General features: G+C 61.0%; 54 protein-coding genes and 1 pseudogene (1 of these 55 only partly in view). 27 read left to right on the top strand and 28 right to left on the bottom strand.

The window, feature by feature from the left end:
* Positions 1-142 precede the first annotated feature (142 nt).
* Positions 143-805, top strand: coding sequence for a glutathione S-transferase family protein (locus LPA34_RS18255; RefSeq protein ID WP_228980735.1), 663 nt, complete (start codon positions 143-145; stop codon positions 803-805).
* A 34-nt stretch (positions 806-839) separates the two neighbouring features.
* On the opposite strand, the gene LPA34_RS18250 is transcribed toward LPA34_RS18255, so the two are convergent.
* Positions 840-1,295 carry a RidA family protein gene (locus LPA34_RS18250; protein WP_228980733.1) on the bottom strand — a complete coding sequence of 152 codons (456 nt, stop codon included), beginning with the start codon at positions 1,293-1,295 and terminating at the stop codon, positions 840-842.
* A gap of 217 nt (positions 1,296-1,512) precedes the next feature.
* Here LPA34_RS18250 and LPA34_RS18245 point away from each other — a divergent pair, with 217 nt between their 5' ends.
* On the top strand, positions 1,513-2,130 hold the full coding sequence (locus tag LPA34_RS18245; RefSeq protein WP_228980732.1) for a LysE family translocator: 618 nt from the start codon (positions 1,513-1,515) through the stop codon (positions 2,128-2,130).
* Positions 2,131-2,286: 156 nt separating this feature from the next.
* On the opposite strand, the gene LPA34_RS18240 is transcribed toward LPA34_RS18245, so the two are convergent.
* Complete coding sequence (locus LPA34_RS18240; RefSeq protein ID WP_228980730.1) at positions 2,287-2,661, bottom strand: glutathione S-transferase N-terminal domain-containing protein; 375 nt, start codon at positions 2,659-2,661, stop codon at positions 2,287-2,289.
* A gap of 459 nt (positions 2,662-3,120) precedes the next feature.
* Between LPA34_RS18240 and LPA34_RS18235 the strand changes: the two genes are divergently transcribed.
* Entirely contained in the window at positions 3,121-3,891 is a 771-nt protein-coding gene (locus tag LPA34_RS18235) for a DUF3047 domain-containing protein (RefSeq protein ID WP_228980728.1), read from the top strand.
* Between the two features lie 252 nt (positions 3,892-4,143).
* Here the strand turns inward: LPA34_RS18235 and LPA34_RS18230 are convergent, their stop codons facing one another.
* Entirely contained in the window at positions 4,144-5,064 is a 921-nt protein-coding gene (locus tag LPA34_RS18230) for an alpha/beta fold hydrolase (protein WP_228980726.1), read from the bottom strand.
* A 101-nt stretch (positions 5,065-5,165) separates the two neighbouring features.
* Here LPA34_RS18230 and LPA34_RS18225 point away from each other — a divergent pair, with 101 nt between their 5' ends.
* The 5 genes from LPA34_RS18225 to LPA34_RS18205 all read left to right on the top strand — a co-directional run bounded on the left by LPA34_RS18225 (position 5,166) and on the right by LPA34_RS18205 (position 8,474).
* Complete coding sequence (locus LPA34_RS18225; RefSeq protein WP_267478873.1) at positions 5,166-5,567, top strand: MerR family transcriptional regulator; 402 nt, start codon at positions 5,166-5,168, stop codon at positions 5,565-5,567.
* Between the two features lie 278 nt (positions 5,568-5,845).
* Entirely contained in the window at positions 5,846-6,499 is a 654-nt protein-coding gene (locus tag LPA34_RS18220; RefSeq protein ID WP_228980723.1) for a glutathione S-transferase family protein, read from the top strand.
* A gap of 852 nt (positions 6,500-7,351) precedes the next feature.
* Complete coding sequence (locus LPA34_RS18215) at positions 7,352-7,585, top strand: FitA-like ribbon-helix-helix domain-containing protein (RefSeq protein ID WP_200623186.1); 234 nt, start codon at positions 7,352-7,354, stop codon at positions 7,583-7,585.
* Positions 7,572-7,988 carry a type II toxin-antitoxin system VapC family toxin gene (locus tag LPA34_RS18210; RefSeq protein ID WP_228980720.1) on the top strand — a complete coding sequence of 139 codons (417 nt, stop codon included), beginning with the start codon at positions 7,572-7,574 and terminating at the stop codon, positions 7,986-7,988. Before LPA34_RS18215 ends, LPA34_RS18210 begins: the two co-directional genes overlap by 14 nt.
* Positions 7,989-8,216: 228 nt before the next feature.
* Positions 8,217-8,474, top strand: a complete 258-nt coding sequence (locus LPA34_RS18205; RefSeq protein WP_228980718.1) for a hypothetical protein — start codon at positions 8,217-8,219, stop codon at positions 8,472-8,474.
* Between the two features lie 135 nt (positions 8,475-8,609).
* Here LPA34_RS18205 and LPA34_RS18200 read toward each other — a convergent pair whose 3' ends face one another.
* Entirely contained in the window at positions 8,610-9,560 is a 951-nt protein-coding gene (locus LPA34_RS18200) for a LysR substrate-binding domain-containing protein (RefSeq protein ID WP_324251757.1), read from the bottom strand.
* A 163-nt stretch (positions 9,561-9,723) separates the two neighbouring features.
* Here LPA34_RS18200 and LPA34_RS18195 point away from each other — a divergent pair, with 163 nt between their 5' ends.
* Complete coding sequence (locus LPA34_RS18195; protein ID WP_228980716.1) at positions 9,724-10,224, top strand: nuclear transport factor 2 family protein; 501 nt, start codon at positions 9,724-9,726, stop codon at positions 10,222-10,224.
* A gap of 241 nt (positions 10,225-10,465) precedes the next feature.
* Here LPA34_RS18195 and LPA34_RS18190 read toward each other — a convergent pair.
* Positions 10,466-10,780: pseudogene (locus LPA34_RS18190) on the bottom strand (DDE-type integrase/transposase/recombinase); the annotation flags it as partial.
* A gap of 152 nt (positions 10,781-10,932) precedes the next feature.
* On the opposite strand from LPA34_RS18190, the gene LPA34_RS18185 reads away from it, so the two are divergent.
* The gene (locus tag LPA34_RS18185) at positions 10,933-11,130 is read left to right on the top strand and encodes a hypothetical protein (protein WP_228980714.1); all 198 of its coding nucleotides are present in this window, start codon (positions 10,933-10,935) and stop codon (positions 11,128-11,130) included.
* A gap of 142 nt (positions 11,131-11,272) precedes the next feature.
* Positions 11,273-12,718 (top strand): DEAD/DEAH box helicase, encoded by a 1,446-nt coding sequence (locus tag LPA34_RS18180; protein WP_228980712.1) that lies wholly within the window; start codon positions 11,273-11,275, stop codon positions 12,716-12,718.
* A 649-nt stretch (positions 12,719-13,367) separates the two neighbouring features.
* On the opposite strand, the gene boxA is transcribed toward LPA34_RS18180, so the two are convergent.
* From boxA to LPA34_RS18160, 4 genes are all read right to left on the bottom strand, one after another.
* Positions 13,368-14,621 (bottom strand): benzoyl-CoA 2,3-epoxidase subunit BoxA, encoded by a 1,254-nt coding sequence (gene boxA, locus LPA34_RS18175; RefSeq protein ID WP_228980710.1) that lies wholly within the window; start codon positions 14,619-14,621, stop codon positions 13,368-13,370.
* Between the two features lie 76 nt (positions 14,622-14,697).
* Entirely contained in the window at positions 14,698-16,125 is a 1,428-nt protein-coding gene (boxB, locus tag LPA34_RS18170) for a benzoyl-CoA 2,3-epoxidase subunit BoxB (RefSeq protein WP_228980708.1), read from the bottom strand.
* 70 nt (positions 16,126-16,195) lie between these two features.
* Positions 16,196-17,923, bottom strand: coding sequence for a 2,3-epoxybenzoyl-CoA dihydrolase (gene boxC, locus LPA34_RS18165; RefSeq protein WP_228980706.1), 1,728 nt, complete (start codon positions 17,921-17,923; stop codon positions 16,196-16,198).
* Between the two features lie 141 nt (positions 17,924-18,064).
* The gene (locus LPA34_RS18160) at positions 18,065-19,000 is read right to left on the bottom strand and encodes a helix-turn-helix transcriptional regulator (RefSeq protein WP_411179007.1); all 936 of its coding nucleotides are present in this window, start codon (positions 18,998-19,000) and stop codon (positions 18,065-18,067) included.
* Between the two features lie 156 nt (positions 19,001-19,156).
* On the opposite strand from LPA34_RS18160, the gene LPA34_RS18155 reads away from it, so the two are divergent.
* The 6 genes from LPA34_RS18155 to LPA34_RS18130 all read left to right on the top strand — a co-directional run bounded on the left by LPA34_RS18155 (position 19,157) and on the right by LPA34_RS18130 (position 26,112).
* On the top strand, positions 19,157-19,636 hold the full coding sequence (locus tag LPA34_RS18155) for a 4-hydroxylaminobenzoate lyase (RefSeq protein WP_228980703.1): 480 nt from the start codon (positions 19,157-19,159) through the stop codon (positions 19,634-19,636).
* Between the two features lie 94 nt (positions 19,637-19,730).
* Positions 19,731-21,329, top strand: a complete 1,599-nt coding sequence (locus tag LPA34_RS18150; RefSeq protein WP_228980700.1) for a 3,4-dehydroadipyl-CoA semialdehyde dehydrogenase — start codon at positions 19,731-19,733, stop codon at positions 21,327-21,329.
* Between the two features lie 147 nt (positions 21,330-21,476).
* Positions 21,477-23,069, top strand: coding sequence for a benzoate-CoA ligase family protein (locus LPA34_RS18145; RefSeq protein WP_228980698.1), 1,593 nt, complete (start codon positions 21,477-21,479; stop codon positions 23,067-23,069).
* 101 nt (positions 23,070-23,170) lie between these two features.
* Positions 23,171-23,992 (top strand): alpha/beta fold hydrolase, encoded by an 822-nt coding sequence (locus tag LPA34_RS18140; RefSeq protein WP_228980695.1) that lies wholly within the window; start codon positions 23,171-23,173, stop codon positions 23,990-23,992.
* 373 nt (positions 23,993-24,365) lie between these two features.
* A complete protein-coding gene (garL, locus tag LPA34_RS18135; protein ID WP_228980693.1) occupies positions 24,366-25,151 on the top strand; it encodes a 2-dehydro-3-deoxyglucarate aldolase in 786 nt (261 codons plus the stop codon).
* 64 nt (positions 25,152-25,215) lie between these two features.
* Positions 25,216-26,112: a 2-hydroxy-3-oxopropionate reductase gene (locus tag LPA34_RS18130; RefSeq protein ID WP_228980692.1), complete on the top strand. Its 897-nt coding sequence runs from the start codon at positions 25,216-25,218 to the stop codon at positions 26,110-26,112.
* 198 nt (positions 26,113-26,310) lie between these two features.
* Here the strand turns inward: LPA34_RS18130 and LPA34_RS18125 are convergent, their stop codons facing one another.
* The gene (locus LPA34_RS18125) at positions 26,311-27,759 is read right to left on the bottom strand and encodes a catalase (RefSeq protein WP_228980689.1); all 1,449 of its coding nucleotides are present in this window, start codon (positions 27,757-27,759) and stop codon (positions 26,311-26,313) included.
* Positions 27,760-27,805: 46 nt separating this feature from the next.
* Entirely contained in the window at positions 27,806-28,282 is a 477-nt protein-coding gene (locus tag LPA34_RS18120) for a DUF3331 domain-containing protein (RefSeq protein WP_228980686.1), read from the bottom strand.
* Positions 28,283-28,667: 385 nt separating this feature from the next.
* Between LPA34_RS18120 and LPA34_RS18115 the strand changes: the two genes are divergently transcribed.
* Entirely contained in the window at positions 28,668-29,249 is a 582-nt protein-coding gene (locus LPA34_RS18115) for a TetR/AcrR family transcriptional regulator (RefSeq protein WP_228980683.1), read from the top strand.
* A gap of 28 nt (positions 29,250-29,277) precedes the next feature.
* Here LPA34_RS18115 and LPA34_RS18110 read toward each other — a convergent pair whose 3' ends face one another.
* Positions 29,278-30,231, bottom strand: coding sequence for a LysR family transcriptional regulator (locus LPA34_RS18110; protein ID WP_228980680.1), 954 nt, complete (start codon positions 30,229-30,231; stop codon positions 29,278-29,280).
* A 313-nt stretch (positions 30,232-30,544) separates the two neighbouring features.
* A complete protein-coding gene (gene andR, locus LPA34_RS18105) occupies positions 30,545-31,501 on the bottom strand; it encodes an anthranilate 1,2-dioxygenase regulatory protein AndR (RefSeq protein ID WP_324251758.1) in 957 nt (318 codons plus the stop codon).
* A gap of 313 nt (positions 31,502-31,814) precedes the next feature.
* Between andR and LPA34_RS18100 the strand changes: the two genes are divergently transcribed.
* On the top strand, positions 31,815-32,786 hold the full coding sequence (locus LPA34_RS18100) for a PDR/VanB family oxidoreductase (RefSeq protein WP_228980675.1): 972 nt from the start codon (positions 31,815-31,817) through the stop codon (positions 32,784-32,786).
* A gap of 76 nt (positions 32,787-32,862) precedes the next feature.
* Here the strand turns inward: LPA34_RS18100 and LPA34_RS18095 are convergent, their stop codons facing one another.
* Genes LPA34_RS18095 through andAc form a run of 4 tightly spaced genes read right to left on the bottom strand, consistent with a single transcriptional unit; the run spans position 32,863 to position 36,179 of the window.
* The gene (locus LPA34_RS18095) at positions 32,863-34,062 is read right to left on the bottom strand and encodes an NAD(P)/FAD-dependent oxidoreductase (RefSeq protein ID WP_228980672.1); all 1,200 of its coding nucleotides are present in this window, start codon (positions 34,060-34,062) and stop codon (positions 32,863-32,865) included.
* A gap of 19 nt (positions 34,063-34,081) precedes the next feature.
* Complete coding sequence (gene andAb / locus LPA34_RS18090) at positions 34,082-34,408, bottom strand: anthranilate 1,2-dioxygenase ferredoxin subunit AndAb (protein ID WP_228980669.1); 327 nt, start codon at positions 34,406-34,408, stop codon at positions 34,082-34,084.
* A gap of 10 nt (positions 34,409-34,418) precedes the next feature.
* On the bottom strand, positions 34,419-34,901 hold the full coding sequence (gene andAd / locus LPA34_RS18085) for an anthranilate 1,2-dioxygenase small subunit AndAd (protein WP_228980668.1): 483 nt from the start codon (positions 34,899-34,901) through the stop codon (positions 34,419-34,421).
* Positions 34,902-34,916: 15 nt separating this feature from the next.
* Positions 34,917-36,179: an anthranilate 1,2-dioxygenase large subunit AndAc gene (gene andAc, locus LPA34_RS18080; RefSeq protein ID WP_228980667.1), complete on the bottom strand. Its 1,263-nt coding sequence runs from the start codon at positions 36,177-36,179 to the stop codon at positions 34,917-34,919.
* 222 nt (positions 36,180-36,401) lie between these two features.
* Between andAc and LPA34_RS18075 the strand changes: the two genes are divergently transcribed.
* Complete coding sequence (locus tag LPA34_RS18075; RefSeq protein ID WP_228980665.1) at positions 36,402-36,773, top strand: cupin domain-containing protein; 372 nt, start codon at positions 36,402-36,404, stop codon at positions 36,771-36,773.
* A gap of 72 nt (positions 36,774-36,845) precedes the next feature.
* On the opposite strand, the gene LPA34_RS26995 is transcribed toward LPA34_RS18075, so the two are convergent.
* From LPA34_RS26995 to LPA34_RS18055, 3 genes are all read right to left on the bottom strand, one after another.
* Positions 36,846-38,420 carry a methyl-accepting chemotaxis protein gene (locus LPA34_RS26995; protein WP_324251756.1) on the bottom strand — a complete coding sequence of 525 codons (1,575 nt, stop codon included), beginning with the start codon at positions 38,418-38,420 and terminating at the stop codon, positions 36,846-36,848.
* 46 nt (positions 38,421-38,466) lie between these two features.
* On the bottom strand, positions 38,467-39,840 hold the full coding sequence (locus LPA34_RS18060) for an MFS transporter (protein WP_228980662.1): 1,374 nt from the start codon (positions 39,838-39,840) through the stop codon (positions 38,467-38,469).
* Between the two features lie 304 nt (positions 39,841-40,144).
* Positions 40,145-41,365, bottom strand: a complete 1,221-nt coding sequence (locus tag LPA34_RS18055; protein ID WP_228980660.1) for a porin — start codon at positions 41,363-41,365, stop codon at positions 40,145-40,147.
* A 171-nt stretch (positions 41,366-41,536) separates the two neighbouring features.
* On the opposite strand from LPA34_RS18055, the gene LPA34_RS18050 reads away from it, so the two are divergent.
* A complete protein-coding gene (locus LPA34_RS18050) occupies positions 41,537-42,424 on the top strand; it encodes a LysR family transcriptional regulator (protein WP_228980657.1) in 888 nt (295 codons plus the stop codon).
* A 76-nt stretch (positions 42,425-42,500) separates the two neighbouring features.
* On the opposite strand, the gene LPA34_RS18045 is transcribed toward LPA34_RS18050, so the two are convergent.
* The 5 genes from LPA34_RS18045 to LPA34_RS18025 form a co-directional block, all read right to left on the bottom strand.
* A complete protein-coding gene (locus tag LPA34_RS18045; protein WP_228980656.1) occupies positions 42,501-43,418 on the bottom strand; it encodes a LysR family transcriptional regulator in 918 nt (305 codons plus the stop codon).
* A gap of 81 nt (positions 43,419-43,499) precedes the next feature.
* The gene (locus LPA34_RS18040) at positions 43,500-44,084 is read right to left on the bottom strand and encodes a methylated-DNA--[protein]-cysteine S-methyltransferase (protein ID WP_228980655.1); all 585 of its coding nucleotides are present in this window, start codon (positions 44,082-44,084) and stop codon (positions 43,500-43,502) included.
* A 278-nt stretch (positions 44,085-44,362) separates the two neighbouring features.
* Positions 44,363-44,881, bottom strand: coding sequence for a hypothetical protein (locus LPA34_RS18035; protein WP_228980651.1), 519 nt, complete (start codon positions 44,879-44,881; stop codon positions 44,363-44,365).
* A 211-nt stretch (positions 44,882-45,092) separates the two neighbouring features.
* Positions 45,093-45,572 (bottom strand): nuclear transport factor 2 family protein, encoded by a 480-nt coding sequence (locus LPA34_RS18030; protein ID WP_228980650.1) that lies wholly within the window; start codon positions 45,570-45,572, stop codon positions 45,093-45,095.
* Positions 45,569-46,303, bottom strand: a complete 735-nt coding sequence (locus tag LPA34_RS18025) for a TetR/AcrR family transcriptional regulator (RefSeq protein ID WP_228980649.1) — start codon at positions 46,301-46,303, stop codon at positions 45,569-45,571. Before LPA34_RS18025 ends, LPA34_RS18030 begins: the two co-directional genes overlap by 4 nt.
* A 102-nt stretch (positions 46,304-46,405) precedes the next feature.
* Between LPA34_RS18025 and LPA34_RS18020 the strand changes: the two genes are divergently transcribed.
* Entirely contained in the window at positions 46,406-47,056 is a 651-nt protein-coding gene (locus LPA34_RS18020; protein ID WP_228980647.1) for a YceI family protein, read from the top strand.
* 89 nt (positions 47,057-47,145) lie between these two features.
* Here the strand turns inward: LPA34_RS18020 and tdh are convergent, their stop codons facing one another.
* Positions 47,146-48,177, bottom strand: coding sequence for an L-threonine 3-dehydrogenase (tdh, locus tag LPA34_RS18015; RefSeq protein WP_228980641.1), 1,032 nt, complete (start codon positions 48,175-48,177; stop codon positions 47,146-47,148).
* Positions 48,178-48,192: 15 nt separating this feature from the next.
* Positions 48,193-49,392: a glycine C-acetyltransferase gene (locus LPA34_RS18010; RefSeq protein WP_228980640.1), complete on the bottom strand. Its 1,200-nt coding sequence runs from the start codon at positions 49,390-49,392 to the stop codon at positions 48,193-48,195.
* A gap of 153 nt (positions 49,393-49,545) precedes the next feature.
* Between LPA34_RS18010 and LPA34_RS18005 the strand changes: the two genes are divergently transcribed.
* The 3 genes from LPA34_RS18005 to LPA34_RS17995 all read left to right on the top strand — a co-directional run bounded on the left by LPA34_RS18005 (position 49,546) and on the right by LPA34_RS17995 (position 51,954).
* Positions 49,546-50,169, top strand: a complete 624-nt coding sequence (locus LPA34_RS18005) for a helix-turn-helix domain-containing protein (RefSeq protein WP_407672528.1) — start codon at positions 49,546-49,548, stop codon at positions 50,167-50,169.
* Between the two features lie 127 nt (positions 50,170-50,296).
* Positions 50,297-50,683 carry a DUF2471 family protein gene (locus tag LPA34_RS18000; RefSeq protein ID WP_228980637.1) on the top strand — a complete coding sequence of 129 codons (387 nt, stop codon included), beginning with the start codon at positions 50,297-50,299 and terminating at the stop codon, positions 50,681-50,683.
* A 236-nt stretch (positions 50,684-50,919) separates the two neighbouring features.
* On the top strand, positions 50,920-51,954 hold the full coding sequence (locus LPA34_RS17995; RefSeq protein WP_228980636.1) for a tyrosine-type recombinase/integrase: 1,035 nt from the start codon (positions 50,920-50,922) through the stop codon (positions 51,952-51,954).
* A gap of 143 nt (positions 51,955-52,097) precedes the next feature.
* Here LPA34_RS17995 and LPA34_RS17990 read toward each other — a convergent pair whose 3' ends face one another.
* Positions 52,098-53,309: a DNA-binding protein gene (locus tag LPA34_RS17990; protein ID WP_228980634.1), complete on the bottom strand. Its 1,212-nt coding sequence runs from the start codon at positions 53,307-53,309 to the stop codon at positions 52,098-52,100.
* A 1,073-nt stretch (positions 53,310-54,382) separates the two neighbouring features.
* On the opposite strand from LPA34_RS17990, the gene LPA34_RS17985 reads away from it, so the two are divergent.
* Together LPA34_RS17985 and LPA34_RS17980 are read left to right on the top strand one after the other, a co-directional pair.
* On the top strand, positions 54,383-54,529 hold the full coding sequence (locus LPA34_RS17985) for a hypothetical protein (protein WP_228980625.1): 147 nt from the start codon (positions 54,383-54,385) through the stop codon (positions 54,527-54,529).
* 617 nt (positions 54,530-55,146) lie between these two features.
* A protein-coding gene (locus LPA34_RS17980; RefSeq protein WP_228980621.1) for a replication initiation protein crosses the window boundary here: on the top strand, positions 55,147-56,051 show its 5' portion. 448 nt of this gene lie beyond the right edge of the window; 905 of the gene's 1,353 nt are visible here — the first part of the coding sequence; the start codon lies at positions 55,147-55,149; its stop codon lies beyond the right edge, outside the window.

The raw sequence follows: 56,051 nt of genomic DNA, 5'->3' as shown, positions 1-56,051 counted from the left end.
TTCGGCTCCGTGCGGCTAGGAAGGGACACTCGCCCTCTGCACATAGATCGTCGACAAATCTGCTGTGTGCGAACACCGATTGGCAGCGCCGAATTGGAGATCGCAGGCTTCGTTAAAATAAACTGTCGTATCCGCGCCTCTCGTGCGCGACTGGGGCGAAGCTGTGCCGACAACCGAAGTGGTGAAACTATACGGAGCCGCATGGAGTGTCTATGTGCGGATCGTCCGGCTTGCGCTGGAAGAGAGGCAGATCAAATATGACCTGGTCGAAGTGGATGTCTTCGCAGAGACGGGGGTTCCGCAGGAGCATCTGAAGCGTCACCCGTTCGGCCGCATTCCGGCCTTTGAGCATGGCGATTTCCATCTTTACGAGACAGGCGCGATCGTTGGCTACATCGATGACGCTTTTCCCGGATGCAAACTGCAGCCGGCAGATCCTAGGGCCCGCGCGAAGGTAAACCAGATCGTTGGGATACTGGACGCCTATGCATACCGAACGCTCGTTTGGGACATATACGTGGAACGCGTGGTTTCAGCTCGCGAAGGCCGGATAGCCAATGAACACAAGATCGCCGCCGCGCTACCGCGTGCCGCTGTATGTCTATCTGAACTGACCCGGCTGTCCGACGACCGTGAGTTTCTGATCGGCGGTGATGTGACATTTGCTGACCTGTACGCCGCGCCAATGTTTGCCTGCTTCATGCAGGCACCGGAAGCCGTTTCATTAATGGAAGGGTATGAAAAATTGACCCGCTGGTGGCAGCGATTCGCCGCTCGCCACAGCATGTCCCGAACAGCGCCATGAGCAACTGCGTGCGGCACGCAACGGCCACAACCAGTCACTCAGGCGCACCTTGCGAATCGTCGACAATGGTCAACGATGCGTCAGGGAGGCGGAACCTTGAACGCGGGATTTCGGCGACTGCCGTTACTTCGATCATCAGATCGGGGTGATACAGCCGTTGAATCTGGACTGTAGTCGTAACGGGGTAAGGTACGGCGAAAAACTCTGCTCGAATGTCGCCGGTTGACATGAAGGCTTCAATATCAGTTGCATAGTGAACGAGCGAAATGGTATCCGACATGCGTCCGCCCATTGACCCAAGCACATAACGAATGTTTTCGAGCGTTTTTCGGACCTGCGCCCGGATGTCGCCCAGGCCAACTACATGCCCGTGGACATCAAGCGCAACCTGGCCTTTCAGGTGGACCACCTGACCGTCACCTTGAAGGACAGCCATTGAAAATGGTCCGAAAGGCGACCACATGCCCGAAGGGTTGGATGCAGCAACCATCGCGAAGGCTCCCTGACAATCGTATCGTTGAATTATCTTTGGTCCTGCGGCTGGTGACCGATTTGCGGCGTGCCGGGGACATTGGCACGCGGATCACTGTATGCCATTAGCGGCAGTCTGCACGCGGCCGACAGCAGTCAATGCCAAATTGCGTCAGAATACCGACGATTGAGGCCGCTTCCTGGCTCTGTACACACGCACTTCACCGAGAGAACAGATGATCGATTCGTCTGCTGTTGCGACGGTTTTTTCTGTCTATGCGGCAGGTGTCGTCATACCTGGCCCGAACTTCGTCGCAGTCGCTCACAAGGCGGTTTCCGGCAGACGCTCCGATACGCTCGCGCTTGTCGCTGGAATCGTGGCAGTCAATCTGTTCTGGGCGACTTGCGCCATCTTCGGTATCGGAATGGTGTTTGCCATTTTCCCGTGGCTCGTTGTGGGCGTTAAGCTTGCTGGCGCTGCCTATCTGATCTGGTTTGGGCTGCGGCTCATTGTGTCGGCACGGGCAAGCGACATAGCAGCACCTCACCCTCCGTCGTCACCGCTGTTTCGTGCCGCATTCCTGCAAGGCGTCGCGACAAATATCGCGAACCCGAAGTCCATCGCCTTTTATGCGGCCGTGTTTTCCTCGGCAGCGCCCGCCCACGTCTCCACACCGACCTTCTTTGCCATGCTTGCGACTGTCGGCGCGACTGCGACGTGCTGGTACGGAGCAGTCGCACTTGTTCTATCGCACTCGGCGATTGCGACGGCGTATCGTCGCGTGAAGGCCTGGATCGACCGCGCATGTGGAGGCCTCATTATCGCGCTGGGCATCCGGCAGGCATTTCGTTAGCAAAGCGCCCGATGGGGCCTATCTGAACGGCCGCTATGCGCTCGGGCGACCGTCCCTTGCGGGGTCGACAGGGGCCCTTTGGGGGAGCGGCATAAACCGCGAGCCCCGGCCGGAGCTTCCATAAAAGTCTCACGACTGCGCGCGACGGCCGACGGATCACGTGATTCCGGCGAAGTGTTGCTCCAGATAGTCGATGATGGCGCTGGACTCGTACAACCAACTCGACTGGCCCTCTTCCTGAATATGCAGGCAAGGCACTTTAATCTTGCCACCGCCGGCCAGCAAACGATCGCGTGCGATGGGATCGTTTTTGGCGTCGTGCAGCGCCATCGGCACATTCAGACGATGCAGGGCGCGCCGGGTCTTGACGCAGAAAGGGCACGCATGGAACTGATACAGCGATAGCCGCGCCGCTTCTTTTTCTACAATCGCCTGACCTTGCACCGCGCGACGTTGCGGGCGCGGGCGACTGACAGCGTCGCCGAGTAGGATCAACTGGCCGAGACCGACGCGCAGGACTTTCATCAACATAGAGACTACCTCGAACGGCGAATGGGAGCGCGCAAGTCTACTCTTTCAAGGATCCGACTGGTCCCGGCCTAATTGCGGCGATCGCGACGTGCAGTGAACGACCTGAGCCAGAAGCCCGCGTGAAGCGTGCCCCGGGGATCATCGCGGATAGTTTCATTTCTCGATCGACCGGAATCCGCTCATCCTTCTCGCCCGACAAGATGGGAACCGGCAGCGAAGTTCGCCATAGCACGGTTGGACCTCATCGGTATAGTGCTGGTCCATCTGGGCGATTTGCCGATAGAACGCCGCTTGACCCAGTTCGCCCATCCATGGTGAAGAGTAAATGCGCAATGTGCCTGCCGCGAGCGTTCGGTTCGCGGCGCCCTGCAGATAACCGCCGGCGTAAAGGCTCCGCTGAAATGCCGTTGGCTGAGCCGACTACAATGGATCCTGGCCAAAAGACGAATACGACCAGCCATGCCTCTTACCTCGATCCATCAAGCGCGGAAACGAACAGCCCGGCCAGTCTGGCTCGCCGTGTGCGTCGCGCTCCTACTGTTGCCGGCAGCCCTCGTTGCCCAGGACGAAAAACCGGGTATTGCCTTTTCCACGATCGAGCCCGGCGAGCCACTGCCCGCAGGCTGGAAGAATTTGCCGGTCGCGCACGGCAAGCCCTTGACGCAATACACGCTCGTTCACGACGGCAACACCACCGTCCTGCAGGCGGACGCGGACCGCTCTGCTTCGGCGCTGATGCACGAGGGTAATATCGACCTCGTCCGCACACCCGTCGTGGCGTGGCGCTGGAAAGCAAAAGGACCGATTGAGGGCGCCGACAACCGCGTCGGATCAAAGGAAGACGCGCCAGCGCGACTGGTGTTCTTATTTGACGGCGACAAAAGCAGGCTATCGTTTTTCGACCGGGCCAAGATGGACCTGGCAAAGCGCCTGGGTGGCGAAGAGCTGCCCTATGCCACGCTGATGTATATCTGGTCGACCGCCGCCGCGCCAGGCACCGTCATTGCCAATCCTCACACGAACCGCGTACAGATGATCGTGGTCTCCGGTCTGTCCGGCGATGCGGGTCACTGGCAAAGCCTGCGCCGCAATATCGTGCAAGACTACGAGCGGGTCTTTCACGAACCGCCAGGACGAATCACCGGCTACGGGCTGCTGACCGATACCGATAATACCGGTACTACGACGCGCGCCTGGTACGGAGACGTCGATTTCCTGCCCCGGCCTTGATAACGCAAAGCGACCGAACTAACTGAGTCCATCTGTCCGATCGGAGTGGCTGTCCTTCAGTTCTTTCGCCGTAAGCTGCCAGTCGAGACCGTTCTCCCTGCGCCGACGACAGACGGCCCGGGGCAAGGGGTCCAAACGGCCAGTTTGGGACCTTCGGCCTTCCAACTCGAATGTCTGCAACTGGGCACAAAGCGTGACTTCTACTATCGACGCCGTGTAGATGGGCGGCGTCGCATTGCTCGCCGTGACGCGTTAGTGCGCTTTTAGAAATGTCGCGATTAGCTCGGCGATTCTCTGCGGCGCGTCTTCGAAGCTGTAATGACCAACGCCAGCAAGCCGATGAACAGGCGCTTGGGGAAACAGCTCGCTGAATAGCGGTAGAAAATGCTCTGATGCCAGCGTGCGGTCGGCATCGCCCCAAATCGCTAACGCCGGCTTTGACCGGACCGCGTCGACCGCTGCCGCATCAGGCGCTTCGAAACGATGCGCTCCGAGCGCAAAACCTTTTGCCCACCCGATCGCTCCCGCACTGTCGGCCGGTACGGCGAAACGCGAGCCGTAAGCACTCAACCATGTATTGTTGATGCGCATATGGTTCTCGAAGCCATTGAGCTTCAAGATACTCAGGATATTGAAGCCCAGTTCTCCCAGCACGGATTCGAGGCGGCCTTCTGACTCGGCGCGTGCGATCCAGCGGAACCACGGCGAGACTATCGCATTCGCGTCTAGCCGGTCGAATAGCGTTGTCTGACCGAACGGCGTCGGCCCGTTGACGGAGACAATTCGGCGAATGCGCTCTGGATGGCGCGCGGCGAGTCCCATACCGACCGGGCCGCCGAAGTCGTGCATGATGAGAGTGATGTCGCTCAGGTCTAGGGCCAAGACGAACTTTTCGATGTTGTCGATATGATCCTGTAGCCAGTAGGTGCGATGCGCTGGCGTTTCGCTTTTGCCGAAACCCATATGGTCGGGCGCGATCACACGGTAGCTTCCTGATAGAGGCGGTATGAGTTCGCGAAATAGATAAGCCCACGTCGGTTCCCCGTGGAGACACAGGACAACTTCGCCATCCTCAGGTCCCTCGTCGATGTAATGCATGCGAAAGCCGGCGACGTTGCTGAAGCGCGGCGCAAACGGAAACGTTCCGTCGAACGTATCGGTTGACAATGTCATGAATGGTCCTCGACGCATGGTGTGGCCGGCGCTATGAGCCGGTCGAAAAAGGTTAAACTCTGACACCGCTGTCAAAGTCAAGCGTACTTTCGGGGATAGTGATGCGTATTGGAGAACTGGCTCGCCGCACTAGCGTTAGCGAGCGAATGCTGCGCTATTACGAGCATGAAGGTCTGCTCAAACCAAAGAGAACTGATTCGGGCTACCGCGAATACGGTCCCGACGAGATCGATGCGGTGCACCGCATTCGTGTGCTCAGTTCGGCCGGATTGAAGATCAGCAGCATCCGGATGTTGCTACCCTGCGTTCTTGGTCCTGCGCCTGTTTTTCATCCGTGTGCCGAAGTACGTGCGGCATTGCGGCGCGAAGCCGAAAATCTCGAAGCCAAGCTGAGCCACCTTGGTGAAAGCCGGCAAATGGTCGCGAGCCTGCTTCATGCGATTGACACCAATGAGTCATTGCAGCTAAGCGCTCGCACAAGTTACAGCGTTGATACACCGTGAGAATGGCCACCGCCCGACGAGATGCCGTGGTCGGAACCGGTACATTCCACGTCGGCTTTCGCGTGCTGATCGGACGTTCGGCTTGGCAAGGTGGAAGACCGGTTCGGGTCAACGGCTACGGTCGACCGCGTCAGACAGTAGTCGGCCATGAGCGGCCAGTCGACATCGGTGCGTAGATCGTCAACTATTACCCGGTGTATATGCCCAGTCGGAGCACGCGAATTACCGCAGCGTTATCATGAGCAACACAATCTAGGCATCAGCAATCGACGGTTAACATGACCATCAAGAAACTGTTCTATTACCCCAGCAACGCAAGCATGGCCCCGCACATTGTTCTGGAAGAAATCGGCCAGCCTTTCGGCTTAATGCTTGTAGATCGCACGCAGAATGAGCATAAGTCGACGGAGTATCTGCGACTGAACCCCAACGGATTGATCCCGGTATTGGTTGATGGCGACATGGTGCTGTATGAGACGGCTGCCATTTGCCTGCATTTGGCTGACACACATCCAGAGAGCAGGATGGCGCCCAGACTGGCAACGCCGGAACGTGCCGACTTTTACAAGTGGCTCATGTGGTTGACGAACACACTGCAAACGGCGTTGATTGTCTATTTTTACCCGGAGCGCTGGGTGGATGCCGACAACGCGCTGGGCGCGAACCAAGTGCAAGCTCATGCCGAATCAAAGATCGGCACCTTGCTTGACCAGTTGGAGTCGCAACTTCAATCGAGCGATGGTCCTTGGTTGCTGGGGGAGCAATACACGATCCTTGATCCCTACGCGTTCATGCTCTGCCGGTGGACAAGGGGCTTCACGAAACCCGCGCGCGTATGGCCACTGCTCGGTCAGTATTTGCAACGGATGCTAGCGCGACCTGCGATCCAGCGCGTGATCAAAACGGAAGGGCTTGCAGCTCCATTGGTGTAATACGATCCCTGCCAGTTTGTTTGTCTGTTGTCGGGAGGTCCGACCGTCCTTTTCGGATCGATTCGTCCAACGCGTCGGGCAGGACCCGGCCAGAATTGGACGCTCGACGGGAATCCCGGAATCGTAAACAATCAGGCGATGGACCATGAGATGAGGTTAAATTCAAATCACGGCCAAATCCTGTCCCCACGCACGGACCCCATCCGCCAAACAGAATGACCTGGACGCCTCCACCTCAAGGCAAGAGCAATGCGCCAACGTGGTTAAAGACGAGCCTTACTCCGCTCTATCGCTTGCTATGCGGACTTTTGGTACTAGGCGCGCTTGTCCCCATTGTGATGCAAGTATTTGACATTCCGATTCCGTTCGATACGCCTCGGACGTTTTCGCTATTTATCCTGGCCGGGGGCGTGCTCGCGCTCACACACGCCTTGCGCACTTGGCTTTTGCGCCTGCCTATCCCGACCCGATACTCCCAACCGGTGCCATATGGCTATCCAGGATGGCGCGGCTTTCTCCAAGCCCAGTTTGCTACAGGATGTTTCCTGTTTTTCTTCGGTGCGCTGCTGCTCCTGCTTTGAGTCGCAAACGTCGCCGAGTCTAATGGCCGCTTTGTAGAAAGATCGTTGTCTCTTATGGGTCGAGGCCGTGTGGAAACGCGAAACGCAGGTTTGACGTGCGACGAATCTGCTGCGGCGAGTATCCGCCTTCGATCACTTGGAATGGGACTGAAGAAAACTCCGCATTTAGCCGATATCAGTTACGAACCGCATGGCGTTTTCGATGCTATCAATGCTTGCATTCCTCCGTCCGGAGGCTATCATTGATAGCATCATCACAGGAGTTACTGCAATGGCAAATCTTTTGGTGCGCAACGTGGACGACAGCTTGGTCCAGAGTTTGCGCGAGCTGGCCGCTGCTCATGGCCGCAGCGCCGAAGCCGAGCATCGCGAAATACTGGCAAAGGCCCTGCGGAAGCCCAAGCGTAAAAGCTTCGCGGAAGTGTTGACGGGGATTCCAAACGTCGGTTCAGATTCGGATTTTGAGCGCGTCGATGACGGCGAGGCGTCGCGTGTATTTGGTTGATACGAACGTCATCAGCGAGGTCAGAAAGCGGGACCGCGCGAACAAGGGGGTGCGTGCCTTCTTCCGCCAGGCAATGCGAGGGGACAGCGATATTTACTTGTCCGTGGTTACTGTTGCGGAATTGCGCCGTGGAGTTGAGTTGATCCGCCACAGGGGCGACACGCAGCAGGCGACGATCCTCGAAACCTGGCTCGGGGCAATCATGGCTGACTATGCCCAAAATGTTCTGTCGGTAGACGAAGAAATCGGGCAGCTATGGGGACGGCTTCGGGTGCCCCATCCAGAGCATGCCTTGGACAAACTGATTGCGGCCACGGCTTTGATTCATGACCTGACCGTTGTGACGCGCAACGTCGATGATTTTGCAGGAACAGGGGTGCGGTTGTTGAATCCCTTTGACTAAGGAAAAGTGAAATGCCACGACCGACCATCTCCATTGACGACTGGAAATGTCCCTGGTGCAAGGAGCACAATCGCTTTGAAAGCGCGACAGCAGGCGCATGCGCCGAAGGCGATCTGTCTGGTTTTGTCGATCAGGTCACGTGTCCGTCGTGCGGAAAGGATTCGATGGTTTCATTAAGCATCCAGTTTCGTGCCGAAGCCGTCACTGTTTGACCAAGGAAAAGCCACCATGACGGACAGTCAAGAAAAGCAATCGACGGAACAGAGAAATAGCTACGCAGGGCTGGGCTATCGCTACCAGGTCTATACGGGGCGCGGCGTCAATATGCCGAAGTTTTCGACTCCCTGGCACTGGTTGGCCCAATTCTATGTAGCGGTATTTTGCGGCAACGCGGATTACTGCCGGATGATCGACGCGAAGACAGGCAAGACCGTTCTCGAATGGGCGCGAGCTACGATTCGAAAGTTCGCCTTCATCGACACTTGAGCGCATGTTGAGTGCTGACGGACGTGAGGCGGCATTCGCGATGACCGTCGCAGCGTGGCTCATCTGCAAAACAGGTCGCTGCGTCGAGTTCGTCGCGGCCTTTACCCTCGAGCACCGTTCCTGTGAAGTTTGTATTCAAGCGGGTGGCCGGACCTTTTGTCGTTTCGGGTCATCTGCTTTAGCGACCAGGTACTTGCCAAAATGGGCGTGCACAAAATCGACGAATACCCGCACCTTTGGCGTCATTTTCCGACTGCTGGGCCACACCACATGGATACCGTTGGAGTCCGTCACGTAAGGGTCCAGTACGGTTTTAAGGCGTCCATCGGCGAGCGCGTTTTTGACAGAGAAATCAGGCACGCATGCGATCCCGCGCCCTGCCAGAGCCATATAAAGCAACATGTCCAGGCTGTTGCACACCACCGTCAAAGGCAGCGACGAGCCTGCCGCTGTGAATGTCGAATGCCGCAGCGGCCATTGGTACAGTTTTCCAGTGGGTGTCCAGCGATAGTGCAGACATGCATGATTCAAAAGATCATCCAGATTCGTGGGGGTTCCCTTTCGTTTCAGATACTCCGGAGCGGCGACCAGACAGGCGCGCCAGGAACCCAGCAGGCGAGATACCAGCCGTGAATCTCGAAGCGCGCTCCCGCGAATGACGACGTCAAATCCTTCATCGATTACGTCGACCAGTCGATCAGTGAAATCAAGATCGAGTTCAATCTCGGGATGTTGCTCTATAAAGGCTGAAAGCACTGGAAATGGTAGTCCCGCCGAAAGTGACAGCCCCACCCTTAGCCTCCCTCGCGGATGTTGGGCCATTGCACCAAGTTCGTCTTCGGCCGCTTGAACTTCCCCGAAAATCCGTCTGCACCTTTCCAGGAACACCTCGCCTTCGGACGTAAGCCGGACGCTTCTCGTGCTGCGTTGGAAGAGCCGCACGCCAAGGCGCTCTTCCAGCCTGGAAATGCTCTTGCTGATAGCTGACGCTGAGATGCCGAGTTCCCGCCCAGTGGCCGCAAAGCTCCGCGTTCGCGCAGTGTGGACAAAGACTTCCAGCCCGCCCAGCGCACTCAGATTTTCCACATTAGCCCCCTACGCGGCATTAGTGACATTTTTGTCATGGTTAATGTGAACGCTACCCCGATTAATGATGATGGGTCAATGGCCTTACGATGTATTTGAGAGGTGGCCGGCCCCTGCACGATGCCGGTCGCGCTTCATCCAGTCCTTGGCGCACCTGTGTGCAGTGATCGAACAATGGGAGCGCCAGTGTGTTGGCAACTCAAAACGCGCCGTGCCGGCGCACCGGTTCTATCAGGAGAAAATTTTTATGACCACCGCTGAACATCTCGATGCTTACCTCAAAGCCATGGGCAATCGCGACGTCGAAGGGACCAAGGTCCATATGGCAGATAATGTCGTCCTCAGAAGTCCAATCGTTCCCGCCCCGTTCGTAGGGAAGGAGCGTGTCGCAGATGTCCTGACGCAGCTTCTCGCTACCGTGGACGCCTTCGAACCGAAGCTTCTCTTGCGCGACGGGGCTGACTTTGTCGCCGTGTTCACGATTAGACTCGGTGACCACGTAATTGACGGAATGGATCACATGCATCTAAACGACGCGGGCCTTGTCGATAGCATGACCGTGGCATGGCGCCCGCTTCCGTCAGTGGTCGCGGTCCAGCAGAAGCTTGCCCCGAAATTGGGAGGTAAGGCGATGATGCTGGTTCCAGCGGATCAATCTGCCTGAATCATCGGTTCCGACCGCAACGGCATCGCGGCGTTAGCTGCGCATGGGGAAGGTGCGTGGATCAGTCGTGACGGCTGACGGTGGGATCAGTCCAAAGGTTAGCTCGTAGCCATCGAGAGGGTGTTCGCGATACGAGTCTGGACATTGCAGAGATGAAGTCGCAGGTCGATCGGCAGAAGCCTGATGATTGTGTCGCGGTAACACAAATGAATCGATAGAGTTTATGAATGAGTAGGAATGGTTACCTGGCCAGTGAATAGAATTGCTCCGCTGCGATTTTTGTGCCGCCGTCGTTGTGCATCAGCCGTTTGCGGATCATGTGCGTGATTTCGATGTAGGACAGGATGATGCGCGCGCAGCGGAAATCCTTGAACCCCATCATCGGTATGATGATGCGTTTGATGGCGCCGTGGTCCTGCTCGACGATGTTGTTCAGGTATTTGTTTTGGCGGACCTTGACCGGCGTCGGTCGCCCGGCATCGAGCGCTTCGAGGGCGGCCAGATTGGCGCCGCTCTTGTTCACTGTGATCGTTTCGGGTACGCCGTTCTTATCAATCCAACGCGATGGAGCAGGACCATCGAGCGAGCAAACCAGGCGGTGTCGAACTCATGCACACGATAGCGAAACGGTAGATGAAGAATGACGGTGGTCGGAATAGTTCAGTCACCTTGCAGTTCTACGATCTTGCGAAATAAGCAATCCTGCTCGTGCCGTCTCGACTTTTCCTGATTTTCGTTACCGCGGCAGATCCGATCATGGATGGCCCGGCAGGACTCTGGCCTTATTTCGGGCAGTTGGTGGCGATGCAGGTGCGCGCGTGGCTGGTTGCACGGCCACTGGCGCGTTTGCAGTTGATGCAATTGGGGCTGGCGCTGGCGGCAGTGCTGCTCATCGGTGTCTCGTAGTACAGCTTGCCGGCGCGGTGCGCGGCGCCCGGCACCGCTACGTTTTTCAGTGGCGATCAACGTCGATCTTTTTGACCATTGATCCGCGCGACGCAATCAGGCGGTAACCGCTAGAATTGCGGCTTTAGCCTGGAATGCGCCAATGTCTTTTGCCTCGCTTGGCCTGATCGATCCCTTGCTGCGTAATGTGCAGGACCTCAATTACCAGACACCTACGCCGGTGCAGGCCAAGGCGATTCCTGCTGTGCTCAGTGGCAAGGACGTCATGGCTGCGGCACAGACCGGCACTGGCAAAACAGCGGGTTTTGCGCTGCCGCTGTTGCAACGGCTGGTGCAACACGGCCCGGCGGTGTCCAGCAACCGCGCGCGTGTCCTGGTGCTGGTGCCCACGCGTGAGCTGGCCGAGCAAGTGCTGCAAAGCTTTATCGATTACGGCAAAGGCCTCGACTTACGATTTCTGGCCGCCTACGGCGGTGTGAGTATCAACCCGCAGATGATGACGTTGCGCAAAGGCGTGGATGTGCTCGTTGCCACGCCGGGCCGTTTGCTGGATCTCAATCGCCAGAACGCAGTGCAATTTGATCAGGTACAAACGCTGGTGCTGGATGAAGCCGACCGCATGCTTGATCTGGGCTTTGCGCGCGAACTCGACGCCGTCTTTGCTGCCTTGCCCGCTCAGCGCCAGACCCTGCTGTTCTCTGCCACGTTTTCCGATGATATCCGCGCCATGGCGGCGGGCATTCTGCACGGCCCGGTCAATATCAGCGTCAGCCCGCCCAATGCCACGGCCAGCAAGATCAAGCAGTGGGTGGTGCCGGTGGATAAAAAGAACAAGCCTGACCTCTTCATGCACCTTGTGGCTGAAAACAACTGGAAGCACGCGCTGGTGTTCGTCAAAACCCGCAATGGCGTGGATTATCTGGCGGCCATGCTGGATGAAGCGGGCTATGCGGTCGACACCATCCACGGCGATAAACCGCAACCCGCGCGCCTGCGTGCGCTGGAGCGCTTCAAGACGGGCGAAGTACATATGCTGGTAGCCACCGATGTGGCTGCGCGCGGGCTGGATATCGACGACCTGCCGCTGGTGATCAACGTTGATCTGCCGATCGTGGCGCAAGACTATGTGCACCGTATTGGCCGTACCGGCCGAGCGGGCGCCAGCGGCGTGGCGGTGTCCCTTGTGTGTGCCGATGAAGCGCCGCAACTGGCCGCGATTGAAGCGCTGATCCGGCAAACGCTGCGCCGTGAAGAAGAGCCGGGTTTTGAGGCCGAACACCGCGTGCCGCAAACCAGCGCGACGGGCCAGATCATCAGGAAACCCAAAAAGCCCAAGAAGCCCAAAGTGCCGCAAGCTGCGCCGGGCGCCATGCAGGTGCTCAGCAAAAAACCGCGCCCGCAAAGTGGCGAAAACAAACGCAAGCCTGCGGCGCAACGCGCTGTGGCCGCGGGTAAAGGCACAAGCTTGTCCAGCGGTAACCCATTCAGCGTGCAAAAGCCACGCAGCAAACCCGCCAGCAAGCCAGCTGCGGGTTCACGTAAGCCGGCTGGCAAACCCGCTGGTGGCCGCGGCAAACGCCAACCCTGATCCGTACGAGTAACGCCAGCCCTGGAACAGGCTGGCGGTTGGCGGCCCGCTGGCAGACAGTGGCGCGGCTTCGGCGTGCATCAGGAGCAGGAGCTCTCCCCTTCCGAGATGGCCCGTGTTGTTGGTGGACACGATGTGGACAAGGAAAAAGCACTCGTGGAAGCCTACCGTGTTATCAACGGGATAGACGGTTTACTGAATACACCAGACCCAGCCCCCGCCCACGTGTCAATGAAGTTGCCGGGTTAATTGTCGACCGTGGATAAACGGCGCCGGTCGAAGGCAAGGACACGGCTCCAGACAGGAGACTGCCATAAGGGCTGGATTACCGGCCCTTATGTTTTTGGCTACTGCCAGCCTGGTTCCGTCCGACGCGTTTCACCGACCATAGGAACAGACAGCGCTGCCGACCGTACCGACTGATCCGCGTGCTAAAGCATTCGAGCTAAAACCCAGGAAGCTCCACGTATACCGGTGCGTAGCGCAAACCTGTGCCGCAAAACGCCTGCGCATCGTAATCAACACACTCGCAAAGCAACCCGCCAGCCTCATCCACAAAAGTTAGCGTTCCAAAACAAACGGTGCGCAACGCGACGCTGCGTTGCGCACCGTTCATCGGCTCCCGCAAACACTCACCTCTCGATCGATCTCAATATGTTTCGAGATGCAGACGTCCTTCGCGTTTGAGTGTTTTCCACAGCGGTTCCCATTCAAGCCCATTCTGTTCGGCGATATCGCGCAATGCCTGTAATACGCCGTCTTCCATGCCCTTCAAGCCGCACACGTAGATGTAGGTGTTCGCGTCACGAAGCATCTGCGCGACATCCGCTGCACGCTCGCGCATCGCATCCTGCACGTAGCGCTTCGGCTGACCCACCGTTCGTGAAAATGCCAGCGTCGTATCGATGAAATCACGCGGCAGGTTTACCAGCGGCCCGAAGTACGGCAACTCTTCCTTCGTCCGCGCGCCGAAAAACAGCATCAGCTTGCCGGTCGCGCCTTTCAGCCTGCGGCGGCGCCGGTACTCTGTCATCGCACGCATCGGCGCCGAACCGGTGCCCGTGCAGATCATCAGCAAATGCGAGTTCGGATGATTCGGCATCAGGAACGTGCTGCCGAACGGGCCGATCACATCGACCTTGTCGCCCTTCTTCAGATCGCACAGATAGTTCGAGCACACGCCATCCGCTGCATTGCCCTGATAGTCCTGGGTGACGCGCTTCACCGTGAGCGACAGATTGTTGTAGCCCTTGCGCTCGCCATCACGCGGGCTCGCGATCGAATACTGCCGCGCATGATGCGTCTTGCCGTCCTTCGTCGAACCCGGCGGCAGCACGCCGATCGACTGGCCTTCCAGCACCGGGAACGGCATCGTGCCGAAATCCAGCACGATGTGATGGATATCGCTTTCGGTCGATTCGTCCGTGAGCCGGTAGTTGCCGACCACCGTCGCCGACACCGGGTCTTTATGCGTATAAAGATTCACATACGGCCTGGCCGACGACCAGGGTGGCAGCGTCGAGCCGCGCACCGTATCCACCTCGATGCCTTCCGATGTCTCTGCTGATTCTTCCGTATCGCCAGCGCCAGGTTGAGGCGCGACTTCATCGAGCGCGGGGCTCGCCGTCGTGTTCTGCGCGGGCAGTTCGTCCCACGTGAACTGTTCGTCGATGCTGTACGCGTCGGCCTTCAGCACGTTGCGCCAGTTGTCGATGGCGCCCGTCGGACACGGCGGCACACAGGCCATGCATCCGTTGCACACATCGGCTTTCACGACGTAGTTGTTCGAATCGTGCGTGATGGCATCGATCGGACAGGTCTCTTCGCACGTGTTGCAGCGAATGCAGATCTCCGGGTCGATCAGATGCTGCCTGAGGACTGCGATTGGGGCTGGGCCATTCATGTTTTGTCTCCCCCTGCATCCGGCTGCGTCGCGATGGATGGCGGCGCAGCCGGGCGCCTGGTATTGCCGGGATAAATCAGTTGAAGCGCACGTATTCGAAATCGACCGGCTGACGGTTGATGCCCATCGCCGGCGGGGCGATCCAGTTCGCGAATTTGCCGGGCTCGACCACGCGGCCCATCAGCGACGCCACGTACGCACGGTCTTCCGGCGTCGGCAACCAGGTGGCTTCGTTCGCCTTCCATTCGTTTTCGTTGATCACGCGACCATCGGGTGCGACGCGCACGCCGGCGAACGTGCCGATCTGGCGATTGAACGCCTTGTGCGGCACAGTCATGCGGAAATCGATACCGGCCTTTTCAAGCACCTTGTTCCAGCGCCCGACGCCCGCCACCGAGTCCTTGATGTAGTCGTCACGCAGCACTTCGTTCATCGCGTTGAGCATCGGCACTTCGCGTTCGACGAGTTTGCCGTCCTGCACATCCAGCAGCTTGTAGTTCTGGCCGCCTAGCTGATGGTCGTCGTCGCGTTTCGTTTCTTCGTAACGGCCTTTCAGGCCCGAGCTGTAGAACGTCGCCGCGTTCGACGACTGGTCGGCGCCGAACAGGTCGATCGTCACCGAATAATGGAAGTTGATGTACCGCTGGATCGTCTCCAGATCAATGATGCCCGCGGCGCGCAGCTTGTTGATGTCGTCGGTCTTGAGCTCGTTCATCACCTGCGCGGTGCGCTGGATCACGCGCGACACGCCCGATTCGCCGACGAACATGTGATGCGCTTCTTCCGTGAGCATGAACTTCGTCGTACGCGCGAGCGGATCGAAGCCCGACTCGGCGAGCGCCGACAGCTGGAATTTACCGTCGCGGTCCGTGAAGTACGTGAACATGAAGAACGAGAGCCAGTCCGGCGTGCGCTCGTTGAACGCGCCGAGAATGCGCGGGTTGTTGTCGTCGCCGGAGCGGCGATCGAGCAGCGCGTCGGCTTCTTCGCGACCGTCGCGGCCGAAGTAGCGATGCAGCAGATAGACCATCGCCCACAGGTGACGCCCTTCCTCGACGTTCACCTGGAACAGGTTGCGCAGGTCATACATCGAAGGCGCGGTGAGCCCGAGGTGGCGTTGCTGTTCCACCGAAGCCGGTTCCGTGTCGCCCTGCGTCACGATGATGCGTCGCAGGTTCGCGCGGTGCTCGCCGGGCACGTCTTGCCACGCGGCTTCGCCCTTGTGCTCGCCGAAGTTGATCTTGCGCTCCGTGTCGCCGGGCGCGAGGAAAATGCCCCAGCGATAGTCCGGCATCTTCACGTGATCGAAGTGCGCCCAGCCGCCGGCATCGACGCTCACCGCCGTGCGCAGATAGACGTCGTAACCATGCGAGCCGTCCGGGCCCATGTCGCCCCACCATGACAGGAAGTTCGGCTGCCATTGTTCGAGCGCGCGTTGCAGCGTGCGGTCGTCGGCGAGATTGACGTTATTCGGAATCTTTTCGCTGTAGTTGATCGTGGACATGTCTGTTTCCTTGAGCTTGAGCGCGTGCGTTGCGGGATCGTTGAGCAGGGGATGTTCGATAAAACGCGCGTTACACGCGGTTCAGGTCGAACTGCGCCTTGCTGCCCTTGCCGTACACCTTGAGCGCGCCCTTCTCGCCCACCGCGTTCGGCCGGTTGAAAATCCAGTTCTGCCAGGCGGAAAGCCGGCCGAAGATGCGCGTGTTCATCGTTTCCGGCCCGTTAAAGCGCAGGTTCGCTTCAAGACCCGTCAACGCATCCGGCGACATCGCCGCGCGTTCTTCGATCGCCATCCGGATTTCGTCGGCCCAGTCGATGTCGTCCGGCGCAGCGGTCACGAGACCGAGACGCTCGGCTTCGACCGGCTTCACCGGCTTGCCGGTCTGCTCGCGCGCGGCCTGCATCGGTCCGGTTTCGTCGTAGAAGCGGCGCCCAAGGCGCGACTGGCCGGTGATCATCGGATACAGACCGAAGTTGACGTCGGAGAGCGTGATCGCCGGTTCTTCATCTTCGTTGCTGGGGAGCGCCGCCATGTAGGTGCGGTCAGCCGCGAACGCCAGTTCGGCGAACGTGCCGGCGAAGCACGAACCCGGCTCGATCAGCGCGAAGAGCGAACGCGACGATACGTCGATGCGCGCCAGCGTGCGGCGCAGCATGCCAATCGTTTCGCGGACAAACCAGTGGTCCTTGTGCTGAAGCAGCGTGGCGTCGGCGGCGAGCAGTGCGCGGGCATCCCCTTCCGTCTTGAAGATCCACGTGCCGGTATCGAGTTCGTTGGTGCGCATCGAGAGAATCGCGTCGTCGAGTTCGCGGGCGAACTGCAGCGGCCACCAGTTCGCGCCGGCCGCGACGATGGCGTCGATATCGGCGGGCTGGTGGCCCGACGGCGCTTTCGCGGTGAACGTCGCGGTGCGTTTCGTGCGGTCGATCATGACGTCGACGGTCGCATAGCCGAGGCCGTCTTCGCGATCCTGACGTTCGACGCGCGTCAGCGTCACGCCCTTCGCGTCAGCCGGACGGTCGCTCTGCGCGGCCAGTTCCAGCGCGCGCGCCTGCACGGTCTGTTTGAAGACGCTGGGCTTGACCACTTCGTCGACGAGGCGCCACTGCTTCGCGCGCTCGCCGCGCACGCCTTCGACGATCGTGCAGAAGATGTCGGCGCGGTCATGACGGACCTTGCGCTTGTCGGTGACGCGGGTGAGACCGCCGGTGCCGGGCAATACGCCGAGCAGCGGCACTTCAGGCAACGCGACGGACGACGAGCGATCGTCGACCAGGTAAATCTCGTCACACGCGAGTGCCATTTCGTAGCCACCGCCGGCGCACGCACCGTTCACTGCCGCGAGAAACTTGACGCCCGAATAGCGCGACGTGTCTTCGAGACCGTTGCGCGTTTCGTTGGTGAATTTACAGAAGTTGACCTTCCATGCATGCGACGACAGGCCAAGCATGAAAATATTCGCGCCGGAGCAAAACACGCGGTCCTTGAGGCTCGTGACGACCACCGTGCGCACTTCCGGATGCTCGAAGCGGATGCGTTGAATCGCATCGTGCAGTTCGATGTCGACGCCCAGATCATACGAATTGAGCTTGAGCTTGTAGCCTTCGCGAATGCCGCCGTCTTCGGCGATATCGATGCCGAGTGTGGCGACCGGGCCATCGAATGTCAGCGACCAGTGTTTATAGCGTGACGGCTCGGTGCGATAGTCGACGCGCGGGCCGGCCGGCGGCGCGGCGGGTGTCTGAACCGGCGTCGCACCTGCCGCGATGCCCTGCTCCACTGATTGAGCGACTGACATGGATGTCTCCTTCGTACATTGCGGATTGGTTGAATGTACGATAGTGCATCTTTTATGTCGAGTAAAGCACTTTAGTGCTTATTACGGGTTTTCCCGGGCATGCGTTTTAGTTTAGTTCACGCGACGGCATCAACATCGACGTCACTCCGAGGCGATCCGCGCCGCCAGCCGGTCTCGCAACGACAGATAGCATTCCGCCAGAGGCTTGCCGCTGGTGTCGAACGTCATGTCGGCGCGTCCGTAGAATTCGCCGCGGCCTTCCAGAATGCGCTTCAGGTCATCCATGGCTTCCTTGTTGCCGGACATCGGCCGCAGGTCGCCCTGGGCGATCACGCGCCGCATATGTTCTTCTGGCGTGGCCTGCAGCCACACGGTAAAGCAATGCGCGAGCAGCGCGTTCAGCGTGGTGGGCTCGGACACGAGACCGCCCGGAGAAGCAATCACCGCGCGGGGATGCTCCGCGATCACCGCTTCGAGCGCGCGGTGCTCGTAGCGCCGGTAAGCGCTCGCTCCGTACAGCGCGTGGATCTCCGCCGGCGGGCAGCCCGCCAGCTGTTCGATCACGCGGTTCAGCTCGACGAAGGGCATTTTCAGCTCGTCCGCGAGCATCCGGCCGAGCGTCGATTTCCCGGCGCCGCGCAGGCCGATCAACGCGATCCGGTTGCGCCGGTTGGGGTCTTGCGGCGCGGTGGCAAGCATCTCCTCGAGCGCGACGCGGGCACGCTTTAACGTGTCGTGATCGCGGCCGTACAGCAGCTCGCGGATGCGCAGCCAGTCGGCGGAAGACGTCGTTTCGTCGCCGACGATCTCGGCCAGCGTGCAGTTTAGTGCCTTCGTGAGCTGACGGAGGAACAGCACCGATGCGTTGCCCACGCCGGATTCGAGGTTCGCGAGGTAGCGCTCGGAGACATCCGCTTCCTTCGCCAGCGCCTTGCGCGTCAGGCCGCGACGCGCGCGCAGCAGGCGCACGCGCTCTCCCATTCCGACCAGAAACGGATCGCGGGCTTCACGTGCGTCGTCGGGCGCGGTGTCGTGATCCGCAGGCTCGACCGGTTGCATGGCGGCGGTTTGTTTCATGTTGAAGCGTCCTCTGAGCGGATCTTAATGAATTATAGTGCTTGACATGCAGTTTGTCGCACGCTAAGTTTAATGCACATTTTCAAGACAGCCAGACGCGTGCGGCCTGCTCGCGTCACGGCGACGATCCGCGCTTGACGCGCGGTGGAGACACTTATGTCCCCCGACACATTTCGAACGCTGATTGCCGGCGTGACCAGCAGGATCGAGGCGCGCCCGCTCGATCAGGATCTCGCCGGCTGGCTGAACGCCGAGTATCCCGCCTCGGGCGCGGCCTGGGCCGAACTCGCCGACGCCTGCTGCGCCGGCGTGAAGGAAGGCTGGCTGTGCGAACGCGAAGCGGGCGGCATCCGCTACGGACGCATCTTCAAGGCGCTGCCGGACACACACGGCTTTTCGGTCGACGTCGTCAGCATGACCGACATCGCCGGGCCGCATCACGTGCATCCGAACGGTGAAATCGATCTGATCATTCCGCTCACCGGGGGCGCGACCTTCGACGGCCATCCGGCTGGCTGGTGCGTGTATGGACCGGGCACCGCGCACCGGCCGACGGTCGCTCACGGCAGCGCGCTCGTGCTCTATCTGCTGCCCGAAGGCGCCATCCAGTTCACGAAGCAGGAAGCCGCTGCCTGACGCGCGCCGCGTTCCGCATCCACGCTCATTGCATCGCGTTCCACGAAGCCGGCGCGACGAACCGCTCAACCGATCGCTCAGGAAGGGGCATCTCATGGCCGCATTGCTAGAAAACTTTATCGCCGGCAAGTGGGTCGCCGGTGACGGCGAAGGCACGCTGCTGACCGATCCGGTGACGGGCGATGCGCTCGCGCGCGTCTCCAGCCAGGGCCTCGACCTGCCCGCGGCGTTCGACTACGCCCGCGAGCAGGGCGGCACCGCGTTGCGCAGCCTGACCTACGCGGCGCGCGCCGCCCTGCTCGCGGAAGTCGCGAAAGTACTGCAGGCGAACCGCGACGACTATTACGCGATCGCGCTCGCGAACTCCGGCACGACGAAGAACGACTCCGCGGTCGATATCGATGGCGGGATCTTCACGCTGTCGTACTACGCGAAATTCGGCGCGACGCTCGGCGACGTCCATGCGCTGCGCGACGGCGCCACCGTGAGCCTCAGCAAGGACCGGTCGTTCACCACGCAGCATGTGCTGACGCCCACGCGCGGCGTCGCGCTCTTTATCAATGCGTTCAATTTCCCGTCGTGGGGATTGTGGGAGAAGGCCGCGCCCGCGCTTCTCTCCGGCGTGCCGGTGATCGTCAAGCCTGCGACGGCGACCGCATGGCTCACGCAGCGCATGGTGGCCGATGTCGTGAAGGCCGGCATTCTGCCGGACGGCGCGCTTTCGGTGATCTGCGGGGGCTCGGCGGGCCTGCTCGACCCGATCGGCGCGTTCGATGTCGTCTCGTTCACCGGCTCCGCCGAAACCGCCGCGAAGCTGCGCGCGCATCCCGCGTTCATCGAGCACGGCGCGCGTCTGAACGTCGAAGCCGACAGCCTGAACAGCGCGATTCTCGCCGCCGATGCCGCGCCGGGCACCGAAGCGTTCGATCTCTTCATCAAGGAAGTCGTGCGCGAAATGACGGTGAAGTCCGGCCAGAAATGCACGGCGATCCGTCGCGCCTTCGTGCCGAAGCAGCATCTCGCCGCCGCCACCGACGCGCTCGTCGCGAAGCTCGCGAAAATCACTGTCGGCAATCCGCGCAACGAGTCGGTGCGAATGGGCGCGCTCGTCAATCGCGAACAGTACGACAACGTGCGCGCCGGCATCGCGGCCTTGCGCGAGGAAGCGCGCGTCGCGTTCGATGGCTCGACCGTCGAACTCATCGACGCCGATCCTGCCGTTGCGGCATGCATCGCGCCGCATCTGCTGGTCGTCGACGACGCGGACACGGCCAAGCGCATTCACGACATCGAGGTATTCGGTCCGGTCGCGACGCTGTGCGCGTACACCGTCACATCTGCACCGGACACATCGCTGGAAGAAGCGCATGCCATCGCGCTCGCGCGACGCGGACACGGCTCGCTCGTCGCGTCGGTGTTTTCGAACGACGAAGCGCGTCTTGCGCGCATCGCGCTCGAACTCGCCGATACGCACGGGCGCGTCCATGCGATCTCGCCTTCGGTGGCACAGAGCCAGACCGGCCACGGCAACGTCATGCCGATGTCGCTGCACGGCGGTCCGGGCCGGGCCGGCGGCGGCGAGGAACTGGGCGGCGTGCGCGCGCTGAATTTCTATCATCGCCGCGCGGCCATCCAGGCGCCGGCCGCAACGAACGAAGCGGTACACCAGGCGACCTCCAGCGCGAATGCGTGACGCCGAAGCCTGCTCACCGGTAACCGTCCGACGCCGGAAGCCGGAGCAGGCACGAACCACTGAATCGACCCATACAACCGGTAAAAAGAATGTGTGACGGCTGCCCTCGCCCAGCCGGACGCGCGTCGCCCACGTCAGGAGACAAGCATGGAAGCCCTGGTAGAGCCGACCGCCGCAAACGGTCAACCCGCCGTCGAAGCGCCGCCCGTTCACTTCAATTTCGCAGCGCACCTTTTTGCGCTAAACGAAACGCGCGCCCAGAGACCCGCGTATATCGACGACAACGGCGTCACGCCCTACGGCGAACTCGAATCGCTTGCGCGCCGCTTCGCGAGCGCGCTGACGAAACTCGGCATTCATCCCGAGGAACGCGTGCTGCTCGTGATGCACGACACGACCGATCTGCCCGTCGCGTTTCTCGGCGCGCTGTATGCGGGCGTCGTGCCAGTCGTCGCGAACACGTTGCTCGCGCCCGCCGACTACACGTACATGCTCGATCACAGCCGCGCACGCGCGGTCATCGCAACGGGCGCGCTGCTGCCGACGATCGCGCAGGCGCTCGCGGATGCGTCGAACGAAGGCTGCGTGCTGATCGTCTCGCAGCCGCAGGACGCGAATCTGCCAGGCGAGCATGTGTTTCGTCGGATGATCGACGAATCCACACCACGCGCGACGCCCTGGGCAAGCCACGCCGACGATATCGCGTTCTGGCTGTATTCGTCCGGCTCGACGGGCAAGCCGAAAGGCACGGTCCACACGCACGCGAACCTGTACTGGACGGCCGAGCTTTACGGCAAACGCGTGCTGGGTATCCGCGAGGACGATGTCGTCTATTCGGCAGCGAAGCTGTTCTTCGCGTACGGTCTCGGCAATGCGCTGACGTTTCCGCTTTCCGTTGGCGCAACCGCCATCCTGATGGCCGGCCGGCCGACGCCCGAGGCCGTCTTCGCGCAGCTCACGCGCCACAGGCCGACCATCTTCTATGGCGTGCCGACGCTGTATGCGGGCATGCTCGCCTCACCCGACCTGCCTGAGCGCGCGGACGTACGGTTGCGCGTGTGCACGTCAGCGGGCGAGGCGTTGCCGCGCGAAACCGGCGAGCACTTCACGGAGCGCTTCGGCTGCGAGATTCTGGATGGCATCGGCTCGACCGAGATGCTGCACATCTTCCTGTCGAATCGCGCGGGTCACGTGGCCTACGGCACGACGGGCACCGCGGTGCCGGGCTACGATGTCGAACTGCGCGACGAAAGCGGCCAGCCGGTTCCCGACGGCGAAATCGGCGACCTTTACATCCGGGGGCCGAGCGCCGCGCTGATGTACTGGTGCAACCGCGACAAATCGCGCGCGACGTTTCTCGGCGACTGGCTGAAAAGCGGCGACAAGTACCGTCGTCTGCCGGATGGGAACTACACGTATGCCGGCCGCAGCGACGACATGCTGAAAGTCAGCGGACAATACGTGTCGCCGATCGAGGTCGAGATGGTGCTGATGCAGCACGACGACGTACTCGAAGCGGCGGTCGTCGGCGTGACGCGCGACGGGCTCATGAAAACGCGTGCGTTCGTCGTGCTGAAGCGCGAAGCGGGCGCGACCGACGCGTTCGCCGCCGAACTGAAGGCCTTCGTGAAGGCACGGCTCGCGCCGCACAAATACCCGCGCGAAATCCTGTTCGTCGACGATCTGCCGAAAACTGCGACGGGCAAGATCCAGCGTTTCAAACTGCGCGAGGCGCCGTGAAGCACCGTGATGCACTCGCAACGGATACCATCGAAACCGCCTCACAATACGCGGTGAAACGCCGTTCAACTCTTCTGTGACTGTCTAATGGATCGGATCGCATGACCGCCTGCACGCCCCTGTCGACTGCCTTCGCCGAACTGCCTGCCGGCGCGGATCGCGGCGCGCTTCGCATCGAGTATCGATGGCTCAACCCGGAGCGTGTCGACGCGCCGCTTGCCGTGTTTCTGCACGAAGGGCTCGGCTCGATCGCGATGTGGAAAGACTGGCCGCAAACGCTGTGCGACGCGCTGGGTTTCCGGGGTCTCGTGTATTCGCGCCCGGGTTATGGCCGCTCGACGCCGCGTGATCACGACGTCAAGTGGCCCGTCGATTTCATGCACCGGCAGGCGCACGACGTGTTGCCCGCGCTCCTCGATGCCCTTCAGGTCGACGAAGCCGAACGCGCGCGCATGTGGCTCGTGGGTCATAGCGATGGCGGCTCGATCGCGCTGCTCTACGCGGCGGCGTTTCCGCACGCGCTGGGTGGCGCGATCGTCGTCGCGCCCCATGTGATCGTCGAGCAGAAGTCCGTCGATGCCATCGCGCAGGCGAAGATCGCCTTTGAGACAACCGACTTCAAGCCGAAGCTCGCGCGCTATCACAACGACGTCGATTCCGCGTTCTACGGCTGGAACGACATCTGGCTCAACACCGACTTCCGGCGCTGGAATATCACGGGCGCGCTGCCCTCGATCACGTGCCCGCTGTTCGCCGCCCAGGGCCATGACGACGAGTACGGCACGATGGCGCAGATCGATCTGATCCAGCAGCACGTCGCGCACGTGCAGCTCGCAAAACTCGACGGCTGCGGACATTCACCGCATCGCCAGGCGCCTGAACTGCTGAACGCAAAGATCGCTGCGTTTGTGAAAAGCCGGTAGCCAATCTCCTGCGGTGAGCTTTTTCGGGAGGTGAGCGCGATCCCGTTTCGCGCTCACCTTTGTCATATTCGGGCGTTCAGCCCTTTCCCTGCCTTCCTTCCCGTCGCATCATGTATGCCGTGCCGCGTTCGCTATGTGGCAGGCATCAGGCATCTTCATCATCAGTCATCGTATAACTTAACAAAAAGACGGAGAAACACCATGTCACTGTTAAATATACGGGTTAACGCGGCTATGAACGCACACTGGCAGGTGCATAATGCAATTAAGATGTACGATGACAGATAACATCATGTTTTGAACGGGACGTGGCTTCAACCCTGCCCTGCGACCTGTTCTGCCCGCCACTCGTCACCCAGCCGAAGGACAATTCATGATCGCTGCCTCGCCGTTTCAGCCTCTGCCCAACAGTTTTCGTCAGGCCGTACGCAACCGCGAGAAGCTCGTGGGGTGCTGGTCGTCGCTGGCAAGCCCGATCGTCACGGAAATGCTCGGCGTGATCGGCTTCGACTGGCTTCTGCTCGACGCGGAACATGCGCCGAACGACGTCATCACGCTCATTCCGCAGCTGATGTCGCTGAAAGACAGTCGCAGTGCGCCCGTCGTCCGGCCGCCGGCCAACGAGAGCGTCGTGATCAAGCGTCTGCTCGACAGCGGCTTTTGCAACTTCCTGATTCCGTTCGTCGACAGTGCGGCCGATGCCGCGCGCGCCGTCGCCGCGACGCGCTATCCGCCGCACGGCATACGCGGCGTGTCGGTCGGCCATCGCGGGAATCGCTTTGGCACCGTCGCCAATTACCTCGATATCGCGAACGACAACATCTGCGTGATCGTGCAGATCGAAAGCCGCACGGCCGTCGAAGCGATCGACGAGATCGTGGCCGTCGACGGCGTCGACGCGGTGTTCGTCGGTCCGTCGGATCTCGCCGCTGGCTACGGCCATCTCGGCAACGCGAACCATCCGGAAGTGCAGCAGGCCATCGAACGCGTCTTCGCGAGCGCGAACGCCGGCGGCAAGGCAAGCGGCATCCTGGCGCCGGTGGAAGCAGACGCCGAACGCTACATCGCGATGGGCTGCCAGGTGGTGGCCGTATGCGCCGATCTCGGTCTGCTGCGCAACGCCGCGCAGGCCGTGCACAGGCACTTCATCGCCGCCTGAACCCGACATGTCAGACACCCGATTCAACGACACACTGAACCCGACAGACCGAACGGAGGATCACATGCAATCAGCAGGCTTTATCGGACTCGGCATCATGGGCAAGCCCATGGCTGCGAATCTACTCAAGAACAACGTGTCGCTCGCGACCTTCACGCGCAGCGGCGTGCCGGACGACCTGAAGCAGGCTGGCGCCGTCGCCTGCGACAGCCCGGCGGCCGTCGCGGCGAAAGCCGACGTCATCTTCATCATGGTGCCGGACACGCCGGACGTCGAGCGCGTGCTGTTCGGCGAGGATGGACTCGCGGGCGCACTGCGCGCGGGCCAGACCGTCGTCGACATGAGCTCGATCTCGCCGATGGCCACGCGCGAATTTGCCGCGCGGGTGCGCGAAAGCGGCGCGGAGTATCTGGACGCGCCGGTCTCGGGCGGCGAAGTGGGCGCGAAGGCCGGATCACTGACGATCATGGTCGGCGGCACGCAGGCCACGTTCGACGCCGTGAAGCCGCTCTTCGACATGATGGGCAAGAACGTCACGCTGATCGGCGACGTGGGCGCAGGACAGGTGTGCAAGGTCGCCAACCAGGTGATCGTCGCGGCGACCATCGAGGCGGTCGGCGAAGCGCTGCTGCTGGCGTCGAAAGCCGGCGTCGATCCGGCACGTGTGCGCGAGGCGCTGATGGGTGGCTTCGCTTCCTCGCGGATTCTCGAAGTACACGGCGAACGGATGACGAAGCGCACGTTCGATCCGGGCTTTCGCATCGAGCTGCATCAGAAGGACCTGAACCTCGCGCTCTCGACCGCGCAGGCGCTCGGCGTATCGCTGCCCAACACGGCGACCTGTCAGGCGCTCTTCAACGCATGCGTCGCGCACGGCGGCAAGGCATGGGATCACTCGGCGATGGTTCGCGCACTCGAAGTGCTCGCGAATCACGAGATCGGCCAGCCCGCCAAAACGTGACGCCGCGTACCTGATTGAAGCGCGTGACGGGAGCCGCAAGGAACTGTATGAGGCTCCCGGAAATACTCACCGATGCGTCTGAATAAACATTTCCAGGCCGGGGAAACAGAAAAGGGGCGTGCGATCGCGACGCCACGCCCCTTCTTCAATGCGATGCTCCAACCTGCTGAACCTTCCGGACGAAGGTTCAGCAGCGGATTACCGCCCGGCTTTTCCCTCGACTGCCTGGATCGCCTTTGCGACGCCCGCGCCATAAGCTGGATCGGCCTTCGTGCAGTGCTCGATGTGCAGCGCCTGAATCGGCTTCGACACGCCCGCGATCGCGCGCGCGGTGTTGTCGAATAGCGTCTGCTTCTGTTCCGCCGACATCAGACGGAACAGCGCACCCGGCTGCGAGAAATAGTCTTCATCGACGCGATGATTCCAGTGATCCGCCGCGCCTTCCAGCGAAAGCGGTGGTTCGCGGAAATCCGGCTGCTCGATCCACTCGCCGCGCGAATTCGGATTGTACGAAGTTGCGCCGCCCGCGTTGCCGTCGACACGCATCTGGCCGTCGCGGTGATAGCTGTGCACGGGGCACTTCGGCGCATTCACCGGAATCTGGTTGTGATTCACGCCGAGCCGGTAGCGCTGCGCATCGCCATACGAAAAGAGACGGCCCTGCAGCATCTTGTCCGGCGAAAAGCTGATGCCCGGCACGATGTTGGCCGGATTGAACGCGGATTGCTCGACGTCGGCGAAATGGTTCTCCGCGTTGCGGTTCAGCTCGACATAGCCGACTTCGATCAGCGGATAGTCCTTCTTCGGCCAGATTTTCGTCAGATCGAACGGGTTGACCGGATACGTGGCCGCGTCCTTCTCCGGCATGACCTGCACGCACAGCGTCCAGCGCGGAAACGCTTTTTTCTCGATGCTTTCGTACAGATCGCGCATCGAGCTTTCGCGATCCTTGCCGACGAGCGCTTCCGCTTCGGCGTCGGTCAGGTTCTGGATACCCTGCTGCGTGCGGAAATGAAACTTGACCCAGTGGCGCTCGTTCGCGGCATTGATCAGGCTGAACGTGTGGCTGCCGAAGCCGTGCATGTGGCGAAACGACTTCGGAATGCCGCGATCGCTCATCACGATCGTCACCTGATGCAGCGCTTCGGGCAGATGCGTCCAGAAATCCCAGTTGTTTTCCGCGCTGCGCATGCCGGTGCGCGGATCGCGCTTCACGGCGTGATTCAGATCGGGAAAATTGAGTGGATCGCGCATGAAGAACACCGGCGTGTTGTTGCCGACCATGTCCCAGTTGCCCTCTTCCGTATAAAACTTGAATGCAAAGCCGCGGATGTCGCGCTCGGCATCGGCGGCACCCCGCTCGCCGGCAACCGTCGAGAAGCGGGCGAACATGGGCGTCGTCTTGCCGATCTCGGAGAAGATTTTCGCGCGCGTGTACTTCGTGATGTCGTGCGTCACCGTGAACGTGCCGAACGCACCGGAGCCCTTCGCGTGCATGCGGCGCTCGGGAATCACTTCGCGATCGAAATGAGCGAGCTTCTCGAGAAACCACACATCCTGCAACAGCGCGGGGCCGCGGGGGCCGGCCGTCTGGATGTTGTTGTTGTCGACAACGGGTGCACCAAATGCAGTGGTGAGCTTGTTCATGTCGTGTCCTGTCCTTGTGGGAAGATGGGCGCCTGGGGCGTCCGGTTCACGCAAACGCCGACGCGTGGATCATCGCGCCGACGTTGACTGGCACGCGTCGACCGCGACTTCCTGGACGATACACCGCATCGCCGCGACGTATCGCCATGCCGCTCACCGCACACCGGCCGGAGCTTCGCGCCACACCCTGAATCCATACCTGGTCGCCGTAATGGCAGGTCGTCGAGCGCCAGCACAGTACGACAGCCGTTGTGGACAGGCGTTCCAGCAACGTGATCACGGGTGGCTCGGTGTCGCGGCACGACGTCTGGTCGCGCCGCGGAGCGCGCGCCCGGTAGCGGGCATCCGGCTCGCGCGTACGGCGCCCGGACCTGCTTTCGTCCACAGGCGCCGCACACAGCGCTTCGAGCAGCGACAGCATCTGTGCCCACGGGTCGCGCTCCCATGTGCCGGCGGGCATTCCACGGCAAGGGCTGATCCGCGTGCGGGGATCGTTCTGGGACGGAAAATCCTGGATGTTCATCGGTCACCTCGTACGGGAGTGGCGGTCACAATCACGACGCCGCCATGCGTCTGGCTATTTCTGGAGACGACAAAAATGGGAACCACGCAAGAAGGCTTCCCGCCGCTCACGCGCGGGAAGCCACGAATTGATCGTAGTCGGCCTCACGTTCTGGATGTGATTAATTGTTGTGAATCTTTTGACCCCGCATTTAATTAAAACCCTCCAGCCATCCGGCCGGCGACAGACGCAGCGCGGAAGCCTCATCCCGATTCCACGAGGCGAGGCGGGGTTTCGTCTCCCGAATATCCTCACCTTTCTCAGTGCTCCGCGACCTGACGCTTTTGCACATTTTTAGCAGTGGTGTCAAAATATAGTCATTGCGGTTTTGTGGATTGGGGCAGGCATGGCAGGCGTTCGACAGTTCGATGAAGACAGCGCATTTACGCAGGCGCTGGAAGTTTTCTGGCGCAAGGGTTTCCGCGCGACCTCGATGCTGGATCTGGCCGAGGCCACCGGCGTGCAGCGCGGCTCGCTCTACAACGCGTATGGCGACAAGGAAGAGATTTTCATGCGGGTGTTCGAGCGATACACCGAACGGTTTATCGCCGGTGCGCGTCAGGCGCTGAAGAAGCCCGACGTGCGCGATTCGTTGCTCGCTTTCTTCGCGTTTGTGATCGCCTCGCTGACGCAGGGCACGCCTTCGCGCGGCTGCCTGTCGACGAGGACCGCGATCGAAGTCGATCCGGATTCGCCGCGCCTGCGCGAGGCGCTGCAAAAGATGATCGGCGAACTGGAGGCCGCGGTACTCAGCGCGCTGGAAACGTCCGAAGCGAAAACGCGGCTCGCGATTCCAGCGGGGCAGGCGGCGAAGCTCGTGGTCACGATGACGCGCGGCATCGCCGTGATGGAGCGGGTCTATGGCGACACGAAATCGCTCAGACAGACCACGTCCGCGCTCGTCGATGTGCTGGTCCCGAAGCAGTGACGTATGCCCGCGCATCGCGTGATGTTTTTCAGCCAGCTGGAACGAGGTCCTCGCGACCGGTGATGTCGTGAAAACTGACCATCGCTCCTTCGACGTGCTCGCGTAGTGTCGCGATCCAGGTCGAGATCTTTGCGTCCAGATATTCGCGTGACGCGTAGATCGCGTAAATCGTCATGGTCTGCAGCTCGAAGCCGGGTAGCACGCGGACCAGCTCACCACTTTTGAGCATCGGCAGCGCGGTCAAAAGCGGCACCGGTGCAATCCCTACGCTTTCGCGCACCGCGACTGCCAGCGCATCGACCGAGTTCACGCGCAGCTTGCCAGGCGGCAGTTCGAACATCCCGCCACCGGATGGATTACCTTCAAAGACCCATTTGTCCGGCGCGAAAAACGACGTGCGCAATTGCAGGCAGTTGTGTCCGCGCAGATCCGCGATTGTCCGCGGCGCGCCGGTCCGTTCGAGATACTCCTGCGAAGCGCACAGCACACTCGGCATCGTGCAGAGCCGCGCGGACACCATGCCGGAATCGGGCAGCCTGCCGGTGGTGACGACGAGCGATACGTCATAGCCCTCTTCCAGCAGATCGGGCGACTGCTGCGAAAGCGTGAGATCGACGCGCACCGACGGGTACTTTCGCAGATAACGCGCCAGTGCAGGCACCACGTAGTGCTGCCCAAACGCCGATGGCGCGTGAATCCGCAGATGGCCTGTCGGCAGTGCGCGCGCGTCGCCTGCTTCGGCTTCGGCAACCTCGACGCGCTCGATGATTTCCTGGCAGCGCAGCAGATAGCGCGCGCCCGCATCCGTCATCGCGACACGTCGTGTGGTGCGGTTCAGCAGGCGCGTGCGCAGGTGTGCTTCCAGTTCCGATATCGCGCGGGAAGCCTGCGCTGTCGTCACGCCGAGTTGTTGCGCGCCACCGGTGAAACTGCCGGATTCGGCAACGCGGCTGTAAATCTTCATGCTGCGAAGCATATCCATGGCTTATTCCGTCTGCGGTGCGTCGGACGTGCAAGATGCATACGCATCAAAGACCGAAGCAGATCGATAGTGCGAGCGATGCAACCTGCGCGAACGCTGCGAGTTGCGTCGTCGACAACGTAGCTGCAATGTCGGATGTCTGGATCAATGATGTCGTTCTCATGATGTTTCGCCTGGAATTCCGTTGAGGAAGGCCTCGTGACTCATGCCGCAAGCGCTTACAGAAGTCTAGACGTCGACCTGGCAACGAACCATCCAGAATCAGGACATACATTGTTCCTGATTCGGCAAAAATAGAACGACGTGAAACGGGCTAGCGATGCTTCAACGTATCGGATGGCGACTCGCCAAAGATTTTCTTGTACGCGATCGCAAAGCGTCCGAGATGCGTGAATCCGCAATCGAGCGCGATATCCGCGACGCGCACTTCACCCGGCGCGGCAAGCAGCGCATCGCGCGCACGCGCGAGCCGCACCCGGCGCAGATGCTGCATCGGGCTCACGCCGCGAAAGCGCTGGAAGCCGTCGCGCAGCGTTCGGGCCGGCACGCCGACCGCCGCTGAAATATCGCTGAGCTGCAGCGCTTCCGCGCAATTCCCGGTCATGAAGTCTTCGGCCCGTTTGACGAAGCCGGGCGCAAGCGCCGGCCGGCCCGTCATCGTCGAGGCATTCGTGTGGCCGACCACGAGCAGATCGAGCAGGAGCCGCTCGAGATGCACGCCCACGCGTGGATTCTCGCTCGCGCACGCGAGCAGTTCGGGCGCGCTGGTCAGCAGTTGAAGCTGTTGCAGCCAGCCGCGCAGACGTCCGCCGCCCACCGACACCTCGGTCCGCAACTTCGGCGAAGATGTGCCGGTCTGCGTGGCGAGCGCCGCGGGATCGATACGCAGCACGAATTGCTGGCAATCCGGAGAGAGCTTCGCCTCGAAGGGCTGGCCGGGCGCGCACAGCACGCCGCGATCCCGATCGACCTGCATCGTGCGGCCCTGCAAGCGGACCTCGGCCCGCCCGGCGAGGCAGAACATCAGCAGGTAATAGCCCTCGACCGATTCGACCTCGACGCGCATCGCGTCGCCAAACGCAATCACACCCAGCCCCGAGCCGCCAAGCCTGACGAAATCCATGAACGACCGCGCGCGCGGATTGCCGCTCGGCGACAGCGTGTGCGGCTGCATGACGCGCGAAATCAGTTCGCGCGTCTCCTCGACGTCGTCGGATTCGAACAACCGGTACGCGTGCAACGCGTCGGGCCGTAAAGAAGAGGAGAGCATCATGATCGGCTCCGCTCGATTTGTATCGATGCGTGTATCAGGGGGTGAAGTTTCGCGAATATAAACCTTTTCAAAAATTCCGGTATCCCAGAGTTCGCACACGTGTCGCCCAAAACGTGCCGCAACTGGATATGGCCGTCCATGTTCCGTATTTAACGGATAGACCGGTCCGTGCGATGCGGAAAAACTCCGTACTACCCGTCTTGCCAGCCCGTCATCGCATGGCCGGGCGCGAGCGCTTATCCGCAATTGCACGATCCTTCCGTTCCCCCTATCTGACATTCGTCAGAACTAAACCGGTACACACACCATCATGTCAGGCAATTTATTCAACGTTCGCGTCGAAGCAGTCACCGACGAAGCGCCCGGTATCCGGTCATTCGTCATTTCCCGCATCGATGGCGGTGCATTCGATGCATATGAACCGGGCGCTCACCTCGACGTCACGAGTCCCTCGGGTATCACGCGCCAGTATTCCCTATGCGGCGATCCGGATCATCGCGATCATCACGTCTTCGCGGTCAAGCTCGAACCGGCTTCGCGCGGTGGATCGCGCTCGTTGCATGAAGACGTCAAGGTGGGCGGTCAGCTGCTCGTCAGCGAACCGCGCAACCTGTTCCGTCTGCACGACACCGCGCGCGAGCATGTGCTCGTGGCCGCCGGCATCGGCATTACGCCGTTGCTGAGCATGGCGTACAAGCTCACGAAGGAAAGCGCGCCGTTCGCGTTGCATTATTTCGTGCGCAGCGAGGAACATGCAGCGTTCAGATCGCTGCTGTCACAAAAGCCGTTTGTCGATCGTGCCACGCTGCATGTCGGCGTCGAGCCTGAATCACTGGATGCGGCGCTGCTCGGTATCGTCGAGCGAATCGCCCCCCACGCGCACGTGTACACCTGCGGTCCGGGCGCATTCATGGATCGCGTGGTCGATATCGCAAGGCGTCGCGTTCCGGAAGACGCGATTCATATCGAACGGTTCTCCGCATCGCCCGTCGCCTCGGGCGTGGTCGCGCCTGTTGCCGCCGCGTTCGAAGTCCAGGTCGCGAGTTCGGGCAAGACTGTTCGCGTCGAGCCGGGCACGTCGATTGTCGATGCACTTGCAACCATCGGCGTTCACGTCGAAACCGCATGCCGCGAAGGGCTGTGCGGCACGTGCATGGTGAACGTGGTGAGCGGGGAAGCCGACCATCGCGACGAATGCATGAGCAAGGCGGAACGCGAAGCGGGCAAGATCTGCTGCTGCGTGTCGCGTGCGCGCTCGTCCGTGCTCGTGCTCGATCTGTGATCGTTGCTTGACGACAAGGAGAAAGGCTCCGTCTGTGCGAGGGAGCCTTTCTCACATGCGTGCGACAGATGCGCGGCTAGCGCCGAATCAACGATCGAAGCGGCACCGATGCATCGGCAAGCTTCGTCAAATCGAGCGGACCGCCGCGGGTCAGGCGCGTGAGCGCAGCCATATCGCGTCCATTGTTCACCGTGGTCGCCGCGCGCAGATTGCCGGCCTCGTCGACGCCCAGCACGGTCATCGCGGGACCGGCGACGTCGCCCCTCACGATGATGCGATGCGCGGAATCGAAGTAGCCGAGTGTCTGGATGTTGCAGTCGAACTGGTCCGACCAAAGCCAGGGCACTTCGCTGTAAGTCTCGGGCGCGCCCAGCATGTTCGCCGCCGCGACGGCCGGCTGCTTCTCGGCGACCTGCCACGATTCGACTCGCGCGGCGCGGCCGAGAAACGGAACGAAATGCCGCGTCACCTCGCCCGCAGCGAAGATGTCCGGATCGGACGTGCGGCAATGCTCATCGACCACGATACCGTCGTCGACGGTGATGTCGGCCTGCTGCGCGAGTTCGGTCTCAGGCACGACGCCGATGCCCGCCACGACCAGATCGGCCGTGAACGATCCGGCGCTGGTTTCGACGACCAGCACGCCGTCGTGCTCACGCACTTCCAGCACCTTGCGATGCATCTGCAGATCGACACCGTTGCGTGCGTGCAGGCGTGCAACGTACTCGCTCACCAGCGGCGGCATCGACCGTTTGAGCACGCGCTCCGACGGCTCCATCAGCGTGACGGCGCAGCCGAGCGCCGAGGCCGAAGCTGCGACTTCCAGCCCGACAAAGCCGCCGCCGACAATCGCCACACGCGCGCCCGGCGTAAGCTTTGCGCGCAGCGCGCGGGCATCGTCGAGCGTGCGCAGGTAGTGTACGGGGCCACCATCTAGCGTACGCACGCGCGAGCCTGTCGCGAGCAGCAGCCGGTCGTAGGTAATCTGCGTTCCGTCTTCAAGCGCGACCGTCTTCGCGCTTCGATCGATCGAGGCCGCACGCACTCCCGTGCGAACCTCAATACGCGCGCTCGCGTAGAAATCCGCGTCACGAATGAACACGTGGCGCTCATTCTTCTCGCTGAGCAACGCCTGCTTCGACAGCGAAGGCCGGTCGTACGGCAGATGCGCCTCACCGCCGATGATGCAGATCCGCGCATCCGGCGAGCGCTCGCGCAACGATTCGGCCGCGCGCCGGCCAGCCTGGCCGGCGCCGATAATCACACACTTCGACATCGCGTTTCTCCACCGTTTTTCAATGCGTGCCGTCGATGCCGACTTCCACGCGTCCGGACACGACCCGGATCGGATACGTGCGAACCGGCTCTGTGACCGGAGCCGAGCGCGGCGCGCCGGTACGCAGGTCAATCAGCCCCTGATGCAGCGGACACTCGACGCAGCCGTTCTCGATGAAGCCTTCGGAAAGGCGTGCGTGCCCGTGCGAACAGAGGTCGTGCAGCGCGTACCACGCCTCGTCGACACGACACACGGCGACGAGGTGATCGCTTACCACGACCTGCACTGGTTCGCTTGCGGAAAAATCGTCGGTGGCGCCGACGTCATGCCACTGGATCGTTGTCATGGCGTGCCTCCTAGATAGGTGTGGCGAGCAGCGTCTGCACGCGCGAGGTGTCGTAGATCACGCGCTTTGACGCGTACCGCCATTCCCCGCCGACGCGAACGACGCGGTCCAGGTAGCGGCCCGCCTGATACACGAACGATTCGCCATCGGTGCGCGTCTGCACGACGATGTAGCTGCTTTCCGTTTCGACCTCGTCCTGCGATCCATTCACGATCATGAGGCCGGACGTCATGTGCCGGTAGCTGTGTTCCTCGAAGATGTTCGCATTGCGCAGCGACACCACGCGATCGCGCAGCATCCGCTGGTTATTGCAATGGATGATGCCGACAGGCAGGCCCGCATCCGCGTTTTCACGCGGGACGATCTCATACAGGCATTCTTCCGTGAAGAACATGGGCCAGTCTTCGAGACGGTCGTTATCCAGCGCGTTGATGTAATGCGTCTGCAGCATGTGCAGTTCGAACCACAGTTGCTGGTCGTGTTGATGTTGCATGTCAGAATCCTCTTCTCAATAGCCCATGAGCTTCTGGTAGCCCACCCAGAACTTGCGGATCAGGCTCTCGGTGATGACCGTGTCCTGCTGATCCGGATTGCCGCGCGACATTTCGATGACCGAAGTGGCATCGGCGTCGCGCACCGTGCCGCGCTGCACAAGCTCCGTCGCTTCGGTGTCTTCCATCGAGATGTAGCCGGCCGGACCTACGAGGTTCGCCTGCTTGATGCGCAGCACGCGCATTTCGGGCGTGTCGTCCGTGTAGCCGAAGAAGTGGAAAACCAGCTCGAAGCTGTTCGGCCCTTTCGCCAGCAACTGCCGCGCGACCAGCGTGTTGTGGATCTGCTGGATCACGAGTTGCGGGAAGATCGGCTGGATGTGGTTCGTCGTGTCTTCGTCGTATTCGGAGACGAGTGCGAGAATCGAATCGTCCTCGAGCGCGAAACCTTCGTCGAACGAGCGGATATTCTGCTGTTTGTAGGCCGCCGATGTGTCTTCGCCCGTCTTCGTCACGGTGATGATGCTGTGCAGGCCGTGGTTCGCATCCGGAATCGAACGGGCCTTCATGCCGACGCGGAAAATGTTGAACGTCGTGTGGAACAGGTGAAGCATGCTCGCGTGATACGGATCCTTCACATTCTCCAGATACAGCTTCCAGTTGGAACGCGAGAACTGACGCGTGCAGCCGAGGTACTCGATCGGCTTGTGGAAAATACGGTCGATCCACGGGCGCATCTGCTCGCCGAGATACTCGGGCAGCGGTGCGACGGAATCGCTAAACGTCGCGAACACAAGCCCGCGATAGCTTTCCACCCGAAGCTGGTGCAGGCTGTGCGCTTTCGGATCGAAGTCGGCCGGCATGCCGGTCATGCCTTTTTGTCCGCGACGGAACGGCACGCCCAGCAGATTGCCCGAGTTGTCGAAGCTCCATTGGTGATACACGCATGTGTGCGAGGTTGCGTTGCCGCGCGCCTTGCGGCATACCATCGCGCCGCGGTGAGCGCAACGGTTGACCCATGCCGCGAGTGCGCCATTTTCCGTGCGCGTCACCACCACCGGCGTATCGCCGACGAACGTGCTCTTGAAGTCGCCCGCTTCCGGAATCTCCGCTTCCAGCGCGACGAAATTCCATGTGGGTCCGCGAAAGATACGCTCCTGTTCGCGCTCGAATACGGCCTGCGAACTGAACACCTTGTACGGCACACGTGAACCGTCATGGTTCGGGAACACGACCTCGTCATTGTCGATTCTGTTGAGTGGATGCAGGGTTGCTTCCATGACCGTCTCCTTGGACTTTCTGATCTGCTAATCGGTACTGCGATCTTTTATCGCCAAATCAATCCGGTCTATCCGAAAGCTGCGCTTCACACGTCATGCTGTCCAGTTTCGGCGTCTTGCTTTGTTGCAAGCCGGGCAATTCGCTATCGCCGTATGCAGCAACAATGCGATTTTTTCCAACCCTATACTGCACGCAAGACAACCCCACAAAGGAGACACATCGTGCAAAACGAAATGGTCTTTTCCATGGACGACATGCCGTGGAGAAATCTGAAAGAGCTACCTGCCGCGCGCGGTTTCAAGTACAAGGCGCTCGTGTGCGACGACCCCGGATACACCGATACATATAGCTGCGAACTCGTGGCACTCGGACCGGAAGATCATTCCGTCGCGCATCGGGAGGAGTGGAATCACACCTTGATCTTTCTCGAAGGACAAGGCGAGCTGACGATCAGGGGCCAGAAATGGACCGTGACAAAAGGCTCGGTTGCAAAGGTGAAGGCTGGTGATGTTCACCTGCTGACGAACACCGGCGACGAACAGATGCTCGTGCTGACCATCTACGATCCGCCGCGTCCCCGCGAAAAAGACTAAACAGTGAACGCGGCCGGCGCAATGCCGGCCCGCAATGGACGAAATGCAGGCTGCGCGATCATGTCAGGGCGTTCAGGCCAGCGTGCACACGATGTCATCGCGCAGACGAAACACGCGCACGGCCTGAGTCAGGCTGACGGCCTGGTCGTCCAGCGACTGCGCGGCAGCAGACGCTTCCTCCACGAGCGCCGCGTTCTGCTGCGTCACTTCATCCATCTGCGTGACGGCACGCGCCACCTCAGCGATGCTACCGTCCTGCTCCTCTGACGCGATCGCGATCTCGCTCATGATGACGCTCACTTCGTCGACAGCGCGAATGATGTCGCGCATCCCGTTACCGGAATCGTCGACGAGCGCCGAGCCGTTCATCACGCGTTGCACGGATGTCGCAATCAGTTCCCTTACCTCTTTCGCGGCGCTGGACGAACGCTGAGCGAGGCCACGCACTTCGCCCGCCACGACAGCGAAGCCACGCCCTCGATCCCCCGCACGGGCAGCTTCGACGGCCGCGTTCAGCGCAAGAATGTTCGTCTGAAACGCAATGCTTTCGATGATCGCAACGATGTCCGCGATCCTGGTCGAACTTTCGCTGATCTGGTTCATGGTCTGCCGGACTTTCGTCACGACCTCTCCGCCCTGTCCGGCGATCTCTTTGGCGCCCGCGGCCAGCGTGCACGCATGGCGCGCGTTCCCGACGTTGCGTTTGACGACACCGGTCAACTCGATCATTCGTGACGCCGTCTGTTCGAGCGCCGCGGCCTGCGCCTCGGTACGTGCCGAAAGATCAAGGTTGCCGGCGGCAATCTGCGTCGCGGCGGCTGCGATCGTCTCGCTGCCGTTTCGAACGGTGTGTACGGTTGCAGCGAGACTTGTCTGCATCGCGGCGACGCCGGCCAGCAATTCGCCCATTTCATCCTGCGAGGTTATCTCCACCCTGTGATGCAGATCTCCCTTCGCCATCGCGTTGAAGTGCTCGAGCGCTTCCTTGAGAGGACGGGCAATCGCACGGCGTAGCGAGAGCCATGTCAGCGCGGCCGCGTCCAGACCGGACAGCAGCCCGGCGACGCTTACCGCCAGGAAGATCGCATACCCGTGCCGGGACGCGTCGTAGCCTCGTCTCGCCGCTTCGAACTGGGAGCGGCGCAGTTGCTCGCTGGTCGTGGACAGCTGGTCGAACGCATGCTGCATCACGATCGTGAATTCGAGCAGATGCGCCTTGTCGTTCGCTTCGACGGCGCGATAGCCGTCATCCAGCGCCTTTTGCAGCGCGAGGCGACGCTTCTGCGTCGCCCCGGCAAGCTGCCGCTGGACGGCGTCTTTCCGGAAGCCTTCATAGGTGCGCCAGGCGGCGTCGCCTCTGGCGCGCATCTCCAGACCGTGTGCGATGAGCGACGCGGCGTCCGGCGTGCCCGTCATCAACGAGGCACGGTCGAAGACAAGCCGCTCGCGCGCAGCCATCGTCTCCGCGATCCCAATCGACACCGCGCCGGGCATCTGGTTCGAAAACGTATCCTGACAGGCACTTTCAGCGCGACGCATGCCGAGGAACGCAACCGCCTGACTCACAATCAGGATCAGGGAAAGAAACGCCATCGCCGTCGCGAGACGGGCGCTAATTGTTAAGGTCGTTAGCTTCGTCAACTTCATTTCGTCAGACCCTTCTCGAAGGATGCGGTCGCCCGCGGCGATACGATCAATGCGCACGACCGGGTTGCGGTGTCATCGCGCCGGCTTGCGCGTCCGGCACCGCCGCACGACTTGCCGCTGACCGGCTGTGATTGATCAGGGAAATGGCGAGCGCGGCCACACATGCTGGAATGGCAATCGCGAAGAAATCCTGGCGCAACGGCAACGCGATGCCGACCAGTGCGCCGATAAACACCGGCGCGGTGATCGCGCCCAGCCGTCCGACGCCAAGCGCAATACCGACACCCGTCGCACGCACCGTCATCGGGTAAAACTGCCCGGCGTACGCAATCGTCACGATCTGGTTGCCGATGGTCGCCGCGCCCGCCACACCTACGACGAAGAGCAGCGCCGCCTCCGGCAGCTGGAACCCGAGCAGCGCAATCGACACCGCTGCGGTCACATACATGCCCACCAGCACGTACTTGATATGAAAGTGGTCCGCGAGCCAGCCGCCACCGATTGCACCGACCAGCGCGCCTATGTTCAGCACGAGCATGAAACTGAGCGCCGAGCCGAGGCTGTACCCGGAGCCCGCCATCAGCTTGACGAGCCACGAACTCAGCGCATAGACCATGAAGAGGCACATGAAGCAGGCGATCCAGAACATCACCGTGCTGAGCGCGCGGCCGTGCGTGAACAGCTGGGAAAACGTCGCGCGATGCTCGCCTGTCGCGCCGTCATCCGTTGCATAGCGATCATCGGCGCGGGGCACGTGCGATGGATCGATTTTGCCGAGGACGTCGCGCAGACGCTCGACGTTTCCCGATTGCAACAGATACGGCATCGAATCCGGCAGCCACTTCAGCACGCACGGAATCAGAAGGATCGGCAGCCCGGCGGCGATGAACACCGAAGGCCAGCCGTGCGATTCGATGATCGCCTTGCCGAGCAGCGCGGCCGCTGCGCCGCCAATCGAATACCCGCTGAACATCAGGGTGACCATAGTGCTGCGAACCCGTCGCGGCGCGTATTCCGTCATCTGCGCAACGACACCAGGCATCACGCCACCCATTCCAAGACCCGCGATAAAGCGGCAGATGCCGAACGTGAGTGCTTCGTGCGTGAATCCGGATGCCGCCGTCAGGACGCTAAAGAACGCAAGGCAAATCGCAATCGTGCGACGCCGGCCGATTTTCCCGGCCAGCGAGCCGAACAGCAGGTTGCCGAACATCATGCCGAACAGCGCCGAGCTGACCATCATGCCCGCGCGCGTCGGCGCGACGTGCATGTCGGCCATGATCGACGGTAGCGCGACGCCCACCACCGCGAGATCGTAGCCGTCGAAGATGATCATTAGCGCACACCAGAACAGGACGGCCCAGTGGAACCGGTTAAGACGTGCGTCGTCGGTGAACTGCTGCAGATCTATCGTACGCATGATGATGGCCGCCGCTAAAGGAGGATTGGTTGTGTGTCATCGTCGCTATAAAAAAACGACGATTGTTGCCGGATCCGGCAACGGAGTTTCGCCATTTCAGATTTTTGTTCTGCCGCGAGGCTGCCACTACACTTGCAGGCACGCGCAACGGATTCCCGACGCGAACGGCGTTCACGCAATAGATGTGCGCCGCAAGGCCACCTGTCGATTGCCTCACGGCGCCCATGCCATGTTCACGTTCGCCCAACTGTCCGCTTCAGCGAGTCGCCCGCCTGTCACGCAGGCAACGACCATCGACCGTTCGTCAGAACTTGTGCCGGATACCGATGCGGGCGCCGATCTGGTGTCCGGTCGTCGAGGGCGAGAAGCCACTGATGCTCGCCACCGCCTGTTGTCCCAGCGAATCGACACCGCTCGCGCGTTGCAGCACCGTGAGCGCATAGACGTCGGTCCGCTTCGACAGGCTGTAGATCGTGCCGAAATCGAGCTGAAGGTATCGGGCGCCGCCATCGATGGAATTGCGCTTCGTGTAATCGAACGCGGCGCCGAGCAGCAGCGCGGGCGTCACGTACGCACGCAGGCTGAGTTCGGCGTTCAGGAAGTTGACGTTGCCCTGATAGCCGCGCGGATTCGGCGCAGCCGTACCACCAAGGCCAGAGAAACGCGTATCCGTGACGACCGCGCCGAGCGTCGTCGTGCCGAAGTTCCACGCCAGTCCAGCGCCGATGAGCTGAAGCGTGCTGGCCGACGCGAAGCCAGCGTAGACCGGATTGCCCTGCGGCGACGTCGCGGAACCGAACGTGCCGATGTTGTCGACCGTGGCGACGCCCTTGTTCGGCGTGTTGCCGTAGAAGGAGACGTTCGGGTCGCGCGCATTCAGGTAACCGATGCCTGCCGAGAACGATCCATTCGAATAGCCGCCGCCGAGCGCCCAGATCTGGTTGGCGGTGGTGTCGCCCGCGACGCCGCCAACGCTGTACAGACCCGATGCGCTGAATCCGCCGTACTTGTTCGTCGCGAACTTGACGGCGTTGTTGACGCGATTCGTATTGGCGAGATTGTCGACGTCGTCGGGATGCGAGCCCATATAGCCCGCGAACGTGCCCGTTGCGGACAACGGCTGAACGAATTCGAGGTACGGGTCGTACTGCCGGCCGAGCGTCAGCGTGCCCACCTGCGCGGCGCTGATGCCGACATACGCCTGACGCCCGAACTCGGCGCCACCCTGCGCGAGCGTACCGGTGTTCGCCATGAAGCCGTTTTCAAGCACGAAGACTGCCTTCATGCCGCTGCCGATATCCTCGCTGCCGCGCAGGCCCCAACGGCTGCCGCTCAGACCCGTCGCGTGTGCGTCGGTCATGGCGAACTGGCTCGCGCCCGCAAGTCGACCGGACTGGCCGCGTACCTGAGCGTCGTTGGTGTACTGGACGCCGATATCGAGCAATCCGTACAGGAGCAACGTGCTCTGCGCGTGCGCGCCGACACATACCAGTGCCAGCGGCACGGCAATGCTGTACCTCTTCATCAAGATCTCCAATTTTTATATAGTATTACTACCTGTTTGAATTTTTCTTTTCCATGGAAGCCCGATGCACGTTGCGGCACCTTGATTGCGGCTTCGTTGTCGCATAGTAGGAATCAACCGTCCCGCACGTCCAACACTGGTTTTAAATATTTTGATACCTTCGAGGCATAGATGGATCTGCGCCAGCTTCGCTATTTCATTGCCGTCGCCGAGGAACAGAATTTCTCGCGTGCGGCCGAGCGCCTGCACATGACGCAGCCGCCTTTGAGTCGGCAAATGCAGTTGCTTGAAGAGGAGATCGGCGTGCCGCTGTTCGTGCGTGGCGCGCGTCCGCTGAAGATGACCGAGGCGGGGCAGATTCTTTACGAGAAGGCGCCACGCGTGCTGAACGAAGCCGACGGTCTCGCACCGCTCACGCGTCAACTGATGCGCACAACGCGGCGGATCGTGATCGGGTTCGTGCCGTCGACGTTATATGGGCCGCTGCCCGAGGTGATCCGCGCGTTTCGCAAGGCGACGCCAGGCGTCGAGCTTTCGGTAATCGAAATGTTTTCGCTGGAGCAGACGGCCGCGCTCAAAGCGGCGCGCATCGACATCGGCTTCGGCCGGATTCGCATGGACGACGACCAGCTCGCGCGCGAAGTGCTCGCCGAAGAAGACCTGATCGCGGCGCTTCCCGCCACGCATTCTCTCGCGTCAGACAAAACGCCGCTTCCACTCGCCGCACTGGCTAAAGAGACGGTCATCGTTTATCCCGGCCAGCCGAGACCGAGCTACGCCGACCAGCAGATTTCAGCATTACGCGATCAGGCGCTCGAACCACATGCAATTCACGAAGTGATGGAGCTTCAGACGGCGCTCGGCCTCGTCGCCGCGGAAATAGGCGTGTGCCTCGTGCCGCGAAGCGTCGCCGGCCTGCGCGCGCGGGGCGTCGTGTACCGGGAACTCGCGAACGTCAACGTGACCTCGCCGATCATCATGAGCCGGCGTCAACAGGATCGGTCGGAGGCGAACGATTTGTTCTGCGCGGTCGCGCGCGAGTTCTTCGCCGCGATGTGAGGCGCTGGATGCGCGCGATGCACCTGCCGGACGTGGCAGGCGGCACTCGCGCGAAGCAGCTTCAGCGTGCGAACGATCAGACGTGCGCAGCCGCCAGCGCGACCGTGACATATTCGCGGAGGAACGCGATCCACGTCTTGATCTTCGCGTCGAGATATTCACGCGACGCGTACACGGCGTAAACCGTCATCTCCTGCGGCCTGCACTCGGGCAGCACGCGCACCAGTTCACCGCTTTCCAGCAGCGGTAGCGCGGAGAGCATCGGCAACGCACCGATTCCCATGCCGCTTGCGAGCGCGCCCGCAAGCGCATCCGGCGAATTCACACGTAGCTTGCCGGGCGGCAGGTCGATTTCCTCGACGCCATCCGGCGTTTCGAACTTCCAGTGGTCGACCGGAAAATACGGCGTGACGAGTTGCAGACACGCATGCTCGCGCAACGCCGCAACCGTAGCGGGCACACCGCGACGCTCGATGTATTTCGGCGACGCGCACAGCACGCCAGGCATCGTGCAGATGTGCGCGGATATCAGCGCCGAATCCTGCAGATGCGTGGTCGTGATCTGAAACGACACGTCATACCCTTCGTCGAGCAGATTGGGAAGACGTTGCGACAGGGTCAGCTCCGCGCGCACCAGCGGATTCGCCTCGAGATATTCCGCGAGCGCGGGGATTACGTAGATATGGCCGAAGCTGAGCGACGCGTGAATGCGCAGCGCGCCCGATGGCGTGTCTTTCGCCTCACCGGCTTCGGCTTCAGAGAGTTCGACCAGGCCGAGAATTTCCTTGCAGCGAACCAGGTAGCGATTGCCCGCATCGGTCAGCGCAACGCGACGCGTCGTGCGATTGAGCAAACGCGTGCGCAGGTGAGCCTCGAGTTCGGAAATGGCGCGGGAGGCCTGCGCGGTCGTCACTTCAAGCTGCTGTGCCGCGATCGTGAAGCTGGCAATCTCCGCCACCCGCACGAAGATCTTCATGTTCCGCAGTATGTCCATCGCGCCCGGTCCTGTGTTGTTGACGCGAAAATATCACATGGGTCGTATTACTCGCCACGCAGCGCACCTTCGTACCCGGTTTCAAAGATTGCTGTCGAACAGCGATTGCTGCGTCGTTTGCGATACGGTTCGGGTCCGCATCGCGCTCGAACGGTGTGACGTTTTCACGGCTGGGGATGTCGGGCCGCTTGCGGCTTCGATCGCGAGCAATGTTTCCTTCGCCTTCAGTCCGCCGGCAAAGCCGGTGAGATCGCCCGATGCGCCGATCACGCGATGGCACGGCGCGATGATCGAAATAGGGTTTCTGCCGTTCGCCGCGCCGACGGCGCGAACCGCCTTCGGGTTGCCGATTTGCGTCGCGATGTCCAGATAGCTGCGGGTCTCGCCGAACGGGATCGTCAACAGCGCGGCCCAGACCTTCTTCTGGAACGTCGTGCCGGCGAAATCCAGTTCGAGATCGAAACAGGTGCGTTCGCCGGCGAAGTACTCCTTGAGCTGGCGCTCCGTTTCATCGAGCACCGGATCGTGCTCGACTTCGACCATTTCGCCGAGCCGCACACGATTGGGCCGCTCGCTTTCCCAGAGAATGGCGACAAGGCCGCGTCCTTTCGAGACGAGTTTGAGCTTGCCGACCAGCGAATTCACGACCTTGTACGCGTATGACATTTGACCGCTCCGTTCAATCGTCGATTGAATTGAGGTTAGCCCTCCGTGATGAAAGCGCAAGCGACACCGTCGTGCAGAGGGTCCACCAGGTGGCGCTCAAAGTGCAGCGGGTAATCGATCATGCATGACCCGCCTGGGTTTCGGTTCGGCGAGCATCTCCTGGATATCCTCACCATCCTGGAAACACTCACCTGACGCCATCGCTTCGCAGCTCCCGAATTGTCTCACCTCTACGGACATCTCCTGGAATTCCTCACCATTGCGGCGATGCGATCCTGCTAGAACTTCACCTTCAGCTGAAACCCCAACGTGAACGGAAGATTGTCCGACGGGATCGGTGGAATCAGAATGACGTTCGCGCCGACGCGCCTGTATTCGAACATCAGGATCGGTGCGACCACCGGTCCGATTGTGTGATCGCGACCGAGACCCCAGTTGCCGTAGTTATAGCCCGAGATGATGCCGCCGATCACGGAGAGTCGCACGAAACCCCAGTGCGTGAAGTCGGGCGACCAGACGCCGCCGCCGTACCATGAAGGACGCGACAGCGAATTGCGAAAGCCACCGGCCGTCAGCGCCCATTCGTTGTTCAGCCAGCATTCGACGCCGAGGCCGGGATTGAACTGCCGGAAATGCTCGTCGGGGTCCGGGTCGATGTGATACGACCCAATCATCACGTCGGCCCAGACGCCGCCCTTGCACCAGTCGGTTGCGTGTGCCGCGGTCGTCATGGTCAGACCTGCCGCTGCGGCCACCACCGCGCATGCCACCCTGTTCTTTTTGCGCCAGAAACGCATGTCCTCTCCGTCGTCGGTCGGATGCCGACGTGATCCATGTTCTTGTCCAGTGTTTGTGTCATCACCGTCGCGCACTGTACCTCAACGCGCAGTGCGCGAACTGGTGGGCATGCTCGGGAAAGCGGGCACGCGACCTGCGACGTGCCGCCCGGAGAGAACAATAACGGAGAACCGATGGCGAATCGGTGAAACGCGCGGCGCGGGCCCGCGCTTACAGGCCCAGATCCGACAGTCCGGGATGGTCGTCCGGACGACGGCCGAGCGGCCAGCGATACAGACGGTCCGCCTCGCGGATCGGCATATCGTTGATGCTTGCGTGACGACGTGCCATCAGGCCGTTCGCATCGAATTTCCAGTTTTCGTTGCCGTAGGAGCGAAACCAGTTGTTCGAATCGTCGTGCCATTCGTAGGCAAAACGCACCGCGATCCGGTTATCGGTGAATGCCCACAATTCCTTGATAAGCCGGTAATCCAGTTCCTTCGCCCATTTGCGACGCAGCAGGCCGACGATCTCCGCGCGACCCGTGACAAACTCCGCGCGATTGCGCCAGACGCTTTGCGGCGTGTAAGCCAGCGCCACGCGCTCGGGATCGCGCGTGTTCCAGCCATCTTCTGCCCCGCGTACTTTCTGGATCGCCGTCTCGCGCGTGAAAGGCGGAAAGGGCGGACGGCTTTCGATCGGTTCGGTCATGACTTCTCCTGACGTTGGGTGGACACCCGTCGGACCGACGGGCGAGAGACCATGGAATCTGCTTCGAGCAACTGTCCGGCTGCGGCGCGTGCATCGAGCGCGGCATCGGCATCGCCACTGACAAGCGCCACGCCGATCGCGCCGTCGATCAGGATCAGCCATTGCCGCGACAGCCGCGCGGCGCGTGCTGTGCGCTGATCGTCCTGCCTGTTCTGCCTGCCCTGCCGGTTCTGCCTGTTCTGTTTGTCCTGCACGACGGCGTCTGGGGCGGTCGATGCCACGTAGTCGTCGCACATCTGGCGCACGAAGCGAAGCAGACGCGCTTTGTGTTCACGCGCGACGATGCGGATCGGATCATCAGCGGCCTCGATTTCGCCGGCTGCATTGAGAAACGCACAGCCATGAAAATCATCCGACGAGAACCACTCCCGCAGCACATCGAACATGCCGATGAGCCGCGCGCGTGGTGTCGTGCCCTGCGCCAGCGTGTTACCGGAGAACCAGTTCATCCAGCGTTCGTCGCGCCGTTCAAGCGCGGCGGCAACCAGCGCGTCCTTCGAGCCGAAATGCGTGTAGAAGCTTTTGCGTGCCGTGCCCGACTGGCGCACGATCGCATCCACACCGGTTGCGTGGATGCCGCCGGCGTAAACCAGCGCCTCGGCGGCGTCGAGCAGCCGCTCGCGTGCACGGGTTGTCGACGGATTGTCAGAAGAAGTCGTGGAAGTCGCCATGAACGAAAGGTAGAACGATCATTCTACCTTGTCAAGCATGGAATCTGAATGATGCCGGGCGCTTGCGTTATGGTGATGCTCTTCGAAACACGGATCGACGACATGCGCACACCCACGCTACGCGCCGCGCTCACGCGCACGTTTCTGCTCACAATGCTCGCGACAGCGGCGGCCTGCACGCCACTTCAGGTGGTAACGCACACGGTCAGCACGACAGAAACGCGCGTGCCAGCCGGGCGCTACACGCTCGATCCGAACCATTGCAGCATCACGTTCGATATCGATCACTTCAGGTATTCGCGCTTTACGATGCGGTTCGATCGCAAAACCGCACAGCTCGACTGGAACCCTGGCGGGCTGGATAAAAGTGCGGTGACGGCGTCGATCGACGCGGCAAGCGTCGACACGAATGTGCCGCTTCTCGACAGGATGGTGAAGAGCGACCAGATGCTCGATGTCGTGCGCTACCCGGAGATACGTTTCGTGAGCACGCACTTTGAGCGAACCGGCGATTCGCGTGGAACGCTAACCGGCGATCTGACGATTCGCGACACCACGCAGCCAGTCACGCTCGACGTGACGTTCAACGGCTTCGCGCCCGATCCGCTCACGAAGCAGGACACGCTCGGCTTTTCGGCGGAAGGCCGTTTCAGCCGTTCGAAGTTTGGGCTTTCGACGTGGTATCCGGCTGTAGGCGACGACGTGCACGTGCGCATCCAGGCAGAATTTGTGAAGCCGCCCGCGGGAAGCTGAGCGCATCGGTTTTTGCTTATGTTCGTTGTTGTGTACGCGCGCGCTGGACGCACGCCCAACGCAACGCGAATCGACGACACTACAACGAATCAGGCCGAGGTCCAGTCGAGAATGACCTTGCCGCTTTCACCCGAGAGCATCGTCGCGAACGCACGCTCGTAATCGTCAACCGGAAAACGATGCGTGAGGATCGGCGAGAGATCCAGCCCGCTTTGCAGCATCGCAACCATCTTGTACCAGGTCTCGAACATCTCGCGGCCATAGATACCCTTGATCTCGAGACCCTTGAAGATGACCTGGGTCCAGTCGATCGCGGTTTGTGCCGGCGGAATGCCGAGAAGTGCAATCTTGCCGCCGTGATTCATCGCATCGAGCATGCTGGTGAATGCGCTCGGCACGCCGGACATCTCGAGCCCGACATCGAAGCCTTCGGTCATGTGGAGGTCTTCCATGACGTCGCGTAACGATTCACGCGAAACGTTGACAGCCCGCGTCGCACCCATTTTTCGCGCGAGGCCGAGCCGATAGTCATTGACGTCGGTAATCACGACGTTGCGCGCGCCGACGTGCTTCGCAATCGCGACCGCCATGATGCCAATCGGCCCGGCGCCCGTGATCAGGACATCTTCGCCGACCAGGTTGAACGAAAGCGCCGTGTGTGTTGCGTTACCGAACGGATCGAAGATCGCGGCGAGGTCGTCGGAAATTTCCGGCGGAATCCTGAACGCGTTGAAAGCGGGAATCACGAGATACTCGGCGAACGCGCCCTCGCGGTTCACGCCGACGCCGACCGTGTTGCGGCACAGATGACGACGCCCGGCGCGGCAATTGCGACAGAAGCCACACGTAATGTGGCCTTCGCCGGAGACGCGGTCGCCAATGGCGAAGCCACGCACTTCCTGACCCATCTCGACGATTTCACCGACATATTCATGTCCGACGTGCATCGGCACGGGGATCGTCTTTTGCGCCCAGTCGTCCCATTTCCAGATGTGAATATCCGTGCCGCAGATCGCGGTGCGTGTGATGCGGATCATCACGTCGTTGTGACCGACTTCGGGCTTTTTCACGCGCGTGAGCGTAAGGCCAGGCGCGCGTTCGAGTTTTGCAAGTGCTTTCATGTGATGGACTCCGTTTCAGATAACGCCAAGCGTTTTACCGACGCGCGCGAACGCATCGACGGCGCGACCGATCTGCTCCGGCGTATGCGCCGCGCTCATCTGCGTGCGGATGCGCGCACGGCCTTTTGGCACCACTGGAAACGAAAAACCGATGACATAGACGCCTTCGCGCAGCAGCGCGTCGGCCATGCGTGAGGCGAGTTGCGCGTCGCCAAGCATCACCGGGATGATCGGATGCTCACCCGGCACGAGCGTGAAACCGAGTGCGCTCATGGCGCTGCGAAAATGCGCGCCGTTGGCGCGAACGCGCTCGCGCAGCTTCGCGCCTTCCTCGCTGGCAAGCAGGTCGAGCACCTTCAGGGAGGCCGCGGCGATGCTGGGCGTGAGCGTGTTCGAAAAGAGGTATGGACGCGAGCGCTGCCGCAACAACTCGACGACTTCCCTGCGTGCGGCGACATAGCCGCCCGATGCGCCACCGAGTGCCTTGCCAAGCGTGCCCGTGATGATGTCGACGCGCGAGAGCACGCCACAATGCTCGGGCGTACCGCGCCCGTTCTCGCCGATAAATCCCACTGCGTGCGAATCGTCGACCATGACGAGCGCACCGTACCGGTCCGCCAGATCGCAGATGCCGGCGAGATCGGCGATGATGCCATCCATCGAAAACACGCCGTCAGTGGCAATCAGCTTGAATCGCGCGCCAGCGGCATCGGCCTCCTGCAACTTAGCTTCGAGATCGGCGAGATCATTGTTCCGGTAACGGAAACGCTTTGCCTTCGACAGACGCACGCCATCGATAATGCTGGCGTGATTCAGTTCATCGCTGATGATCGCGTCGGATTCGTCGAGGAGCGTCTCGAACAGGCCACCGTTCGCATCGAAACAGCTGGAGTAGAGAATGCAGTCGTCCGTCTGCAGAAACGCGGCGATCTCACGCTCCAGTTCCTTGTGCACCGTCTGCGTGCCGCAGATGAAACGGACCGATGCCATGCCAAACCCGTCCCGGTCGAGTCCGTCTTTTGCGGCGGCCACGAGCCGCGGATCGTTCGCGAGGCCCAGATAATTGTTGGCGCAGAAGTTCAGCACATCGGCGCCGCCCTCAAGACGAACGTCAGCCGACTGCGGACTGGCGATCACGCGCTCGGTCTTGTAAAAGCCGTCGTTACGAATCTGCTCAACCGTGCTGCGCAGATGGGCGAGAAAGGGTTCACGCATGAATCAGGCTCCTGAATGGCCCGGCGGATCACGCCGTGGCATTAGCTCGCGGACCGCCAGCCTGTTATAGTCGGCTGTCAGCTTTACCGGATTAATTCTATATTTCGAACCTAAGTTCGGTATATCGAACAACTTTAAACGATAGGTCACCCGATGGCAAGTTCCGGAACGCGCCGCACATCGACAGCGTCCCCTCTCACGCCCACGGCCCAGGCTGCGACGGTCGCCGCTCCTCCACGCGTGGGCGAGCAGATCCAGCGCCTGCGTGGCGAAAGGCGGATGACGCTCGACGATCTCTCCCGCGCAGCCGGCGTATCGAAATCGATGCTGTCGGAAATCGAGCGCGACAAGGCTAATCCCACGATCGCGGTGGCGTGGCGTCTCACGAACGCGCTTGGTGTCAGCCTCGATTCGCTGTTCGCCCAGCAGAAGCCGCCGGAAGCCATCGCCGTATCCGGACCACACGAAATTCCGACGCTGAGCGGCCACGACAGTCGCTATCAATTGCGGGTATGGGGGCCGATCGAGCTCGCGGGCAAGTTCGAGTGGTACGAACTGACACTGCAGCCGGGCGGCGCGCTCGTCTCGAACGCACACGAGCCCGGCACGCGCGAACATTTGACGGTGCTGAACGGCACGATCGAAATCGACGCCGCGGGCACGAGCCGCAAGCTGAAGGCAGCCGACACGGCGCGCTACATCGCCGACGAACCGCACGCGATCCGCAATGCAGGAAAAGGCGAGGCAAAGGCCTTGCTGGTGGTGATTCACGGGTGAACCTCCGCGCTCATGCAACGCCTTCACGATAGCGCAACGGCAGCAATCTGACGCCTCGGCCGGATGGCCGAGGTTGCACCAACTACTGTATGTTTGTACAGTATAGGCAGATTGACCGGAGCCCAGAATGAACCACCCGAACGAGCATGACCTTGCCGCGCTGCGCTTCCAGGCGGCCGCGCGCGATCTCGAACACATCGTGCGTCACATCGCAGAGCGATATATCGCGCAGCAGGTACCGCTGACGTGGCGGCTGCTGCATGCAATCGAAGCGGAGGCGCTGGCCGATCTGGGCTTCGCGAGCCGCCACGACGCATTTTTGCTCGTGCTGTTCCAGCGGCCGGATAACCTGCCATACCCGGAAACCGACGATACGGTGGATTTCGGCGCATCGAACGCGTTGCCAGCGGTATTCGCCTTTGCGGTCAATGCTTATGAGAAGGCGCACGTCGCCTCGATGCAGTCTGCTGGAAAGCGGGCGGCGGCAATGCGCCCCCGCGCCTGGGGCGGCTAGGCGAAGGGTCTCGTCCGTTATGGTTGCATTGGAGGTCAGCAGGCGCGGTGCGCATCGGGGGGCGACGCATCGCGGAAAGCGTGCCTCAGAAGCGATGTCTTTTTATCCGTATTTGTGCGCTGAAGGCGCCCGAAGATCTGTGAGCCTGGGACCGATAGCGTGTTGACCTTGCGCTTCGCGTCTGGAAAACGCCATATGAATGCCCTACACTTCACGCAACTAACGGATATTCAATCATGGTCGCTTCGCCTCCTTCATCGCAACCACGACGGCAACCGGCCAGTACCGATCTGTTCGACCAGCAACGCGAAGACTGGCGACGCGATCCTCGCATCGCGTTCGACGCCTGGCTCGCGGGTCAGCAGTTCCGCCGCTCTTCGGCCGATGTGTATCGTGCGCAATGGGGACTGTTTCTCGACTGGTTGAAGGTTCGTCGCAAAAGTCTTTCAACCGTCGACATGCATACCATCGCCGATTTCGTCGCTGGTCTCGATATCCGCAAACCGCAACGTGCCCGATATTTAAGGCTGATTGAGCGTGTGCTCGATCACGTCCGCGAAATCGAGCTGGCATCGACCAACCCCGCGCGCTTTATTGCCCAGGATGGAGACGCCGCATGGCGCAACGCCCGCGACAATGAACCAACCGGATTTCTCGCTTCGGTCGAACGATCGCTTCTGGTTGCACATCTGTTCTCGCCGCTCGCCGATCTCTCCGCTGCGGCCCGATGGCGTGAGCGTCGCGATCGCGCCTTGATCGCGGTTTTTCTCGGTGGCGGACTCAAGACCGGCGAAGCGCGAACGCTAACCATTAGTTGCGTGAATCCAGGCTCGCCCTGGGTTCTGGTCGAAGCCGCCAATCCTGCCTTCACGCGACGCGCCCGGCTCTCGCCGTTCGCCGTGGCCGTCATGGATGCATGGCTTGCCGAGCGGCGTCTTTCCGAACTGGCCGGCAATCTTGTGTTTCCGGCTTCGCCTTCGGGACGGCCGATGCACAAGGCGACGATGTTGCGATCGGTCGATGCGCTGATCGATGCCGCGGGCATTTCGGACGCACGTACAACACGCGCCAGTCCGCATACGTTGCGCAATACCTACGCGGCAGATCTGTTCGAAGCCGGTGTTGAGCCGGAACTCGTGGGTCAGTGGCTTGGATTCATGCAGCCCGTCTCTTCGAACCGGCTGCACCGCGCGTGGCAAAACTGGATGAACCTGCAGGACGCACCGGCGAGCGACATTCCAGATCCAGCCTCATCAACGCGTTCTATCTAGCGATCATGCCCGCCAGCCGGGCGGGCGCCGATTCCTGATCCCGAAAGGGCTCACCCACAGGCTCCCGAAATGGCTCACCTTTATCGCACGTCGATCGCGGCTCGACTGGCCGGGTGTTTGTGTTTTGTTGCCCGATTCGTTTTCTAGTTTGCCGTCGAAGCGGAAACGGTCCTGGCGGACAGAAACCGCGCCACCGCCTGAAGTCTGGAGTCGCCCATGCCCGACGAATGCTCGCATTCCGGACACTGCAGTTCGAAGCGGTGATCCACCTGCGACAACTCCGGTTCGCCATCCCCGCATTTCGGGCAGTGAAGCGGAAGGGCGACCTGAGCGTCGGCGAGGGTTCCGATCGCGCTTAGCTCGTCAGGCGTCAGGCGCCCGGCGCCAGCCAGCGCGCACAGCAAACCGGCAATGGCAGGATCGATACCTTCGTGCGAACGCAAGGCAGTCACTTCCTTGCTCAGTGCATCGATCTCATCTGACTGCTCGCGAACCTGTGCGTCCAGCCGGTCGCCGCGGGCCTTCGACGAAGCGATCTGCTGAATGAAATCGAATTCCTTGCGGCTCGCGTCACGTACGCCGGACTGGTACGTCGCCGCCATGCTGCGCAGCGAGTCGAGCTCGACCAGCATCGGTTTTACCCGACGTTCGGCTTCGGCGACGGCGTCCTTGATCTGCTGTGCATAATGTTCGGTGCTTTGCCGCATATCCGCGTGCAGGGCATCCATCCGGTCGCGTAATCCAGCGTTGGTGGTCTGCTCGGTATCGAGGCGCTTGCGAAGCGCTTCGGTTTCCGCTTCGAGACGTCGGACCATTGCCTGCAGACTTTCCTGATGCGCCGATCCGTGGGAATTCACGGCAGCGAGTTCCGTTTCCAGTTCGCGGATCCGGTTCCATGCGGCATCAGCGCGTATTTCCGCACGCTCGATCGCTTCCTCCGACGCGTCAAAGCGAATTTCCGCCTCGCGCGCTTTTTGCTCGGCGACTTCGACCTGGTGTTGCATCGTCGCTCGGTCTTCGTCGAGCGTTGAGCGCGCGTGTGTCATTGCCGCCTGGAACAGCTCACCCAACAGTTCGCCAGCGCGGTCTTCAAGCGCTTTCGGTATTACGCCCGCACCGACGCGCACCTTCGATGCACTTCGAATACGTTCCCAGAAACTGTCGATGTCTTTTGGAATGTCACTCGCGCTGCCCGTCTGGGTTAGCTCACGCACGGTCGCCATTGAAGGGCGGATACCCAGGTCGAAAAAGAGTCGCTTGCAGGCATGAAGCGACAGTTCCTGACGGCGCGCCCCGTTTGCCCGCATCTGTTCAAGTTCCTGGCGAATGGCCTGGCGTTCTTCATCTGAATTCATTCATGCCTCAATGGAACGACGATCCAGCTAATCATAACAATTTACGTAGTAAACGATACAAATTTCAGTTCCTGACTTGCTTGACAGGTAAACAGTGCGTCAAGGGTCGCCTTTACCGCGTGTATAGCTCAACATCGAAGATTTACCGTGAAACAAATCGAAGAATAGTCAATAAGCATCTGTAAATAAAGAAGATTCTGCCTTTGCCAAAAAATCGGGGCTGTTTCACGAAGCGGGATGACGCGGGGCGGTTTTGATGTCCGGTGTTGTTCCTGACGGCACCGCGGATCTTCGTTGAGAGTAATAGAAGTAAACACCCTTGAACCTAGGTTAAAAACGTTAACGCCATGGCAAAGCTATACCAGGTAAGGGTTTGCGGGCGGTGAGGTGAGGCTTTGCGGGACAGTTGGTGAGCGATCCCGGGAGGTGACGGTGATGGGGTTCAGGGATACGGGTGAGAGGGTTCAGGACAGTGAGTGAGTGGCTTCGGGAGCTGTGCGTCAGGCAGGCCATTTCTATAGGTGAGTTTCTTCGGGAGCAGACCGGCCGGAACGCCCATAACGACCTGAAAACAGGATGCCGGGAGCCCAGAAGCAGTGGTGAGTGCTTGCGGGACGCGCATCGCCTCTTCGTTTTGCCTGATTTTCGAGTCGAAAAAGGCTGGTGGTGAGACATAACGGGACAGAACGGCATGCGAAGGTGAGGGTTTTCAGGGATTGGCCGCCGAAACGCGCCGGTTTTGGGCGGCCCACGGCCTTGCGGTGAGTCTTTACGGGAGGTGTAGTGACGGTCAGCGCTGGATCGACGCGGGATTTCAGGTATCAATGACGGTCGGAACGGGTAAAGGTGAGGAGATTCGGGAGATATGTCAGAAAAAATGCTGAACCCGATGGTCTTATGGGCCGGGTGACAATGGTGAGGCTTTTCAGGAACCAGATTGGGGGGGGCATTCTGGTCTGGTGATGCTTTTCGGGAGCAAGTTTGCAGTCACTTACCGGAAACACTGCGCTGACGTTGGTCAGTGAGTGTCTCTTTCAGGTTGCTCACGATGCAAAGGTGAGGAAATGCAGGAGATGGATGATTTTCTTCTGCCCTGCGTACCCGAAGCTTGGGTCTGGCCTTCCGGTGAGTATTTCCGGGAGCGTGATCGAGTGAAGATACCGGTTGACGAATCGAAGGTAAGTGCCGGTAACGATTGGGTATTTTTCCATGGCCGCTGAAAGGTGAGGTTTTTCAGGACCTCTCGTTGTTAACCTCGTCCGGTGTCGATCTTGCGCCTTTGGTGAGCTTTTTCGGGAGGGAAAACGGTCATCTGGACAGCCTGCTGGCCGGGAATCCCGTGCAAACGGGGCCTCGCGCACGTCAAAGGTGAGGCTTTTCGGGACCTTTCCTGCCGCCATCGATCGATTCAGCCGGATTCGAGACACTCTGAAGAGTATGGAATGCAAAAACCTCCGGCGATCCTGGCGACCGAGGATGAAAATGGCCGAACGTGGGACGGTCCAGCTGACTTTTGTGATGCGAAACGCGAAAACCTGACGTTCACGACCAGTTTTCGCGCCTGCGTCGTAAAATTCCGACGATATTGACCGGTGAGCCGATACGGGAGCTGAAATTGCGGCGAGTGGAAGGCCAAAAACGGAGTGAATTTCGGGATCCGGCGACGGACAACGCTTGCTGCCCTGGGTGCATTCGGGCTGCGGTGAGGACTTACGGGAACGTTTCGAGGTGAGGTGCGGTTCGTAAACACACTTCACCGGCAATGGTGAGATGCGCGCTATAGACGTGCTTCACCGCAGCCGGTATGCTTTCGCCAAATCCCTCCTCGACCCGACGCATGGCCACGAAGCGCGCGAAGAAGACTGATGTGGTGAGCCCGAGCTCCGCGGAATTGCGCAAGGCCGTTGAGGCCATTGCCATTCAGCCCAAGAGCGGCAAGATCACCCTGCTTACCCGGAAGCTGTTCAATGTGCTGCTAGCCGTGGCTCAGCAGGCAGACGAATCTGGCGATACCTATCGCGCATTATTGTCCGACATCGTCGCGAATTCCGCGTTTGATTCGAACGATACGGCACTGGTCAAAGAGCATCTGCGACGGATGGTGTCGGTGCAGGTGGAATGGAGCACAGGTACCTCGAGCCAGAAGCCGGGCCGCAAGTGGGGTATTTCCACGCTGATTGCGGACGCCGAAATTCTCGAGGATCCGGCCACGCGGCGCGTGTGGGTCGAATTCTCGTTTGCGCCGAAAATCAAGAAGAAGCTGCTCGATCCAGTGCAGTACGCGCGGCTGAGCCTGCAGTTCCAGAGCCAGTTGCGCAGCAGCGCAGGTCTCGCGCTCTATGAAATCTGCGTGCGTTATCTGACGAACCCGAGCCATCTCACGATGCGCGAGGCGTGGGAATGGTGGCGCCCGATTCTGTCGGGCACGCCGGATACGGAAGCCGGTGACGAAGCGAAGCGCGAATACAAATACTTCAAGCGCGATTATCTGCGCCCCGCGATTGCCGAAGTGAATGCCGTGACCAACATCTTCGTCGAGCTGATCGAGCATCGGGAAGGTCGACGCGTCGGGGAGATCCAGTTTCGTGTCACGGAACGCAAGCAACCGATGCTCGCGCTTGACGAACATCCGAATGTCTTCGACAGCACGCTCGTCGACCGGATGGTGAAGATCGGCATTCCGCTAAAAGAGGCGCAGACGCTTTACGCCGATAGCGAGGAGAACCGGATTCGTGCGGCCCT

Source organism: Paraburkholderia gardini, from assembly GCF_907164575.1.
GTDB classification, from domain to species: Bacteria; Pseudomonadota; Gammaproteobacteria; order Burkholderiales; family Burkholderiaceae; genus Paraburkholderia; species Paraburkholderia gardini.
The sequence above is the reverse complement of the archived record's forward strand: the minus strand, read 5'-3'. Positions and strand labels throughout refer to the sequence as shown.

What these genes read in the sequence shown, in the direction of transcription:
- LPA34_RS18250 (WP_228980733.1), bottom strand. Translation starts at nt 1,295, where the DNA reads ATGGTTGCTGCATCCAACCCTTCGGGCATGTGGTCGCCTTTCGGACCA.
- LPA34_RS18245 (WP_228980732.1), top strand. Translation starts at nt 1,513, where the DNA reads ATGATCGATTCGTCTGCTGTTGCGACGGTTTTTTCTGTCTATGCGGCA.
- LPA34_RS18240 (WP_228980730.1), bottom strand. Translation starts at nt 2,661, where the DNA reads ATGTTGATGAAAGTCCTGCGCGTCGGTCTCGGCCAGTTGATCCTACTC.
- LPA34_RS18235 (WP_228980728.1), top strand. Translation starts at nt 3,121, where the DNA reads ATGCCTCTTACCTCGATCCATCAAGCGCGGAAACGAACAGCCCGGCCA.
- LPA34_RS18230 (WP_228980726.1), bottom strand. Translation starts at nt 5,064, where the DNA reads ATGACATTGTCAACCGATACGTTCGACGGAACGTTTCCGTTTGCGCCG.
- LPA34_RS18225 (WP_267478873.1), top strand. Translation starts at nt 5,166, where the DNA reads ATGCGTATTGGAGAACTGGCTCGCCGCACTAGCGTTAGCGAGCGAATG.
- LPA34_RS18220 (WP_228980723.1), top strand. Translation starts at nt 5,846, where the DNA reads ATGACCATCAAGAAACTGTTCTATTACCCCAGCAACGCAAGCATGGCC.
- LPA34_RS18215 (WP_200623186.1), top strand. Translation starts at nt 7,352, where the DNA reads ATGGCAAATCTTTTGGTGCGCAACGTGGACGACAGCTTGGTCCAGAGT.
- LPA34_RS18205 (WP_228980718.1), top strand. Translation starts at nt 8,217, where the DNA reads ATGACGGACAGTCAAGAAAAGCAATCGACGGAACAGAGAAATAGCTAC.
- LPA34_RS18180 (WP_228980712.1), top strand. Translation starts at nt 11,273, where the DNA reads ATGTCTTTTGCCTCGCTTGGCCTGATCGATCCCTTGCTGCGTAATGTG.
- boxA (WP_228980710.1), bottom strand. Translation starts at nt 14,621, where the DNA reads ATGAATGGCCCAGCCCCAATCGCAGTCCTCAGGCAGCATCTGATCGAC.
- boxB (WP_228980708.1), bottom strand. Translation starts at nt 16,125, where the DNA reads ATGTCCACGATCAACTACAGCGAAAAGATTCCGAATAACGTCAATCTC.
- boxC (WP_228980706.1), bottom strand. Translation starts at nt 17,923, where the DNA reads ATGTCAGTCGCTCAATCAGTGGAGCAGGGCATCGCGGCAGGTGCGACG.
- LPA34_RS18160 (WP_411179007.1), bottom strand. Translation starts at nt 19,000, where the DNA reads ATGAAACAAACCGCCGCCATGCAACCGGTCGAGCCTGCGGATCACGAC.
- LPA34_RS18155 (WP_228980703.1), top strand. Translation starts at nt 19,157, where the DNA reads ATGTCCCCCGACACATTTCGAACGCTGATTGCCGGCGTGACCAGCAGG.
- LPA34_RS18150 (WP_228980700.1), top strand. Translation starts at nt 19,731, where the DNA reads ATGGCCGCATTGCTAGAAAACTTTATCGCCGGCAAGTGGGTCGCCGGT.
- LPA34_RS18145 (WP_228980698.1), top strand. Translation starts at nt 21,477, where the DNA reads ATGGAAGCCCTGGTAGAGCCGACCGCCGCAAACGGTCAACCCGCCGTC.
- LPA34_RS18140 (WP_228980695.1), top strand. Translation starts at nt 23,171, where the DNA reads ATGACCGCCTGCACGCCCCTGTCGACTGCCTTCGCCGAACTGCCTGCC.
- garL (WP_228980693.1), top strand. Translation starts at nt 24,366, where the DNA reads ATGATCGCTGCCTCGCCGTTTCAGCCTCTGCCCAACAGTTTTCGTCAG.
- LPA34_RS18130 (WP_228980692.1), top strand. Translation starts at nt 25,216, where the DNA reads ATGCAATCAGCAGGCTTTATCGGACTCGGCATCATGGGCAAGCCCATG.
- LPA34_RS18125 (WP_228980689.1), bottom strand. Translation starts at nt 27,759, where the DNA reads ATGAACAAGCTCACCACTGCATTTGGTGCACCCGTTGTCGACAACAAC.
- LPA34_RS18120 (WP_228980686.1), bottom strand. Translation starts at nt 28,282, where the DNA reads ATGAACATCCAGGATTTTCCGTCCCAGAACGATCCCCGCACGCGGATC.
- LPA34_RS18115 (WP_228980683.1), top strand. Translation starts at nt 28,668, where the DNA reads ATGGCAGGCGTTCGACAGTTCGATGAAGACAGCGCATTTACGCAGGCG.
- LPA34_RS18110 (WP_228980680.1), bottom strand. Translation starts at nt 30,231, where the DNA reads ATGGATATGCTTCGCAGCATGAAGATTTACAGCCGCGTTGCCGAATCC.
- andR (WP_324251758.1), bottom strand. Translation starts at nt 31,501, where the DNA reads ATGCTCTCCTCTTCTTTACGGCCCGACGCGTTGCACGCGTACCGGTTG.
- LPA34_RS18100 (WP_228980675.1), top strand. Translation starts at nt 31,815, where the DNA reads ATGTCAGGCAATTTATTCAACGTTCGCGTCGAAGCAGTCACCGACGAA.
- LPA34_RS18095 (WP_228980672.1), bottom strand. Translation starts at nt 34,062, where the DNA reads ATGTCGAAGTGTGTGATTATCGGCGCCGGCCAGGCTGGCCGGCGCGCG.
- andAb (WP_228980669.1), bottom strand. Translation starts at nt 34,408, where the DNA reads ATGACAACGATCCAGTGGCATGACGTCGGCGCCACCGACGATTTTTCC.
- andAd (WP_228980668.1), bottom strand. Translation starts at nt 34,901, where the DNA reads ATGCAACATCAACACGACCAGCAACTGTGGTTCGAACTGCACATGCTG.
- andAc (WP_228980667.1), bottom strand. Translation starts at nt 36,179, where the DNA reads ATGGAAGCAACCCTGCATCCACTCAACAGAATCGACAATGACGAGGTC.
- LPA34_RS26995 (WP_324251756.1), bottom strand. Translation starts at nt 38,420, where the DNA reads ATGAAGTTGACGAAGCTAACGACCTTAACAATTAGCGCCCGTCTCGCG.
- LPA34_RS18060 (WP_228980662.1), bottom strand. Translation starts at nt 39,840, where the DNA reads ATGCGTACGATAGATCTGCAGCAGTTCACCGACGACGCACGTCTTAAC.
- LPA34_RS18055 (WP_228980660.1), bottom strand. Translation starts at nt 41,365, where the DNA reads ATGAAGAGGTACAGCATTGCCGTGCCGCTGGCACTGGTATGTGTCGGC.
- LPA34_RS18050 (WP_228980657.1), top strand. Translation starts at nt 41,537, where the DNA reads ATGGATCTGCGCCAGCTTCGCTATTTCATTGCCGTCGCCGAGGAACAG.
- LPA34_RS18045 (WP_228980656.1), bottom strand. Translation starts at nt 43,418, where the DNA reads ATGGACATACTGCGGAACATGAAGATCTTCGTGCGGGTGGCGGAGATT.
- LPA34_RS18040 (WP_228980655.1), bottom strand. Translation starts at nt 44,084, where the DNA reads ATGTCATACGCGTACAAGGTCGTGAATTCGCTGGTCGGCAAGCTCAAA.
- LPA34_RS18035 (WP_228980651.1), bottom strand. Translation starts at nt 44,881, where the DNA reads ATGCGTTTCTGGCGCAAAAAGAACAGGGTGGCATGCGCGGTGGTGGCC.
- LPA34_RS18030 (WP_228980650.1), bottom strand. Translation starts at nt 45,572, where the DNA reads ATGACCGAACCGATCGAAAGCCGTCCGCCCTTTCCGCCTTTCACGCGC.
- LPA34_RS18025 (WP_228980649.1), bottom strand. Translation starts at nt 46,303, where the DNA reads ATGGCGACTTCCACGACTTCTTCTGACAATCCGTCGACAACCCGTGCA.
- LPA34_RS18020 (WP_228980647.1), top strand. Translation starts at nt 46,406, where the DNA reads ATGCGCACACCCACGCTACGCGCCGCGCTCACGCGCACGTTTCTGCTC.
- tdh (WP_228980641.1), bottom strand. Translation starts at nt 48,177, where the DNA reads ATGAAAGCACTTGCAAAACTCGAACGCGCGCCTGGCCTTACGCTCACG.
- LPA34_RS18010 (WP_228980640.1), bottom strand. Translation starts at nt 49,392, where the DNA reads ATGCGTGAACCCTTTCTCGCCCATCTGCGCAGCACGGTTGAGCAGATT.
- LPA34_RS18005 (WP_407672528.1), top strand. Translation starts at nt 49,546, where the DNA reads ATGGCAAGTTCCGGAACGCGCCGCACATCGACAGCGTCCCCTCTCACG.
- LPA34_RS18000 (WP_228980637.1), top strand. Translation starts at nt 50,297, where the DNA reads ATGAACCACCCGAACGAGCATGACCTTGCCGCGCTGCGCTTCCAGGCG.
- LPA34_RS17995 (WP_228980636.1), top strand. Translation starts at nt 50,920, where the DNA reads ATGGTCGCTTCGCCTCCTTCATCGCAACCACGACGGCAACCGGCCAGT.
- LPA34_RS17990 (WP_228980634.1), bottom strand. Translation starts at nt 53,309, where the DNA reads ATGAATTCAGATGAAGAACGCCAGGCCATTCGCCAGGAACTTGAACAG.
- LPA34_RS17985 (WP_228980625.1), top strand. Translation starts at nt 54,383, where the DNA reads ATGGATGATTTTCTTCTGCCCTGCGTACCCGAAGCTTGGGTCTGGCCT.